Genomic DNA, 56239 nt, shown 5'->3' with positions numbered 1-56239 from the left:
GCTTTGGAAGGCCGAGATCGTGGATGGTGTCGGCTCGACCGAAATGCTCCACATCTTCCTGTCCAACCGCCCCGGCGACATCGTCTATGGCACGTCGGGCAAGGCCGTGCCGGGATACGAAGTCCGGCTGGTCGACGAGCATGACGAAGACGTGGCCGAAGGCGACGTGGGCGAGCTGCTTGTGCGCGGCCCGTCCAGCGCCGAGGGCTATTGGAACCGCCGTTTCAAGTCGATGGACACGTTTCAGGGCCATTGGACCCGGACGGGCGACAAATACGAACGCACGCCCGAAGGGCGCTTCGTCTACTGCGGGCGCACCGATGACATGTTCAAGGTTTCCGGCATCTGGGTCTCGCCCTTCGAGGTGGAACAGGCGCTGATCGACCATCCCTGCGTCCTCGAAGCCGCCGTCGTGGCGCGGGAGGACGAGAAAGACCTCGTGAAGCCAGCGGCCTACATCGTCCTCAAAGAGGGCGTCGAGGCGCCGACGCCGGAGGCGATCAAGGACTTCGTGAAAGAGAAGATCGGCATGTGGAAATACCCGCGCTGGATCGAGGTGGTCGATGAACTGCCCAAGACCGCGACTGGCAAAATCCAGCGTTTCAAGCTGAGGGATGCGCACTGATGATTGATTGGGTCGAGAGCGGATTTCTGAACGCGGGCGGCAAGCGGCTGGAATATGCCTGCCATGGCCCGCAGCCGGGCGACAAGCCGGTGATCGTGATGCTGCACGAGGGGCTGGGATGCACCGCGCTGTGGCGTGACGTGCCCGCGAACATCGCGCAGGCGACCGGGCATCCGGTTTTCGTGTTTTCGCGCGCGGGCTACGGCCAGTCGGATCTTGCCGATCTGCCGCGCCCGCTGGACTACATGACGCGGGAAGCGGTGGATGTGCTGCCGGACGTGCTCGACGCCATCGGGGCGCAGGGCTACGTGCTTTTGGGTCATTCCGATGGCGCGACCATCGCGGCCGAATATGCGGGCCGGGTGTCGGACGTGCGGGTGCGCGGCCTGATCCTGATCGCGCCGCATTTCTTCACCGAAGAGATGGGGCTGGCCGAGATCGCCAAGGCGGGTGAGGCCTACGAAGCGGGCGGGCTGAAGGAAAAGATGGCCCGCTATCACCGCGACCCGGGCAACACGTTCCGGGGTTGGAACGACAGCTGGCTCGCCCCCGGATTCAAGGAATGGAACGTGGCCGAGGTCATCGACTACTGGCGCATTCCCTGTCTCGCCATTCAGGGGCGCGACGATCAATACGGCACGCTCGCCCAGATCGAAGAGATCGAGACGCGGACCTATTCGCCCGCGGACGTGGCGATCATCGAAGGTGCCAAACACGCGCCGCACCTCGAAAAACCGGAAGAGACGCTGGCGGCCATCGTGGAGTTCTGCGAGCACCTCGACACCATGGAAGCGGCGGAGCCCGAGGGCGTATGACGCCCGCGCCCCATATACCGGGGCAGAACGCCCGCCCGCCGGAAGGCTCCATCGCGCCCGGGTGGGACGAAGGGCTCGCGCAGTATCGCGCGGGCTACTTCTGGGAAGCGCATGAGGCGTGGGAGCCTGTCTGGATGGAGGCCGCGCCGAACTCGGAACACAAGGCGCTGTTGCAGGCCGCGATCCAGCTTGCCAACGGGAACTTGAAGCGCGTGATGGGTCAGCCCCGCGCCGCGGCCCGTATCCTGACCATCGCCCGTGACCACCTCGCCCGTGCCGGGCAGGGGGCGCGAGTCGATTGGGCGCGCGGCGAGGCACAGGCGCTCGAATCGCGCCTGAGTAATGATGCAATATAGTGCAAAATACGGCATGAAGCTGATGCACTGTGTTGTAAATAACTGAAATTAAAAGAAAGAAAGTTAAGCACTATAGTGCATCATGGTGTAGACTTGATCTCAGCCACGCACTATATTGCTACCAACGCGAACAAGGAGACCGGGCCAATGAGCAAGGTGATCGACTTCCAAACCGACCCGTCAAAGTACCGCCACTGGAAGGTGGAATACGACGGCCCCGTCGCGACCGTTTACATGGACGTCGACGAAAACGCGGGCCTCTTCGACGGCTATCAGCTCAAGCTGAACTCCTACGACCTCGGCGTCGATATCGAGCTGTCGGACGTGGTTCAGCGTATGCGCTTCGAGCACCCCGAGGTGAAAACCGTCGTGATGAAGTCGGCCAAGGACAAGGTGTTCTGCGCCGGTGCGAACATCCGGATGCTTGGCGGTGCTGCCCACAGCCACAAGGTCAACTTCTGCAAGTTCACCAACGAAACGCGCAACACCTTCGAGGCCGCCGAGGCGGACTCGGGTCAGAAATGGATCGCGGCGGTCAAGGGCGCTTGCGCCGGGGGCGGCTACGAACTGGCGCTCGCCTGCAACTACATCATGCTGACGGACGACTCGACTTCGTCGGTCGCGCTTCCCGAGGTTCCGCTTCTGGCCGTTCTGCCGGGCACGGGTGGCCTTACCCGCGTCACCGACAAGCGCAAGGTGCGCCGTGACCGCGCCGACATCTTCTGCTCGATCGAAGAGGGCGTGAAGGGCAAGCGCGCGAAAGACTGGCGTCTGGTGGACGAGGTCGTTCCGAACTCCAAGTTCGATGAAACCGTTGACGAACGCGCCCGCGAATTCGCCGCCGCCTCGACCAAGCCGGTCGCGGACAAAGGCATCGCGCTCGGCCCGCTCAATCGCACCATCGACGACAAAGGCGTGCACTACGACCTCGTCGAGGTCGAGATCGACCGTGACGGGCGCAAGGCGACCATCACCATTTCGGGCCCCGACGCGGACGCGCCCGCATCCATCGACGACGTGGTGGCCGCTGGCGATCAGGGCTACATGCTCAAGCTCGCCCGCGAGCTGGACGACGCGATCATGCACCTGCGGCTCAACGAGATGGAGCTTGGCCTTTGGGTGTTCCGCACGCAGGGCGATCCGGAGCAGGTGAAGGCGCACGAAGACCTACTTCTGGCCAATGACGACAACTGGCTCGCCAACGAAATCCTGATGTTCTGGAAGCGCGTGCTCAAGCGGATCGACGTGACCTCGCGCTCGCTGACCGCTCTAGTCGAGCATGGCTCCTGCTACGCGGGTGTGCTGGCCGAAATCCTGTTCGCCGTCGACCGGTCCTACATGATGGAAGACGAGTTCGAGGGCGACAACCGCCCGATCGCCACGATCACCCTGTCGGACTCCAACTTCGGCCGTTACCCGATGGGCAACGACCTGACCCGTCTGGAAACCCGCTTTTACGGCGAGCCGGAAAGCGTGGACGCCGCGAAGGCCAAGATCGGTGAGGCTCTGGAAGCCGAAGAGGCCGACGAACTGGGCCTTGTCACCATGATCCTCGACGACATCGACTGGGACGACGAGATTCGCATCTTCATGGAAGAGCGCGCCTCGTTCAGCCCGGACGCGATGACCGGCATGGAGGCCAACCTGCGCTTCGCCGGACCTGAAACGATGGAAACCCGGATCTTCGGTCGCCTGACCGCCTGGCAGAACTGGATTTTCAACCGCCCGAACGCGGTGGGGGCCGATGGCGCGTTGCAGCGTTACGGCACCGGCGTGCGCGGCGAATACAACATGGAACGCGTCTAACCAAACTTGCAGGGCGGGCTATCGTGCCCGCCCAAAACCCATAGGGAGAGACAGATGGTCGACCTTATCAACGTCAGCTACGATACGCAGATTCCCAACAACGTCGGGCTGTCCTCGGACCGCAAGGTTCTGAAGGCACTTGAGAAATGGCACCCCGGCTACATCAACTGGTGGAACGACCTCATCCCCGAGAAATTCCAGAAGTCGATGGTCTATCTGCGCACCGCCGTGTCCGTGGACCCGAAAGGCTGGGCCAAGTTCGACTACGTCAAGATGCCGGAATACCGCTGGGGCGTTCTGCTGGCCCCGCAGGTCGAAGACCGCAAAATCCCCTGTGGCGAACACTACGGCCAGCCGGCTTGGCAGGAAGTGCCGGGTGAATACCGCAACCTGATGAAGCGCCTGATCGTCATTCAGGGCGACACCGAGCCGGGCTCGGTCGAGCAGCAACGGTTCCTCGGCCTCACCGCCCCGTCGCTCTACGACATGCGCAACCTGTTCCAGGTGAACGTGGAAGAGGGGCGTCACCTCTGGGCGATGGTCTACCTGCTTCAGAAATACTTCGGCAAGGACGGCCGGGAAGAGGCCGACGATCTGCTGGTGCGGTCCTCGGGTTCGGAAGAAGCCCCGCGGATGCTGGGGGCCTTCAACGAGGAAACGCCGGATTGGCTGTCGTTCTTCATGTTCACCTACTTCACCGACCGCGACGGCAAGATGCAGCTTGAATCGCTGGCTCAGTCGGGCTTCGACCCGCTCAGCCGCACCTGCCGCTTCATGCTGACCGAAGAAGCGCACCACATGTTCGTGGGTGAGACCGGCGTCGGACGCACCATCGAACGCACCTGTCAGGTGATGCGCGAGAACGGCATCGAAGACCCCTATGACATCGACAAGATCCGCAGCCTGGGCGTCATCGACCTGCCGACGATCCAGAAGAAGCTGAACCTGCACTACACCCTGTCGCTCGACCTCTTCGGGCAAGAGGTGTCGACCAACGCCGCCAACGCGTTCAACGCGGGCATCAAGGGCCGGTATCAGGAGCATCGGATCGACGACGACCACATGCTCAAGAACGACACCTACATGGTGTGGGACTTCGAGGATGGCAAAGTCGTTCAGAAAGAGGTTCCGGCGCTGACCGCGATCAACATGCGCCTGCGCGACGACTACACCCGCGATGCCGCCGGTGGCGTCGGCCGCTGGAACAAGATCATCGAAAAGGCCGGTGTCCAGTTCGAGCTGAAGCTTCCGCATGAAAGCTTCAACCGCAAGATCGGCGTGTTCTCGTCGCATCTGTTCGACCCGGAAGGCACCCTGCTGACCGGCGCCGAATACGACGCCAAGGTCAACGACTGGCTTCCGACCCACGCGGACGGCGACTTTATCCAGTCGCTCATGGTCCCCGTTACCGAGCCGGGCAAGTTCGCCGGTTGGATCGCCCCGCCGAAGGTCGGCATCGACAACAAGCCGGGCGACTTCGAATACGTCAAACTGCACATGGCGTAAGCCACAGGGCCGGGGGGCCACGGCCCCCCGCCACATCTTCGAGGGAGGACACCATGCAAGTCGACCGCCGCACCGCACACGCGCCGCGCACCCGCGATCTCGCCGTTCAGGTCTCCGGCCTGAAACAGGGCTGCGTCGGATGCGCCGACTGCAAGGGCCTGTGCCACGAATTGATCGAGGCGATGCTGGTTCCCGATCTTGTCCTGAAGGACAAGTGAAACTGGCCGCCAGAGCGCGGACCCCGTAAACAAGACCGAAACGCCAGTGAAGCGGGCCCGCGCCCGACCACCCAGCCATTCCGGAGCGACACGCCATGAACAAACCGCTCAAGCAGCACCTGATCGACCCGGAAATCTGCATCCGGTGTTACACCTGCGAAATGACCTGCCCGATCGAGGCGATCACGCATAACGACGACAACGTCGTGGTGGACGCCGAAAAGTGCAACTTCTGCATGGATTGCATCCCGGTCTGCCCCACCGGCTCCATCGACGAATGGCGCGTGGTGAACGAACCCTATTCGCTGGACGAACAGTTCGAGTGGACCGAACTGCCCGAACAAGGCGATGTCGAACCCTCCGCCGAAGGCGACGGGTCGATGGAGGCGCTCGACGAAGAAATGGCCGCGCTTCTGGCCGAGGCGCATTCCGGTGCGGGCGGCAAATCGGTGGCGCCCAAATCCGCCTCCAAGGCGACCGTGAACCTCTACAACCTCGGCAAACCGATCGAGGCGACGGTTCAGGGTAACTACCGTCTGACCGCCGAAGACAGCGACGCCGACGTGCGCCACATCATCCTCGACTTCGCGGGCCAGCCCATGCCGGTCCTCGAGGGTCAGTCCATCGGGATCATCCCGCCGGGCGAAACCGCCGACGGCAAACCGCACCTGCCCCGCCTCTACTCGGTGTCGAGCCCCCGCGACGGCGAGCGTCCGGGCTACAACAACCTGTCGCTCACCGTGAAGCGGGAAGAACAGGGCATCTGCTCCAACTATGTCTGCGATCTGAAAAAGGGCGACAAGGTGCGCGTCACCGGCCCGTTCGGCTCGACCTTCCTCCTGCCGTCCGATCCGAATGCCGAACTCCTGATGATCTGCACCGGCACCGGGTCCGCCCCGTTCCGAGGCTTCACCATGCGCCGCCAGCGCGAAATGCCGACGGCGACCGAGAAGATGACGCTGGTGTTCGGCGCGCGCAAACCCGGCGAACTGCCCTATTTCGGCCCGCTCAAAAAGGTGCCCGAAAGCTTCCTGCGCAAGGTCTTTGCCTTCTCGCGGCTGGACAACGAACCCAAGCATTACGTGCAGGACAAGCTGCGCGAAGAGAAAGAGGCGGTGGCCAAGCTGCTCAAATCCGACAACGCCTATTTCTACATCTGCGGCAAGAAAGAGATGGAGCACGGGGTCGAAGAGGCGCTGGCCGACATCGCCCGCGGCGAAGGTCTGGAATGGAAGCCGATCCGCGACAAGATGCGCGAAGACGGGCGCTATCACGTCGAGACCTATTGAGGTCCGTCCGCATCGAAGACACAACGGATCGGGGGCCGCGCGCCCCCGATTGCATGAGGGGGCAGGGGCATGGCAGAGCCGTTCAACCATGACATTCTGGTCAGCTGGGCCGACTGCGATCCGGCGAAGATCGTCTACACGGGCCGCATCCCGAATTTCTGCCTCGATGCGATCAACGCGTTTCTGCACCACAAGATCGGCGGCGGCTGGTTCATTCAGGAACTGGATCACGACATGGGCATGCCCTTCGTGTCGATGAGCCTCGACTTCCGCGCCCCGGTCACGCCCCGTCACATCCTGAAATGCGAGGTCTTCCCCAGCCGGATGGGCGAAACCTCGATCACCTTCAAGGTCATCGGTCGGCAGAATGGCACGCTTTGCTTCGAGGGCAGCTTCACCGAGGTTTTCGTGAAGGCCAGCACGTTTTCCAAGCAACCCCCGCCTGAACGGGTCAGATCGGTGCTCGCGCCGCTTGTGCGAAACTGAAACATTTGTGCACTATATCCCCAGATCCCTGCGAATCCCTTTGAAGCCGGGGCCGGCTGCGCCTAGGATTTATGCACTATTGAACATGAGGCGGCATGGCCGAGATCACCAACTTCCGCGGCGAAGCCCGCGCCGAACAGTCCGAGACCGACCGGGTCGTCGATGACCTGATCGCGCGCGTGGGCGAACGGGTGCGCGCCGCGCGCGACCGAAAGGGCATTCCGCGCCGCGTGCTGTCGGAAAAGTCCGGCGTCTCGCCGCGCTACCTCGCCCAGCTCGAGGCTGGCGAAGGCAACATCTCGATCGGGCTGCTTCAAAAGGTGGCCCATGCGCTCGACCACAAGATCGAGTGGCTGGTGGGCGAAGACGATCCCTGGACCTCCGACGCGCTCAGGATCGCCGACCTCTATCGCAGCGCCACGGCGCAGGTGCAGGAGGCGGTGCTCGCCACCCTGTCGCCCGAACCGACGGCGCAACGGCGCGCCAACCGCGTCTGCCTCGTCGGCCTGCGCGGCGCGGGCAAGTCGACGCTCGGGCGCCGCGCCGGCATGAAGCTCGGCATCCCCTTCGTCGAACTCAACCGCGAGATCGAGGAACAGGCGGGTATGCCGGTGGACGAGGTCATGGCGTTCTACGGGCAGGAAGGCTACCGGCGGCTCGAAGCACAGGCCCTCAGCCGCGTGATCGCGACCCACGACACGATGATCCTCGCCGTCGCGGGCGGCATCGTGGCCGAGCCGGAAACCTACAACCGCCTGCTCAACCACTTCCACACGATCTGGGTCAAGGCGACCCCAGCCGAACATATGGCGCGGGTGCGCGAACAGGGCGACGAGCGCCCGATGGCGGGCAACCCCGAGGCGATGGATCAACTCAAATCCATCCTCACCTCGCGTGAGGCGCTTTACGACAAGGCGCTCGCCCAGCTCGACACGTCGGGCAAGACCGAAGACGAAAGCCTCGCCGAACTCACCGGCCTCATCCGCGAGCGCGGCTTCGTCTGAGCGCGCCGCCTGCGTCAGCAGGCGAATTCCATCGTCAGCCCAAAAGCACGTTCAGATGCCGCACCACCGACCGGGCCAGAACCCCCGGCTCGTAGCCGCCCTCCAGCATCGAAACGATCCGGCCCTTGCAGTGGCGCGTGGCCACGCCCACCAGCGCCTTTGTCACCCATTCATAATCGTCGTCGGTCAATTGCAGCGACGACATATCGTCGGCCACATGGGCGTCGAAGCCCGCCGAGATGAACAGCATCTGCGGCTCGAAAGCCTCGAGGTGCGGCAGCCAGTGGTCTTCGACCCCGGCGCGAAACTCCTTCGATCCGGCACCAGCCGACAGGGGAATGTCGACAAGGTTGTCGGTCTCCTTCTCGTGCCCCGTGAATGGATAGAACGGGTGCTGGAAGGACGAACAGAACAGCACGCGCGGCTCGGATCGGAAGATGTCCTCGGTCCCGTTGCCGTGATGGACGTCGAAATCGACGATGGCCACACGCTCCAATCCATGCGCGTCCAGCGCGTGGGCGGCGGCGACGGCGATGTTGTTGAACAGGCAGAACCCCATCGCCGTTCTCCGTTCGGCATGGTGCCCCGGCGGACGCACGGCGCAGAAGGCTGGGTTCGCCTCGTTCGCCATGACGAGGTCCACGGCCATAACGCCCGCGCCCGCCGCCCGTTCGGCGGCGCGAAGCGTGCCGGAAGACATCACCGTGTCGCCGTCGACCTCGATCGACTGCATCCCCTGACCGGGCGCGATGGCATAGACCCGCTCGATGTAATCGGCGTCGTGCACCCGCAAGAGCTGCTCACGCGTGACGAGTGGCGCATCGTAGTGGCGAAGCACATAGTCGAGACCCGACGATATGAGCTGGTTGTTGATCGCCTCAAGCCTGAGCGGCTGTTCGGGGTGCATCGGCCCCGCGTCGTGATCGTAGCACTCGTGGTGCGAAATGAAAGCCAGCATGTCCCCTCCCGGCCTGTCCCCATGTCCATCCTACCGCGCGGGGCCCCCATCCCGCGCGGTGGTCTTTCGTCGCGTCAAAGCGTGCGTTCCACGATCACCAGTTCGGCATCGTCCGGGTCCATCCGCGTGGTGAACCCCAATTCGCTCATCAGTTTCAGCATCGGCGCGTTGTTTTTTAGAACCGTGCCTTCGATCGTCGTCAGGTCGTGGTCGCGCGCCGCGTTGAAGAGACCCTTCATGAGGCGCGTCGCGATCCCCTGATGGCGCACCTGATCGCCGACGACGACGGCGAATTCGGCGCTGCGGCCATCGGGATTGATGACATAGCGCGCCACGCCGCACTGTTCCTCTTTGCCGTCGATCTCGGCCATGGCGACCAGCGCCATTTCGCGGCGGTAGTCGATCTGCGTGAACTGGACGAGCATCTCCGGCGACAGCTCGTTCAGAATGCCCATGAACCGGAACATCCGCGCCTCGTCCGACAGGTTCTTGACGAATGCCTGCTCGCTCTCGGCATCCTCGGGCCGGATCGGACGGATGACCAGTGGCGTCCCGTCCGAGAGATGTTCCTGCGTGATGAGGTGCCGGGGATAGGGGTGGATCGCCATGTGGTCGTAATGACCATCGCGCGCAGGCGGTCGGGCCACCCGGATGCGGGCGTCCACCGCCAGCACGCCGTTCGCCCCGGCGATCAGCGGGTTGATGTCCAGTTCCACGATCTCCGGCAATTCGCTGACCATCATCGAAATCCGGCGCAGCACGAAAACGACGGCGTCGTGATCGGCGGCGGGCTTGTCGCGGTAGGCCTCCAGAAGCCGCGAAATCCGGGTGCGCGCGATCAGGCGTTCGGCAAGCACGGCGTTCAGCGGGGGCAGGGCGACGGCGCTGTCCTTCATCACCTCGACCGCCGTGCCACCGGCCCCGAACAGGATCGTGGGGCCGAACACCGGGTCGCGGCTGACACCGATCACCAGTTCGCGCGGCGCTTCGATGTCGGACATGGCCTCCACCGTGATGCCCCGGATGCGCGCGTTGGGACGCTCCCGTTTCACCCGTTCCTGTATGTCGCGAAAGACGCGTTTCACCTCGGCGGCGTCCCCGATCCCGGTTCGCACGCCGCCGACGTCGGATTTGTGCGTGATGTCGGGCGACGAGATCTTCATCGCCACCGGAAAGCCAACGGACGAGGCGGCGACAAGGGCCTCGGCGGCCGTCTCGGCCTCCACCGTCAGGTTGATCGGGATGCGGAACGCCTTGAGCAGCGCCTTGCTTTCAAGGTCCGACAGCATCTCGCGATCTTCCGACAGCGCGTTCGCGATGATGAGCCGCGCGCCTTCCAGATCGGGCGCGGTCGAGGGCGAAAGCGGGCCAAGAGTCTGAAGGGCCAACTGCCGGTTGCGGTGGTGCTTGGCAAGGTAGGAAAACGCCTCGACCGCGCGTTCGGGCGAGATGAAATCGGCCACCCCGTTCTCGGACAGAAGCTTGCGCCCTTCGCCGACGCTCGCCTCGCCCATCCAGCAGGCCAGAACCGGTTTCTTGCGCCGTTTCGGCAGTGCATCGACCACCGCTTGCGCGGCGGCGGTCGCGTCGGTCATGGCCTGCGGGGTCAGCATGATCAGCAGCCCGTCGGTGTTGGGATCGTCATAGACCGCTTTGACCGCCGCGCCGTATTCATGCGCGCCCGCATCGCCGAGGATGTCCACGGGGTTCGCGTGGCTCCAGTATTTTGGAAGCAGTTTTTCCAGTGACGCCTTCGTCTTGGGGTCGAGTTCCGGCAGCACGAGGTTCAGGTCCGCCGCCCGGTCTGCGGCCAGCACGCCCGCGCCGCCGCCGTTGGTGATGATCGACAGCTTGTTGCCGGTCGCCTTCTTGCTGGACGACAGAATTTCCGCCGCTGCGAAAAGCTGACCGAAAGTCATGGCGCGCACCGCGCCCGCGCGTTCCAGCACCGCGTCGAACACGGCGTCTGACCCGATCAGTGCCCCGGTGTGGGTATGCGCGGCCTCGGACGATGACGAGTGTCGCCCGGACTTCAACACGATCACGGGCTTCAGCCGCGCCGCGTAGCGCAGGGCCGAGATGAAGCCGGGGGCATGGCGCACGCCCTCGACGTATAGCAGGATCGCGTCCGTGTGATGGTCCGAAGCCAGATATTGCAGCATATCGCCGAAGTCGATGTCGATGGAATTGCCCAGCGACACCAGAGCGGAAAAGCCGAGGTGATGCGGTCCGGCCCAGTCGGAGATTGCCGAACACAGCGCGCCGGACTGCGAAATCAGCGCGAGCCGCCCGCGCGGGGTGCCCGCGCGCAGGAAGGTGGCGTTCATCCTGTTCCACGGCCGGACGAGGCCAACGCAATTCGGCCCCATGAACCGGATGCCGGCCCGCTTGGCGGCGGCTTTCAGATCGGCCTCGAAATTCGCACCCTTGTTGCCGCCTTCGCCGAAGCCCGCCGACAGGACGATAGCGTTCCTGATCCCCGCCTCGCCGCAGTCGCGGATGATCCCCGGCACGGTGCGGGCCGGCGTGGCGATCACGGCAAGGTCGATCTCGCGCCCGACGGCGGTGGCCGAGGGATAGCAGGTCAGCCCGCCGACCTTCTTGTGCTTGGGATTGATCGGATAGATCGTTCCGCCGAACCCGTCCGTCACGAGGTTCGAGAACACCTGCGCCCCGACGCTCGTCGAACTGTCCGAAGCCCCGAACACGGCGATCGTTTCGGGGTCCATCATCCCCTTGAGAGGGCTGTCTTCCATTACCGGCTCCTTGGGCCACTTCTGCGGCGCATCGACATGGTCCTCCCACCCCTGCGCACATTGACCGCATTAGGTTTCAATTCCTTGACCCGTGTCAAACCGGACCACGGCGATGTGGTCCATGTTGTCGCGCGGGCTTAACCTGACCTGTCAGGTTGCCTAGGGTGAGGAAACGGATAGGAAGGTCGAATGTTCAGGATCGTCGTGACACTGCTCTGGGTCTGGATGGCGGGCGTCGCCCCGGCGTTCGCGGATGCGTCCCTTTTCGTGCAACGGTTGAGCGGCAAGATCTCGGATGCCGCCGAGACGAGCGTTTCGCAGACGGCCCTGATCCTCGGTCGCTATTTCGACATCAACGCGATGGCCTTCGCCGCATTGCCCGAAGCCTATCGCCCGAAAGCGACGCAGGCCTATGTGACCGCCTACCATGCCAGTGTCGCCGGACGCTTTTACAAGGAATTCCAGTCGGCGGGCGAGGGCGGTCTCAGAGTTCTGGGCGTGCGTGAGAACGGGAACCTCACGCTGGTGGGAACGGAAGTGCACGAAGGCGGGCGCAGGTTGATGGTCGAGTTTTACCTCAGACGCGACGGGACAAGCTTCAAGGTCGTGAACGTCGCGCTCGAAGGTCTGCTCATCACGAAGCAGCAGCAGCGCGATTTTCAGCCCATCCTGATCTCGGGCGACATCCCCGGCCTCATCAACTGGCTCGAGCGAACCGGATCGTGACCGAGGCTGCGATTTCGGCGCGCGGACTGCTCAAGTCCTATCCGGCGATGGAGCATCCCGCGCTCGATGACCTGTCGCTCGATGTCGCGCGGGGCGAGATGCTGGCCATAACCGGGCCGTCCGGGTCGGGCAAATCGACGGCGCTTTATGCCATGGCCGGTCTGATCGGCTTGGACGCGGGCACTGTGACCTGTCTGGGCGTGACGCCGCGCAGCCGGGCCGATTGGGCGCGGCTCAGGGCCGAAAAGATCGGGCTGGTGTTTCAGGACGACTGGCTCTTGCCCACCCTGACGACCACGCAGAACGTCGAAACCCCCATGATCGGTGTCGTCGCCTCGGCGCGTGAACGCGCCGAACGGGCGCGGGCGGCGCTGGAGCGCGTCGGGCTTGCCGCCCACGCCGACCGGCATCCCGCGGGCCTCTCCGGGGGCGAGCGTCAGCGCGTGGCCATCGCCCGTGCGCTCGCGAACGCGCCCGAGGTGCTGCTTGCGGACGAACCGACCGGCGAACTGGACGTGGCGAATTCGGCCAACGTGGTGGACCTGCTCAAGGCGTTGAATGCCTCCGGCACCACCGTCGTGATCGTGACGCACGACATGGGCGTGGCCGCGCAATGCACCCGCGCCGTGCAGATCGTGGACGGCAAGTTGGAGGGGGGGCAATGACACTCACCGGGATTGCCGCGCTGAACCTCACCCACCGCCCGTGGCGGACCGGCCTGACGCTTCTGGGCGTCGTTCTGGCCATCGCGGCCTATGTGGCGCTTCTGGGGCTGGTGAAGGGCATCGAGGGCACGCTGGTCGAAAGCTTCTCGTCGCGCGGCACCGACGTTGTGCTGACCGAAGCGGGCGCGGCGGACGTGCTGTCCTCGGTCGTGCCCGTGGGTCTGGTGGACGAGGTCGCGCAGGTCGAAGGCGTGGCGGCGGCGGCCCCGGAACTCGGGCGGATGACCACCGTTGGCGAAAACACGACGAGCTTCATCATCGGCTGGCCCGCCGACGCCTTTGGCATGCGCGCGATGGAGATCGTCGAGGGCCGCTTCCCGCTGCCCGAAGACCGGACCGAAACGGTCGCGGGCGGCATCACGCTCGGCACCCGGCTGGCGGAACGGCTGGATGTCGGGGTCGGCGATCTGGTCGAGGTGTTCGCGACGGATTTCGTGGTCACCGGGCTTTACACGTCGGAAGGCGTGATGGCGATGAACGGGGCGCTGACCCTGATCGAGGACATGCAGGCGCAGACCTACCGCGACGGGCAGGCGACCTCGATCGTCGTGCAATTGTCCGACGACCTGTCGCCGGTCGAAAGGGACGCGGCCATCGCGCGGCTCTCCGAACGCTTTCCCGACCTGTCCGTCGATCCGACGGAAACGCTGGTTCAGGAATATTCCAACCTGCGGATCGCGACCATCCTCGCCTGGGTCGTGTCGACCGTGGCCGTGGCTTCGGCGGCGCTCGCGGTTCTGAACACGATGGCGATGGCGGTGAACGAACGGCGCGGCGAAATCGCCATCCTCGGGGCTGTCGGATGGCCGCGCGGACGGATCGTCCGTCTGCTGATGCTCGAAGGGGCGTGGCTGACCATCGCCGGGTCCGCGCTGGGCATATTGGTCGGGATCGCCGTCGCCTGGATCGTGGCCTGGTCGCCGCAGGTCGAAGGGTTCGTCGAACCGGTGATCGACGGCACGCTCCTGATACGCGCCGTCGCCATCGGCCTCGGCATCGGCCTGATCGGGGCCTATGTCCCCGCGATCCGTGCCGCTTCGGAAGATCCGGCTTCGATCCTCAGGGGCAAATAGGCCGGATCAGCAGTAGCGTTCGATCCCGACGATCTGCGCGTCGGAGTAGCGGTCGCCATGGGCCCAGCCGACCGGCATGATCTGGTTCAGCGCCGCGCGGTCGGACTCGGTAAAGATGATCTCGTCGGCATCCGCCCATTCCATGAGGTGCGCGGCGTTGCGGGTGCCGGGGATGGGCACGAGGTGATCGCCCTGCTGAAGCGTCCACGCGATCGCGACCGCAGCGGTCGTCCAGCCGCGGTCATGGGCAAAGGCGCGCAGAGCGCGGACATGCTCCATGTTGGCGCTGAAGTTGGGCTCCATGAACCGCGGGTTGTTCTTGCGAAAGTCGATGTCGCGGAAACGCGCCGGGTCGAGGTCGCTGTCGCCGAACATACCGCGTCCGAGCGGCGAGAACGGCACGAAGGTCGTACCCAGGTCCTTGCAGGCCTGAATGAGGCCGAGGTCGGGCTGTCGGGTCCACAGGGAGTATTCGTTCTGGACCGCACCCACCGGGGCCACGCTGGATGCGCGGCGCAGGGCGGCCGGCGAAATCTCGGAATAGCCGAACGCGCCGATCAGACCCTCCTGCTGGAAGCTTTCGAGCGTCTCGGTCACCTCTTCGATCGGGCGGGGGAATTCGCGGCGATGAACGTAGTAGAGTTCGACGCTGTCGACCCCGAGCCGTTCGAGCGAGCCTTCCAGATGTTCGCGCAGGTATTCGCGCGAATTGTCGGCCGTGCCGCGCGGCGCCCCGATCACGATGCCGCCCTTCGTCGCGATCTGGAACCGGTGTCCACGATCTTTCTGCCATTCGCCGATCAGGGTTTCGGAAAGGCCCTTGCCATACATGTCGGAGGTGTCGAGAAACGTGATCCCGGCGTCGCGCGCGGCGTCGAGCGTGGCGAAGGCCTCGTCCCGGTCCGTTTCGCCGTAAAAGCCCGCAAAACTCATGCAGCCCAGTGCGATGGCGGATACGTCGGGGCCGTTCTGCCCCAGTTTGCGCGTTTTCATGGCGTTCTCCCGTCAGGTGTCGGCGGGATCATATCGGCCTGCGTCGGGATGGAAACCCGCGACCGGCCCGAACCGGAAAAAAGAAGAACGCGGCACCGTGGCGGCGCCGCGCTTTCGGTTTTCGGTCACGCAGGTTCGGGGTGTCAGATCGCGATCTGTTCGAGCGTTCCGCCCTTCTCGAGGTGCGCCTCGACCCACTTGGGTTTCCGGCCACGGCCGGTCCATGTCATGTTCGCGTCGTCCGGGTTGCGGTATTTCGGTGCGACCTTGGCGCGACCATCCGACGATTTCGCGGCCTTGGGCGCGCGTTTGACCGGCTTCACATCGGACAATTCGTCCAGCGAGTACCCAAAGGATTTCGCGGCTTTTTCGGCAGCCTGAAGGGCCGCGCGTTTTTCTTCGTCTCCGACTTTTTCCAACGCCTTTTCGACGTCGGCCTTTAGTTTCTCGAGTTCCTTGCGGGACATGCCCTTGAGATTGAATTTCATGTGAGTGGTCCTTTGAGTGGGTCTTGGAGACTATTACCAAGCTACAAATTACGGCGAGAATACCAATACGGAAGAATAGGTGTGCCGACAATAGCCAAGCCCGCACCGGCACCGCGACTAAGCGGTTGGCGCTATTAACCATTTTGTCAATCGTGTGGCGTTACTCGGCTGCCTTGGAGCGCGGATCGACGAGCGTGACGATGTCGGACATGATGACATTCAGCTCGAAATCCTTTGGTGTATAGACTTTTGCGACCCCCATCGCCTTCAGACGCTCGGCATCGGCCTCGGGGATAATACCCCCCGCGATGACGGGGATATGGCCCAGCCCGGCCTCTCGCATTCGGGTCATCAAATCTTCGATCAAAGGGACGTGAGAACCCGAAAGAATGGACAAACCGACCACATGGGCACCCGATTCCAAGGCCGAGGCCACGATTTCCTCGGGCGTGAGTCGAATGCCGTCATAGGTAATATCCATCCCACAATCACGTGCCCGGGCCGCGATCTGTTCGGCCCCGTTGGAATGCCCGTCGAGACCGGGTTTGCCGACGAGGAATTTCATTTTCTCTCCCAGAGCCGCCGAAACCGCGGCGACCTGTTCGCGAATATCGTCGAGCCCTTCGGTGCGGTTGGACGGGTTTTTCGACACGCCCGTCGGGCCGCGATACTGACCGAATTCGGCGCGCACCGCGTCGCCCCATTCGCCGGTCGTGGCGCCCGCCTTTGCCGCGGCGATCGAGGCGTCCATGATATTCTCACCCGAACGCGCGGCCTTGCGCAGCGCCTCGAGCGCGGCGTTCACGGCGGCGTCGTCGCGGGCCTTGCGCCAATCTTGCAGGCGCGCGATCTGGTCGGCCTCGGCCTCGGGATCCGCGACCATGATCGCTTCGGGGCCGGAGGTCAGGGGCGACGGTGCGGCCTCGGTCCATTTATTCACGCCGACCACGGTCGTATCGCCGCCTTCGATTTTGGAAATACGCTCGGCATTGGATTCAACCAGACGCGATTTCATATATTCGATCGCTTTGACGGCGCCGCCCATGCCGTCGATCTGGGCCAATTCAGCCCGCGCGCCTTCTTTCAGCGCGGCCACCTTTTTCTCGACCGCCGGGTTATTATCGAACAGGTCGTCATATTCGAGAAGGTCGGTCTCATACGCCATGATCTGTTGCATACGCAGCGACCATTGCTGATCCCACGGGCGCGGCAGACCAAGCGCCTCGTTCCACGCGGGCAATTGCACGGCGCGGGCGCGGGCGTTTTTCGACAGTGTGACGGCGAGCATTTCGATGAGAATACGATAGACGTTATTCTCGGGTTGCTGCTCGGTCAGGCCGAGGGAATTCACCTGAACCCCATAGCGGAACCTGCGGAATTTGGGGTCTTCGACACCGTAGCGGTCGCGGGTGATTTCGTCCCAAAGTTCAACGAATGCACGCATCTTGCACATTTCGGTGACGAAGCGGATCCCGGCGTTCACGAAGAACGAGATGCGGCCGACCATGGCCGGAAACGCTTCGGCCGGCACCTTGGTCTTGAGGTCGTCGAGCACCGCGATGGCGGTGGCCAGCGCGAAGGCAAGTTCTTCTTCCGGTGTCGCGCCCGCTTCCTGCAAATGATAGGAACACACGTTCATCGGGTTCCATTTCGGCAGATGTTCGCGCGTATAAGCGGCGACATCGGTAATCATCCGCAAGGACGGTTTCGGCGGGCAGACATACGTGCCGCGCGACAGGTATTCCTTGATGATGTCGTTCTGAACCGTGCCCTGCAATTTGGATATATCCGCGCCTTGTTCTTCGGCGACGGCAATATAAAGGGCGAGCAGCCATGGCGCCGTCGCGTTGATCGTCATCGAAGTATTCATCTGTTCGAGGGGAATACCCTCGAACAGCATCCGCATGTCCCCGAGATGCGCGACCGGAACACCCACTTTGCCGACCTCGCCTTTGGCAAGCACATGGTCGCTGTCGTATCCGGTCTGGGTCGGAAGGTCGAAAGCGACCGAAAGCCCGGTCTGCCCACGCGACAGGTTGGAACGATAAAGCGCGTTGGAGGCCTTGGCGGTCGAATGCCCTGCATAGGTCCGGAACAGCCACGGGCGATCCATCTGGCGGTCGGACTTCGAAGACATACGGTCGCGGGTCGGCATATCGGTCGGCATCGGTGACTCGTCCTTCATGTTGCAGTGCAGCAAATATCGCAAAGCAACAATATTTCGCAAGCCCCGATTTTCGGGTCACATTCGTGCGCGGTCTGCGGCGGCCTTACGGGTTGAATGTGAAGGTCGACAACTCGCACACGTTGTTGCCGAAGCTCTCGACCTCGTCACCGTCGTCGAACACCGCCTTGAAGTCGAAGATGCAGTAGCCCGAGCCGTCGTCGATGTTGATGACGACGTTGTAGCCGGAATACAGCACCTTGCCGCCGAAGATGTTTTCTTCCCAACTCCGGGCATCGCGGTGCGACGCGTAAAAGCGCACCATCGTGTAGCCGGTGTTGTTGACGATGGTCACGCGGCGGTCCAGCGCGGCTGCCGGCAGGGTTGCGGCGGCGACGGTCGCGGCGGCGACGGCGCCCGTTAGAATGGTTCTGATCGCGTTCATGGATATGGCCCCCTTCCATGTGTGTGTCCCGACTAACTCAGGATAAGCCCTGATTTGACTTCGCGTCACCCCCTAAAGGAGGGGGTTGGATGATGGCCCACTCACCGCATGGCGCGATTTTGGTTGTTCCGGGCCGGTCCTGACGGCACAACGGAAACATGAACCGCACGGTGGAACTGCCCCTCTGGGCCCTGATCCTCATTCTCGCCTTCGCGGCCGTGACCTTTGCGTCCCATTTCCTGTTTCCGTCGGTGCGCTGGTTCTTTCGTCGCCGGATGGAACGTGCGGTCGCGCGGCTGAACCAGCGGCTCACGCGCCCCATCGAACCGTTCAAGATCGCGCGGCGCTACGACATGATCCAGCGGCTGATCTACGACCCCGAAGTGTCCAAGGCGATCCAGCAGCACGCCCGCGACGAAGGCGTGCCGGAGCAGGTCGGCTTCGAACTCGCCCGCCGTTATGCGCGCGAGATCGTGCCGCGGTTCTCGGCTTTCCTGTATTTCGGCTTCGCGATCCGCCTGTCGCGGTTCATTTCGCGCGCTTTCTACCGGGTGCGGATCGACCAGCTGGACGCCGAGGTGATCGAAAGCATCCCACAGGACGCCACGGCGGTCTTCGTGATGAACCATCGGTCGAACATGGATTATGTGCTGGTCACCTGGCTGGCCGGCAAACGCAGCCACCTGTCCTATGCCGTCGGGGAATGGGCTCGGGTCTGGCCGCTGGGGCCGCTGATCCGGGCGATGGGGGCGTATTTCATCCGGCGCAAGAGCCGCAACGCGCTGTATCGCAAGGTGCTCGCCCAATACATCCGCATGTCGACGGAAAGCGGCACGACGCAGGGCATGTTTCCCGAGGGCGGCCTGAGCCTGACCGGCGCCGTCGGGGAGCCGAAGCTTGGCCTGATCTCCTACATCCTCGAAGGGTTCGAGCCGGGGCAAAGCCGGGATGTCGTCTTCGTCCCCGTTGCGATCAACTATGACCGGGTGATGGAGGATCGGGTACTGCTCGCCGCCGGGCAGACCGGGGTGCGCAAGTTCCGTCTGCGCGCCTTCGATGTCGTTCGCCACGTGGTCGCCCACCTGTTCCTGCGCTTCACAGGCCGGTTCCGCCGGTTCGGTTACGCAAGCGTCAGTGTGGGCGAGCCGCTGTCGCTGTCGGAATTCCTGCGCGACCACCCGATGCTGGGCGAGCGCACGACGATGCAGCTTGCGCGGCGGATCATGGCGCGCATTCGCGCCGTGGTGCCGGTGCTGCCGGTCCCGGTCGTGGCGGCGGTCTTTACACAGGAAGACGGGCTGACCCGCGCCGAGGTGGCGGAACGGTTCAACCGCATGGTGCGCGACATGCGGGAACGGGGCGCGCAGATCCACATGCCCCGCGCGCTCGACATCGACCCGGTGGAGCAGGGGGTCGAACTGCTGCTGGTCCGCCGGGTGCTGGTCGAAGAGGGCGGCAGGCTGACGGTCAACCCGGACGAGCGGGCCGTCGTCGAATACTACGCGCATTCCATCGCGCATCTGAGCCCCGGTCTTGCGCAGACGGACGAATTCGACGCGACATAAAATTACAAAATGTGCTTAAGTAGGGTTGCATTGTTACCTAGCCACCCGTAATGCTGCATCAGCAACCGCGATTCTGCGTCGCGGCAATCTGTTGTTTGAGCAAGGAGGCCCCCATGGCACTCGACGACGCCCCGGCCATCGCCGCTTATGAAGCGCCGGAAAAAGACCTCTACGAAATCGGGGAAATCCCGCCGATGGGCTACGTGCCCAAGAAAATGTACGCTTGGGCGATCCGTCGCGAGCGTCACGGCGAGCCCGACAAGTCGTTTCAGGTCGAAGTGGTGGATACCCCGGTTCTGGACAGCCACGAGGTTCTCGTCCTCGTCATGGCCGCAGGCGTGAACTACAACGGCGTCTGGGCCGGTCTCGGCGTGCCGATCTCGCCCTTCGACGTGCATGGCGCGGACTTCCACATCGCGGGCTCCGACGCCTCCGGGATCGTCTGGGCGGTGGGCGACAAGGTCACGCGCTGGAAGGTGGGCGACGAGGTCGTGATCCACTGCAACCAGGACGACGGCGACGACGAGGAGTGCAACGGCGGCGACCCGATGTTCTCGGACAGCCAGCGGATCTGGGGCTATGAGACCCCGGACGGCTCCTTCGCGCAGTTCACCAACGTGCAGGCCCAGCAGCTCATGCCGCGCCCCAAGCACCTGACGTGGGAGGAAAGCGCCTGTTATACGCTGACGCTCGCCACGGCCTACCGGATGCTCTTCGGTCACCACCCGCATGAGCTGAAGCCGGGCCAGAACGTGCTCGTCTGGGGCGCCTCGGGCGGTCTGGGATCCTTCGCGATCCAGCTTATCAACACGGCAGGCGCCAACGCGATCGGCGTCATCTCGGAAGAGGACAAGCGTGAGTTCGTGATGGGGCTGGGCGCGAAAGGCGTCATCAACCGCAAGGACTTCAACTGCTGGGGGCAACTCCCCACGGTGAACACGCCGGAATACAAGGAATGGTTCGGCGAGGTCCGCAAGTTCGGCAAGGCGATCTGGGACATCACCGGCAAGGGTGTGAACGTCGACATGGTGTTCGAACACCCCGGCGAAGCCACGTTCCCGGTCTCGACCTTCGTCGTGAAGAAGGGCGGCATGGTCGTGATCTGCGCCGGCACCACCGGCTACAACCTGACGATGGACGCGCGCTATGTCTGGATGCACCAGAAGCGCATCCAGGGCTCGCACTTCGCGCACCTGAAACAAGCCGCAGCTGCGAACGCGCTGATGGTCGAGCGTCGGATCGACCCCTGCATGTCCGAGGTCTTTCCGTGGGACGAGATCCCGGCGGCCCACATGAAGATGCGCCGCAACGAGCATAAGCCGGGCAACATGGCGGTTCTGGTGCAGTCGCCCAAGACCGGCCTGCGCACGCTCGAAGACGTGCTCGACGCGAAATAATCCCTGCCCAATGGCAAACTCCGCGCGCGGCCTCCGGGTCGCGCGCTTTTTCATGCGCCGTGGCGCGAAACGGGGGTCCGACGGCCTGCCGGACCCCGGCTGCCGGACCATGGGCGAAGCGTCCCGACCTGCCGAATCAGTCACCCAAAGATGCATCATTGACCCATTTTCAATGACTTACTTGGCCGCCCCTCGCCGGAAATGGGGAGGGTAAAGACGCGAATTTCAATGGAATGTTCATCATTTTAAGGTTGAATGGCACTCAACTCAAACGGGAGCCTTTACATGCAACACGAATGGCTCATTGATGTATTGGCGGACCTGAAAGCGTTCGCCGATGCAAAGGGGATGGGTGCCTCGGCCGAGGCGCTGGACGATGCGAGCCTGATCGTATTGGCCGAACTGAACTCCCTCGCGCGGGCCGATGCAGCAGCGGCTGTGGGGGAGCATGAAGGCCAGACTGGAAGCGTTACTTTCCTTTTTGAAGGACGCCGACTCGCTTGAGGCGTTCCAAGCCGCGACCGAACAGGTCTGCGACATCTACGGCGTTCTTCACTGCGTCTATCACTGGGTGAACTCGGACGGCGAACGGTTCGGGGCCGGGACATATTCGTCGGTCTGGGTCGATCGTTATCTCGAGATGGACTATCTGCGCATGGACCCGGTGATCTTCGGATGTTTCCAGCGGTTCACCCCGGCCAACTGGAAAGACCTCGACTGGACGACCAAGGCCGCGCGCGCGATGCTGGATGATGCGCTGAAACACGGGCTTGGAAATCAGGGCTATTCCATTCCGCTTCACGGCCCACAGGGGCAGTTCGCGCTGTTCACGCTCAACCATCAGGCCGAGGATGACGACTGGGCCGCGTTCATCGATATCAACGGGCGCGACCTGATCGTGCTGGCACATGAATTCAACCGGCGCGCGCTGGAATTCGAAGGCGCGGAAGGGATCGCCTCACCCAGTCTTAGCCCCCGCGAACTGGCCGCGATCCGCTGTCTGGCGCGCGGATTGTCCCGGGCGCAGGCCGCGGCGGAACTGGGCATTTCCGAGCACACGCTCCGGGTCTACATCGAGAGCGCCCGCCACAAACTCGGCGCGCTCAACACGACCCACGCGGTCGCGCGCGCCTTGTCGACGGGCATCATCATCGTCTGAGTTCGCCCATTGTGCGGGCTGGTGCCCGCGCAGCATTTGCGCCGCCCCGGCTGACGCCAGGGCGTCGCGGTGGTGACGCGCCGGTGGCGCGTCCGGAGGGCCAGCCCTCCGGACCTCCCGAAGTATTTGTGAAACAGAGAAGGGGTCAGGACTTGGCGGCGGTCAGCCCGGCGGCTTCGATGCCGGCGATGGCGGCGGCGTTGTCCTTGTCGCCCGTGTCGCCCGAGATGCCGACCGCGCCGACGACCCTGTCGCCCTCGACGACAAGCGCCCCGCCGGGTTGTGCGGCGAACTCGCCTTTGGCCGCCACCGAGATCGCGGCGGCGAAGCCCGGATTGTCCTTGAACATCGCGAACAGGTCGGCGGACGGCACGCCCATCCCCGCTGCGCCCGCGCCCTTGGCGTGCGCCACGGCGAGGCGCGTGCCGCCAGCCCCGTCCTGCCGCTTGGACAGCACGACGTTTCCGCCGGCATCGAAGACGACGAGCGCCAGAGGGGCCAGCGCGTTTTGCGCGGCATAGGCGAAGGCGCCGTCCGCGATGGCATCGGCCTGGGCGAGGGTGAGCGACGAGGGGACGTGATAGGGCATGACGGTTCCTTTCCTAAGCTGGGCGCAGAGTGAGGCAACGACGCCCGAAAGGGAAGCGGCGCGCGCTGGGGTAACGGATCGGCAACCACCGGCGCACGCTTGGGTGAGAGGTCGTTTACCGAACTTGACCAGATTGGACCGCAGCAGAGACGGACATTCGGGAGATTTCAGATGCTGCGCTACCTCTACGCCGCCGACCTTCAACGCTTTCCGCGCCTCGCGCAGTCGATGTTCACCGACCGCGCCGAACAGTTCGCGCGACGCCTCGGGTGGGAGGTCGCGGTCGATGCGGCGGGCGAGGAGCGGGATCAATACGACGCACTGAACCCGCTATATGTGATCTGGGAACGGCCGGACGGGTTGCATGGCGGGTCGATGCGCTTCCTGCCCACCACGGGGCGGACCATGGTGAACGAGCATTTCTCGCATCTGAACGATGGTCACCCGATCACCTCGCCTTTCATCTGGGAGTGCACGCGGTTCTGCCTGTCGCCCGATGCCGACAGGCGTGCCGCGCCCGCTTTGGCATTGGGCGCGGGTGAGCTGATGTCGCATCTGAACCTTCAGCATTACGTAGGTGTCTTCGACACCCGGATGGAACGGATTTACCGCCTGATGGGCCTCGTGCCCGAGGTTCTGGGACGCTCCGGCGAAGGGCGCGACGCCATCGGTGTGGGGCTTTGGTCGATGGACGAAACCGCATTCGCACCGACCCTCGCCCGGGTCGGGGTGGACCGCGCCACTTCGGTCGGCTGGTTGCGCTATGCCCTGTCGCTCGGCGGCACGACACCCGCGCTCGCGCAGGCGGTCTGAACCGGCTGGCGCCGGGGGGACACGCGGGATAGGGTCGGCGCATGGCTCTTCCCGCGCTCCAACTGTCCGACGATCAGGCCGAAGCTCACGACCGTGTCGCAGAGCTTCTGCGGTCTGCGGGCGTCGATATCGATGAGGGGCACCTGACGCCGCTGTCCGAGGGGAAATCCCGCGTCATGGCGGTGATCGGCAAGGCGGGATCGGGCAAGACGCTGTTGCTCGCCCAGCTTTACGAGGCACTGGAGGAGGCCGGGGTCGAGGTCGTTTCGGGCGACTGGGAGGGGCGCAAGCGCAAGGACAAGCGCACGCTTGCCATTCTGGCCCCTACGAACAAGGCGGCGAGCGTTTTGCGCCGCCGGGGCGTGCCCGCGACGACGATTCACCGCATCCTCTACACCCCGGTTTACGACCCCGAATACGAACGCATCGCGGAATGGCTGGCGGGGCAGGCCGAGCGGCCAGAAATCGAGGGGCTGACGGATGCCGCACTCGACCGGGCGTTCGCGTTCTACCAGACCCAGAAATCCATACCCGGCGCGCTGGCGGCGGCGGGGCTGCGCGGGTCCGATTTCATCACCGGGTGGAAACGGCGCGAAGACCCGCTCGACATCGGGTTCATCGACGAATCCTCCATGCTGGACGAAAAGCAGTTCGAGGATCTGAAAGAGATTTTCCCGACGCTGGTTCTGTTCGGTGATCCGGCACAGTTGGCCCCCGTCGGTCAGTCGGGCGAGATGGTGTTCGACCGGATGCCCAAGCCCGCCGTGATGGCTTTGAGCCGTGTGCACCGGCAGGACGGCGACAACCCGATCCTCGATCTCGCCCATGCGTTAGGCGATCCGGAGGTCGATTTCAACCAGTTCGAACGGTTGGTGCAGGACGCGGCCCAAAAGGACGAGCGCGTCATCATCGCGCCGCGCGTGGACGCCGACATGATGGCGCGGTCGCCGGTGCTGGTGTGGCGCAACAAGACGCGCATACGGCTGATCCACGCCTTCCGCGCCGCCCACGGCGCGCCGGGGGATCGGCTGATGCCCGGCGAGCCGCTGATCTGCGACGGGATCGAACTGCCCCTGAAGCACCGCAAGAAACGCATCGACCTCGAAGCACGCGGGCTTATCAAGGGCGCTCAGGTGGTGTTCCGCGGCGAAGGCAAGAAACCGGGGTTCAGCCGCGTGCATGTGGTGGGCGCGGAAGACCCGAATATCTCGGTCGCCTCCATCGTGAAGATCGAGCAGCTCGAGGAAGAGGAACCGTTCATACCCTATGCCGCGAGCATGGGGGCGGCGTTCCTGCATGGGGCGGCGGTGACGATCCACAAGGCGCAGGGCTCGCAATGGCGCGACGTGCAGGTGTTCGGCCCGGACCTGTCGGCGGCGGCCTATATGGGCCGGACCGAGGCGGGGATTCCGTTGTGGAAACGCCTTGCCTATGTGGCGATCACGCGGGCGGAGGAGCGGCTCTTTTGGTGCAACCGCTATGCGCTGGCCCGTCCGGTCGAGGCGTTGGGCATCGCGGACCTGCCGGAACCTGTGGCGCGGCTGACATTGGAGGCTGAGAGCGATGGGTAGCATTCTGATTACGGGCGCCTCGGGCGGCATCGGGCGCGCTTGTGCCGAGCGGTTTCTGGACGCGGGCTGGACCGTCGGCCTGATGGCGCGGCGGGCGGACAAGCTCGAAGAGGTCGCGGCGGGGCATGAGAATGCCGTGGTCCTCCCCGGTGACGTGGGCGACGCGGCGGCGGTCGAAACGGCGTTCGCGCAATTCGCCGACAAAGCGGGGCGTCTCGACGTGCTGTTCAACAACGCGGGCATCTTCACGCCTGCCGCCCCCATCGACGAAATCTCGCTCGACGATTGGCATCGGGCGCGGTCGGTGAACCTCGACGGGATGTTCTATTGCGCGCGCGCGGCGTTCGGGCAGATGCGCCGCCAGACGCCGCAGGGCGGGCGGATCATCAACAACGGGTCGATCTCGGCCCACAGCCCGCGCGAAGGCTCAGCCACCTACACCACGACCAAGCACGCGATCACCGGGCTGACCAAGACCATCAGTCTGGATGGGCGGCCCTTCGACATTGCTTGCGGGCAGATCGACATCGGCAATGCCCGCACCGAGCTTCTGGACGGGATCATCGACAAGGCGCGCGCGGCGGGCGAAGCGCCGCCGCCGTCGATGGACGTGGCCCTTGTCGCGGATGCCGTGATGAACATGGCGACGCTGCCGGGTGAGGCGAACGTGCAGTTCATGACCCTGATGGCGACCAAGATGCCCTATATCGGGCGCGGCTGAGGTTGATTTTCCCCCGCCGTTGACGCAATCACGGCGGGACGGAAAAAGGGACGCACCATGACTCGCATCGACGACACATTCGCGGCACTTCGCGCCGAGGGCAAGAAAGCCTTCGTCGCCTACCTCATGGCGGGCGACCCGGACGCGGCGACGTCGATGGAGGTGATGAAGGGCTTGCCGGACGCGGGTGTCGACATCATCGAGCTGGGCGTGCCGTTCACCGACCCGATGGCCGATGGTCCGACGATCCAGCTTGCCGGTCAGCGCGCGCTCGAAGGCGGCATGACGCTGCAAAAGACGCTCGACATGGCCGCCGAGTTCCGCAAGGGCGACGACACCACGCCCATCGTGCTGATGGGCTATTACAACCCGATCTACAATCGCGGCGTCGCACGGTTTCTGGAAGACGCCAAGGCCGCCGGGGTCGACGGGCTGATCGTCGTGGACCTGCCGCCGGAAGAGGATGACGAGCTTTGCATCCCGGCGCAGAAGGCCGGGCTGAACTTCATCCGCCTCGCCACGCCTACGACCGACGACAAGCGCCTTCCCAAGGTGCTGACCAACACCTCGGGTTTCGTCTACTACGTGTCGATCACCGGGATCACCGGGTCGGCCGAAGCCGAGGCGGCGGACGTCGGGCCAGAGGTTGCGCGCATCAAGGCGCAGACCGATCTGCCGATCATCGTGGGCTTCGGGATCAAGACGCCGGAACGCTCGGAAGCCATCGCCAAGGTGGCGGATGGCTCGGTCGTCGGCTCGGCGATCGTGGACCTGATCGGCAAGGGCAAGCCCGTGGCCGAAGTGCTCGACTTCGTGAAAGGGCTGGCCGACGGCGCACACCGCGCCTGACCGTCACCCGAGAAGCTGGTAGCTTTCAGGAACGTAATGGAAGCGGCCGTCTTTGAGGCGGTCGACATAGCCGACCGAAGGCCAGGGCATGTGATACCCGATGAAGGGTATCTTGTCCGATGCCAACATTTCCAGCACCGCCCTGCGGGTCTTGGCCGCCTGTTCCTTGTCTTCGTCCAACCTCATCTCCCAGTCCGGGTAGGCCAGCGACCAGACATGGTGGCACGCGAAATCGGCGGCGAGCAAAAGGTGCTCGCCCGTGCTTTCCACCATGAACATCATGTGGCCGAGGGTGTGTCCGAAAGCTTCGATCGCGGTGATGCCGGGCACGACCGTATCGCCCTCGGCGACGAATTCGATCTCGGGCTTCAGGGGCAGGATCGTGCGGTCGAACACGTCGGACCCGGTATCGTCCCAGGCATCGAACTCCATGCTCCCGCAGACATAGCGCGCGTTCGGGAAGGTCACCGAATTCGGGCCATGCAACCCGCCGATATGGTCGATATGCATGTGGGTCAGGACGACGACGTCGATATCCTCGACGAAATATCCCGCCGTCTCCAACGCGCGGACGGTGCCCGCTGGTTTCGGCCCCGTGTCGAACAGCACCAGCGCCTCGCCCGTGTTCACCAGCGTCGGCGTAAAGAACGTCTGCGCCCAGTGTGCCGGAATTCGCGCGGCATCCGAGGCGGCGGCGAAGGCCTCGTCCGAGATATTGCGCCCGAAGGTGTCGTGCGGTGCATCGTTCTTTTCGTGCCCGGCCATCAGGGTCACGACATCGAAATTACCGATCTTGAACCGCTTGAAGCCGGTCATGCCGGGCATCATCAGATCGGCTTTCGCCAATGCCGGGCCGGAAGCGAGCGACAGGCCCGCCGCGCCCAGCAGCATCCCGCGCCGTGTCAGCGCGGGGGTTGATTTTCGTAGCATAGTCGTCTCCCGTCAGACGAGGGTCGGGTGACCCATGGGAGGATAACGCGCGATCCGCGGGCGTTCACGGGAAAGTGAGGGGACGATGACCGAGAACAAGACGAAGCCGACGTCCGAAGCGGTGATGGATTTCCTCTATCAAGCCGAACCGCAGCGCAGGCGCGAAGACGCCTTGGTCCTCGATACCATCTTCCGCGACGTGACGGGGTGGAGCCCGCAGATGTGGGGGCCGTCCATCGTCGGTTACGGATCGTATCACTACAAATACGACAGCGGGCGCGAAGGCGATATGTGCGCCACCGGCTTCAGCCCGCGCAAGGCGAACCTCGTCCTCTACATCATGCCGGGGTATCAGGATTACGGCGCTCTGCTCCACCGTCTCGGCAAGCACAAGCTGGGCAAATCGTGCCTTTACCTGAACAAGCTCGCCGACGTGGACGAAGGTGTGCTGCGTGAGATCATCCGAACCGGGTTGGACGATCTGGCGAAGAAATACCCGGTCGAGCCGAGCTGATTATTCCCACCAGCGGTCGATTGAGGCGATGTCGTCGTCCGACCATCCGAAATGATGCGCCAGCTCATGCACCATGATATGTGCCACCAGCGCCCCGATCTCCACATCGCCCCGGTCCGCCCATTCATCCAGAATGGGGCGGCGGAACAACCAGATCACGTCCGGCCCGCCGGGCTGATCGAAGACTGATTTTTCGGTCAGGGGAATGCCTTCGTAAAGCCCGGTCAACTCGAACGGGCTGTCGATGTCGAGCGAGGCGAGCATGTCGTCCGAAGGAAAATCCTCGACCCGGATCGCAACGGTGCGGGCAGGACCGCGAAACGCCTCCGGCAACGCCTCGACCGTGTCGTGGGCGATGGTCTCGATCTCTTCCAGCGTGGGGGGCAATCCGTCCGTCATGGCACTTACATGGGGCAGGGCGCGGCCCGCGTCCAGCGCGAGTGCATGGACAATCCCCGCCGCTTGTGAAAAAGGGCAGGGCCAAGGAGACACCCATGACCACGACCCGTTTCGCGCCCTCTCCCACGGGCTATATCCACGTCGGAAACCTTCGCACCGCGCTGTTCAACTTCCTGATCGCGCGCAAGGCCGGCGGCACGTTCATCCTGCGTCTCGACGACACCGACCCTGAGCGGTCCAAGCAGGAATACGCGGATGCGATCATGGAAGATCTGGAGTGGCTGGGTCTGACATGGGACCGGGTCGAGCGTCAGTCGGACCGGCTCGACCGCTACAATGCCGCCGCCGACGAGTTGCGCGAAAAGGGCCGCTTCTACGAGGCGTTCGAGACGCCGACCGAACTGGACCTCAAGCGCAAGAAACAGCTGAACATGGGCAAGCCCCCGGTCTACGACCGTTCCGCGCTGGCGCTGTCGGAGGACGAGAAAGCCGCCCTGCGCGCCGAGCGTGGCGATGGCGTGTGGCGGTTCAAGCTGGATCACGAGCGCATCGAATGGACCGATGGTATCCTTGGCGACATCTCGATCGACGCGGCGTCGGTGTCCGACCCGGTGCTGATCCGGGCGGACGGTCAGTTTCTTTACACGATGGCAAGCGTCTGCGACGACATCGACTTCGGCATCACCCATGTCGTGCGCGGCTCGGACCACGTGACCAACACCGCGACGCAGATCCAGATCATTCAGGCGCTGGGCGGTAACGTCCCTTCCTTCGCCCACCATTCGCTCCTGACCGGCCCGCAGGGCGAGGCGCTGTCGAAACGCTTGGGCACCCTGTCCCTGCGCGATCTGCGCGCCGCCGGGGTCGAGCCGATGGCGCTGATCTCGCTCATGGCGCGCCTCGGCTCGTCGCAGCCCGTCGAATTGCGGTCGAGCATCGACGAGGTGGTCGAGGGCTTCGACTTGTCGAGCTTCGGCGCCGCGCCGACCAAGTTCGACGAGCGTGATCTGATGCCGCTCACCGCGCATATCAACGCCGCCAAACCGTTCGATGTGGTGGCGGAAGACATCCGCGCACTCGGCGTGCCCGACGACCTCGCCCCCCGGTTCTGGCAGGTGGCGCGCGAGAACATCACGACCCTCAAGGACCTCGAAGGTTGGTGGACCCTCTGCCGCGATGGGGCCGAGCCGCTGATCGACGACGAGGACCGCGAGATGATCGCGACCGCCATGCCGCTCCTCCCCGCGCCGCCCTATGACGACACGACGTGGAAGACGTGGACCGACGCGGTGAAAGAGGCGACCGGGCGCAAGGGCAAGGGCCTGTTCATGCCGCTGCGCAAGGCGGTCACCGGCATGACCCACGGCCCCGATATGTCGAACCTCATGCCGCTGCTGCAAAACGTGCGCGCCAAGGGCTGAGGCCCGGTCGGAACCTTCCAGCGCTGGAAGGACGTTGAACCCCTGAAACGGGCCCGGTGACGCGGGCTGTCGGAAAGGGGGTAAACCAATGTCATACTGGCGTTTTTTCGCGATGATCGCGACATCGACGGTAGTGATGTTCGGGCTGATGTACCTGAACACCTACCTGATCGGCCACGTTTTCTTCTCGGAAACCCGCACCTACATGGCGGTGCTGATGGGGGCCACGATGGCCATCGTCATGCTCGCGTTCATGTTGGGCATGTATCCGAGCAAGGTCGCGAACGCGGCGATTTTCGCGGGGTCCGTGGTGGTCTTCGCGCTCATGCTGTTTCTCGTGCGCAGTCAGGTCACCGTGGGCGATCTGTCCTACATGCGGGCCATGATCCCGCACCATTCCATCGCGATCATGACCTCGAACCGCGCGAATTTCTCTGACCCACGGGTGCAGTCGCTGGCGGATGACATCTCCTACGCCCAGAACAAGGAGATTGCCGAGATGCGCTATCTGATCGACGACATTTCGGCCAATGGCGACGCGACCGGCGCTGAAAACGCGCCCGAAGCCGGCGTCGTATCGCTGTCCGACGCGCTCGCCTCGCCGATGATCCGCACGCTGGACGCGCAGCCGCTGACCGAAGCCGACATTGCGGCGGGCCTGCCCGGGGGCGCGGATTGTTTCTTTGCGTTCACCACCGACAGTCCGCCCGCGCTCGCCATGGGTGAGGGCGAAGACGGGCCCATGGCCCTTATGAAGATCAGCGACGACCTCGTCGTTCTGCGCGAAGACGGCGACGGCAGGTTCACGACCGAAGGCGCGACCGTCGCGCTCACCGCGCGGGCCGGCGACACCCCGGCCCGCGCAGACGAGGATCCGACCGAAGCCACGATGAAACTGACACTCGACGCAGGGCTGAACGCCGGCTACCGCGGCTGGTTCGCCTGCGCAGGGTAAGCCGGAAAGGAGGGCGCGATGCCCAAAGACGCTAAGACCAGAACCGCCACGCTCTATCGTATGGTCATGCCGGAGCATACCTGCCCCTTCGGCCTGAAATCCAAAGACCTGCTGGAGCGCGAGGGCTACGAGGTCGATGACCATTATCTTGAAACCCGCGAAGAAACCGACGCCTTCATGGAAAAGCACGGCGTCGAAACCACGCCGCAGACTTGGATCGGGGGCCAGCGGATCGGCGGCTACGATGAGCTTCGCGAGTATTTCGACAAACCCGTGAAGGACGAGGACGAGACCAGCTATCAACCCGTGATCGCGATTTTCTCGGTCGCGGCGCTCATGGCGCTGGGCCTGAGCTGGTTCACGTTCGAGACGATCCTCACTGTGCGCGCCTTCGAATGGTTCATCGCGATTTCGATGTGCTTCCTCGCCGTGCAGAAATTGCAGGACGTGGAAAGCTTCTCGACCATGTTCCTGAACTACGACCTGCTCGCCAAACGCTGGGTGCGCTACGGCTATCTCTACCCGTTCGGCGAGGCGCTGGCGGGCATCCTGATGGTCGCGGGCGCGCTTACCATTATTTCGGCCCCCGTCGCCATCTTCATCGGTGCCATCGGCGCCGTCTCGGTCATCAAGGCGGTCTATGTCGAGAAACGCGAACTCAAATGCGCCTGCGTAGGCGGGTCGTCCAACGTGCCGCTGGGCTTCGTCTCGCTCACCGAGAACGTGATGATGCTGGGCATGGGCCTTTGGATGGGCGCGAAAGCCCTTTGGGGCCTCTGACCCGCGCCCTTCTTCTTCGTTTCAAAAAACCTCGGGGGCGCGGGGGCAGAGCCCCCGCATGGGTCGCGGCAGCTTGCTGCCGCGAAACCCTTAGCGCACGAACCCCATGATCTCGTAGGTCTTCTTGAGGATCGGTTCGGCCAGTGCAGACGCCCGCTCGGCGCCGCGCGCCATGATCGCGTCCAGCTCGTCGGGCGCATCCAGCAGCCGCCGCATCTCGTCCGACACCGGGGCCAGCTTCGCGACCGCAAGGTCGGCCAGCGCCGGTTTGAACTTGCCCCAGCCTTCGCCGCCGAACTCGGCCAGCACGGCCTCAGCCGTGGTGTCCGACAGGCCCGCATAGATATCGACGAGGTTCTTGGCCTCGGCACGATCTTTCAATCCTGCAACTTCCGAGGGCAAAGCCTCCGGGTCGGTGCGCGCTTTCTTGAACTTCTTCGATATCGTGTCGGCGTCGTCGAGCATGTTGATCCGCTCCATGTCGCTCTCGCCCGATTTCGACATTTTCTTCGACCCGTCGCGCAGGTTCATCACGCGCATCGCGGGGCCTTCCGTGACCGGCTCGGTCAGCGGGAAGAAATCCACGCCGTAGTCGTGGTTGAACTTGGCCGCGATGTCGCGCGTCAGCTCGACGTGCTGTTTCTGGTCCTCGCCCACCGGAACGTGCGTCGCGTGGTAGAGCAGGATGTCGGCGGCCATCAGCGCCGGATAGGCGTACAGCCCCAGCGACACCTTCTCGGCGTTCTTGCCCGCCTTGTCCTTGAACTGGGTCATCCGGTTCATCCAGCCCACGCGGGCGACGCAGGAGAACAGCCACCCAAGCTCGACATGGGCCGGAACGCGTGCCTGATTGAACAGGACGGACCGCTCCGGGTCGATGCCGCTCGCGATCATCGAGGCCGCGACTTCGCGGGTCGCGCGGGTCAGGTCCGCCGGGTCCTGCCAGACGGTGATGGCGTGCATGTCCACGACGCAGAAGATCGTCTCATAGGTCGGGTCTTCCTGCATTTCGACCCAGCGCTTGATCGCACCCAGGTAGTTGCCGAGGGTCAGGCCGCCCGACGGCTTGATCCCGGAAAACACGCGCGGGGGAAAGGTCTGGTCCGACATGGCGAACTCCGTCTGGATTTCTCTGCCCGGCTCGCTTACCTACGCCTGACAACCCCGTCAAGGAAGCCGCACATGACGTTCCAGCCCAATTCGACCCGGCCCGTGAATCCGCTGCCCCCGGTGGTGGTCGCGCTGGCCGCCGCAATCGCGATCGTCGAGCTGATCTTCGCGGCCACCAGTTCGGGCTTCGTCGGTGGACCCGAGGCGACGGGCCTGCGCCTGACGATGATCGAGGATTACGGCTTCTACGAGCCGCTTCTGGCGTGGATGTGGGAAAACCAGACGATCCGCCTGCAATACCTTCTGCGCTTCGTGACCTATCCGTTCCTGCAAGGCGCGTTCACCCAAGCGGTGTTCGTCATCGTCTTCATCCTCGCGCTGGGCAAGATGGTGGCCGAACGCATGGGTCAGTGGAAGGTGCTGGTGATCTTCATGGGCGCATCCATCATCGGCGCGCTGGTCTATGGCATCGTCTGGGATACGCGGGTGCCGCTTTATGGCGGCTATCCGGGGGCCTATTCGCTGGTCGGGGCTTTCACTCTGATCTTGTACACCCGGTTGGGCGAAACCGGCGGGCGGCAGATACAGGCCTTTGCCTTGATCGGCGCATTGCTCGCGATCCAGTTCATCTTCGGCGTGTTCTTCGGGGCGGGCACGGGATGGGTGGCCGAGGTGGCCGGGTTCATCTCGGGCTTCTTCCTCGCCGCGCTGCTGTTCCCCGGCTCTTGGGACAAGATCGTGGAACGCATCCGCCGCCGCGCCTAACCGCGCCGCATCATCGCCTTCAGGTCCGAAAGCCGCACCGCACCGAACAGGCGTCCGGCGACGAAATAAGTCAGCGTGCCCGATGCGATCAGGATCAGGAGCGCCAGCACCTTCAGCCCCGGCGTGCCGAACATCGGGCCGAGCACGATGACCGCCCCGGCAAGTTCTGCGCCCATCACCGCCGAGGCCGCGAGGATGCCCCAAAGCTTGCGCCAGAACCGTTTGTCGAAGCGGGTGCTTTCACCCATGCGGGCGGTGCCGATCCACAGGCCGATGGTCATGGCCCAGCCAGCGAGCGTCGTGCCGATCGCGGCGGCGATGTAGCCGATCACAGGGGCGAGCCCGATGGCCAAAGCCGCGTTCACGACCAGCGACACGAGCGCGAAGTAGAACGGGGTCTTGGTGTTGCCACGCGCGAAATAAACGGGCTGAAGCACTTTTTGCAGGACGAAGGCGGGCAGGCCCAATCCATAGACCGCCACTGCGAAGGCCGTGCTCGCGCTGTCGTCCGCGGTGAAGGCCCCACGCTCGAACAGGACCGTGACGAGGGGCAGGGGGATCACCACCAGCGCCACCGCCGAGGGGATCGTCAAAAGCAGCGCGATCTCGCCCGCGCGCGACAGCGACCAGCGGCTCGCGCCCTCGTCCCCGGCTTGCAGACGACGTGACAGTTCCGGGAGCAGGACGACGCCGATCCCGATACCGACGATACCGAGCGGAAGCTGATACAGACGATCGGCGTAGTTCAGCCACGCAATCGCGCCGTCGAAGAAAGACGAGACCTGACGCCCGACGAGCAGGTTCACCTGCACGACGCCTTGGGCGAGCGCGGCTGGACCGGCGATGATCGCCAGCCGTTTCAACTCCGGCGTCATTTTGGGAATGCGCGGGAACAGGCGGTATCCGGCGCGCGCCGCCGCGAACCAGACCAGCGCAAGCTGCGCCACACCTGCAATCGGCACGGCCCAAGACAGCGTCAAACCGATGTCGTAGCCCGCATATCTCGCGACGATGATCGCGGTGATGAAGGTCACGTTCAGAAGCAGGGGCGCGGCGGCTGCGGCGGCGAACCGCCCCACGGCGTTCAGAAGCCCCGAAAGCAGGGCCGCGAGCGATATGAAGAAGATATAGGGGAACGCGATCCGCCCATACATCGTCGCCAGAGGCAGCCGTTCATCCTCGGCGAAGCCCGAGGCCATGAGCAGGACCAGCGCGGGCATGAAGATCTGCGCGATCACCGTCAGGACCAAGAGGATCGTCGCCAGACCCGTCAGCGCGTCCCGTGCGAATTCCATCGCGCCTTCGCCTGCCTCGACCTTTTTCGAGAACATCGGGATGAAGGCGGTGTTGAAGGCACCTTCGGCGAAGAACCGGCGGAACATGTTGGGCAGGGAAAAGGCGATGAAGAACGCCTCGGCCATAGGACCGGCCCCCAGCGCACCTGCGATGGCGACGTCACGGACGAAGCCCAGAACGCGGCTCGCCGCCGTCCAGCCGCCCACCGTCAGGAACCCGCGCAGAAGCCGGATGGACGCCATTACTGGTCGGCCCTCTCGGCGCCCTTCACGATGGCTTCTCGCAGCTTTTTCTCAAGGGATTTCATCTTCGCATCCGAGAAGAATTTAAGGCCGAACATATCCTTGACGTAGAACGTATCCACGACCTGTTCGCCATAGGTCGCGATAACCGCGCTCGCGATATAGACGTGGTTGTCGGCCAGCGTGCGCGTCAGGTCGTAAAGCAGGCCGGGGCGGTCGCGGGTATCGACCTCGATCATCGTGTAGATGTCGGACCCGTCGTTGTCGAAGGTGATGTTGGTCGGGACCGTGAACGCCTTTTCGCGCTTCTTCATCTTGTCGCGCGATTTCATCGCGTCGCGGGCGATCACCTTGCCCGACAACGTCTTGTGGATCATGTCCTCGAGCCGCTTGAGCTTGATGTCCTCGAACGGGTGGCCGTCATGGTCCTGCACCCAGAACACCGCCGTCGCCCAGCCGTCTTTCGTCGTATAGGTCCGCGCATCCACCACGTTCGCGCCCACCAGCGCCAACGCCCCCGCGAGGCGCGAGAAGATGCCGGGGTGGTCGGCCAGCACAAAGGCCGCGCGGGTCGCATCCCGGTCGTGGTCCTGCGTCAGCCCGATGCGGATTTCATCCGCGCCCAGCCCGTTCAGCAGGTTGGCGAACACCACGTGCTCGGCATTGCCCAGCCCCTGCCAATAGGTGTCGTAGTGGCGCCCCGTTTCGACCCGCAGATCCTTGCGCTCCCAGTCCGCCAGCGCCTCGCGCAGGGCCTTCTTGGCCTCGTTGGTGCGCGCCGTGGTGTTCAGCGCCTCGATCCCCTCGTCCAGCGCCTGAGCGGTCTGGCGATAGAGATCACGCAGGAGCGCGGCCTTCCAGTTGTTCCACGTGCCCGGACCGACGCCGCGGATGTCGCAGGCGGTCAGAACGAGCAAGAGGTCCAGCCGTTTCTTGTTCGACACGGCCTTGGCGAAGCCGCGGATCGTGCGCGGGTCCGACAGGTCGCGTTTCTGCGCCACGTCGGACATGAGCAGATGATAGCGCACCAGCCATTCCACAGTTTCGACCTCGGGCTTGGTCAGCCCCAGCCGCGTGGCCACCTTTCGCGCGATCCGGGCACCGAGGATCGAGTGATCCTCCTCCCGGCCCTTGCCGATGTCATGGCAGAAAAGCGCGACATACAGCACCTTGCGGTTCACGCCCTCCTTCAGGATGCGCGAGGCGTAGGGCAACTCCTCAAGCCGTTCGCCGCGTTCGATCTCGGCCAGCGCCGAGATCACCTGAATGGTGTGCTCGTCCACGGTGTAGCTGTGATACATGTTGAACTGCATCATCGCGACGATGGGCTCGAACTCGGGCACGAAAGCCGACAGCACGCCCAGCTCGTTCATGCGTCGCAACGCACGCTCCGGGTTGCCGTGTTTGAGCAGCAGGTCGAGGAAGATGCGCGATGCCTCGCGGTCGTCGCGCATGTCGTCGTCGATCAAGTCCAGATGCGCCGTCACGACGCGCATCGCGTCGGGGTGAATGAGAACGCCGGTCCGCAACCCTTCTTCGAAGATCCTGAGCAGGTTCAGCTTGTCCGAGAGAAAGGCCGCTTCATCCTCGAACGTCAGCCGCCCGTTCTCGATCTTGTAGCCGGGCTTGACCTTCTTGCGCCGCTTGAACAGCCCGACCAGCATCGGCTCTTTCTTGAGGTGCTCGTTTTCCAGCCCGGTCAGGAAGATGCGGGTCAGTTCCCCCACCTGCGTGGCGTGCAGGAAATAGTCCTGCATGAAATGTTCGACGGCCTGCCGCCCGCCCTTGTCGACATAGCCCATCCGCTCGGCCACCTCGAGTTGCAGGTCGAAGGTCAATTGGTCCATCGCGCGGCCCGCGATCAGATGCAGGTGACAACGCACGGCCCAGAGGAAATTGTTGGCCTCGGCGAAATTCGCGTATTCCTCGTCCGTGAACATGCCCACGTCGCGCAGTTCACGGGCGCGCACGACACGGTGCAGGTATTTCGCGACCCAGATCAGCGTCTGAAGGTCGCGCAGCCCCCCTTTGCCCTCTTTCACGTTCGGCTCGACGACATACCGTTGGCCGCCCTGTTTCTTGTGCCGCTGCGTGCGCTCTTCCAGCTTGGCCTCGATGAATTCCGGCGCCGTCCCGTCGAACAGATCGTCGAAAAGCCGCGCCGCCAACTCCTGAGCGAGGTCGAAGTCACCATCGACATACCGCACCTCGAGCATGGCGGTGCGGATCGTGAAATCCTCTTTGCCAAGGCGGAGGCAGTCCTTGATCGTGCGGGAGCTGTGCCCGACCTTCAGGTGCAGGTCCCACAGCATGTAGAGCATCGACTCGATCACGCTCTCGGCCCATCCGGTGATCTTATAGGGCGTCAGGAACAGCAGATCGACGTCGGAATAAGGCGCCATCTCGAACCGCCCGTAACCGCCGACGGCCAAGACGGCCATCTTCTGCGACGCGGTCGGGTTTGGCTGGGGGTGCAGGCGCTTCACGGCCACACGGAACACGGTCTGCACGAGGCAGTCGGTCAGCCAGGCGTAGCTTTGAACCGCTTCGCGCGCGGCGCGCGGTTTGGCGAGGAACTGCGCCTTGATGAGGTTGCGACCGTGAGTTTGTGCGGCATTGAGCGCGGCGACCGTCGCCTTGCGAATGGCCGCCGCATCGGGCGCTTCGTCCGCCGCCCGCTCGATCTCGGCTTCGACCGCGACGCGGTCGAAGATGTCGTTTGCGGGGGCGATCAGCCCGTCTGGAGCGTCGTTGACCGCTTCGAGCAGATCAGAATCCGGCACCGGAGAAGCTTTTCGGAGCGGGGTCGATCACGACCACTTGCTGATTCTGGATCTGAGCGATGGCGAGACCGCGTTCGTTGGTGCCGTCGCCGCGCAGCCGGAACACGCCGTTCACACCGACGAAGCCCTGGCTCTGCGTCAGGGCCGAGCCGGACAGGGCATCGGCCTTGCCGGCCTTCACGAGCGCGCCGATGGCGGCGATCCCGTCATAGGCGAGACCCGCGATCGGGTGCGGCTGGGCGCCGTAGGCGGCCTGATACCGCTGGGTGAAGCGGCCCGAAAGATCCGGGTCCGGCAGCGCGAACCAGCCACCCTGAACGCCCGACAGCGTCAGCGCGGTGGCGGGAATGTCCCAACGCTGCATCCCCATGAACTGAACGGCAGGCGGGTTCACCCCGTTTTCGCGCAGAAGCGAGCTTGCGAACGGCAGGGCCCCATCGGTGCCCGAGGTCAGAAAGACCGAGGTCGCGCCGGAGGATTTGACCTGCGACGAGATCGCCGGGATCGCCTGCACGACACCGTTCTGGCTCAACTCGAACCCTGCGGTGCCGGCCTGGCTGGCACCGGGCGTGGACGCGATGGCCTGAAGGATCGCGTCACGGGCGAGGTTTTCCGCCGGGCTCTGGCCATAGACGACCATGATGTTCCCGCGGTTCTGGCGCGCGGCATAGCTCACCATGCGCTTTGCGGTGTTCTCGAAGGTGTTGCCGAGGATGAAGACGTTGCCGCCCGCGACGCTCGGGTTGTTGGAAAAGGCCAGCACGTTCACGCCGCGCGCCGCAGCGGCGACGCCGGCGGCGGCCGCGTTTTCCGCGTAAACCGGACCGAGGATCACCTTGGCGCCGTCCGCGATGGCGGCTTGCGCCTGGCTCGACGCCGTGCCCGCGTTGCCTGCGGTGTTGTAGACGCGTAGGTCGATGGTGACACCGTCCAATTCGCTCATCGCGAGGCGCGCGGCATTCTCGAGCGACGAGGCAAGCGCGTTATCGGTCGCATTGGCGGACCCGCCGGGGACCAGCAGCGCCACCGGAACGGGTTGCGACGTGTCGATTCGCGGCCCGCCGGAATTCGACATGGTGGCCCCACAGGCCGACAGAATGAGGGTCGCGACAAGTGCGACCGTGAGGGCCGACAGCTTGCGGGCGCGGTCCAAAACAGCAAACATGGGGGGTATCCTTCTCCCGCTTATTTCGTGCGATCGTGTCCGATCCTGCGGGCGTCGAGGTCACCCGGGCAATCCGGCCCCATCATAAACGACAGGAAAGGCAGGTCCACCCTTGAAACCGGAGCACGGAACGCTCGCCCCCGGCCTGTATCTTGTCGCGACCCCGATCGGGAACGCGCGCGATATCACCCTCAGGGCATTGGATATTCTAGCCGCCGCCGACGTGATCGCGGCCGAGGACACGCGCACGGCGCGCAAACTGCTCGACATCCACGGCGTCGCGGTGGGCGGGCGCCCGCTTATCCCGTATCACGACCATTCGGGGCCGGACGGTCGCGCCGGGATCGTCAAGCTTCTGGGGCAGGGCAAGTCCGTCGCCTACGTGAGCGAGGCGGGCACGCCGCTCATCGCCGACCCCGGATATGCGCTGGCGCGCGAGGCGGCCGCGGCAGGACACCTCGTCACGACCGCGCCCGGCGCCTCGGCGGTGCCTGTCGCCCTGTCGCTGTCCGGCCTGCCCACCGACCGCTACCTCTTCGCGGGCTTCGCCCCCTCATCGTCCGGGGCGCGCAAGACGTGGCTCGCGGACCTCGTGCGGGTTCCGGCAACGGTGGTTCTGTTCGAAAGCCCGAAGCGCATTAGGGAATTGTTAGGGGACTTGTGCGAGGTTGCGGGTGAGGCGCGTCAGGCGGCGGTGTGCCGTGAATTGACCAAGAAGTTCGAGGAAACCCTGCGCGGCACGCTGGGTGAACTGCGCGATGCCGTCGCGGAGCGCACCTTGAAAGGGGAAATCGTCGTCGTCCTCGACCGCGGACGTGACGAAGTCGCCGAGGAAACGATGGAAGCGGCCCTGCGAAGGGCCATGTCCGAGATGAGCCTGAAGGACGCGGCAGCGACCGTTGCCGAAGCCTATGGATTGCCCCGGCGCAAGGTGTATCAGGCCGCGCTGGAACTGGAGAAGGACTGAGAATGACGGGACGCATTTCCTATCTGGCCGGGATGGCTGCCGAAGATTCCGTCGTGCGGGGGTATGAACGCGAGGGGTATGAAACCGTCGCGCGGCGCTGGCGCGGATCGGGTGGCGAGATCGACCTCGTGCTGCGCGACCGCGACGGGTTCGTGTTCGTCGAGGTCAAGAAGGCGCGCGACCTTGCGCGGGCCGCACAGCGGCTTTCACAGGCGCAACTGGCGCGGATCTGTCAGTCGGCCTGCGAGTTCCTGGGCTCGGTGCCGGGCGGGATGCTGATGGACATGCGCTTCGATCTCGCCATGGTCGACGCGACCGGGCGCATGGCGCGCTATCGCAACATCACCATGTGAGGGGGGCATTGTGCTTGCCCGGTGGCTGGGCCATGTAATGCCAAACAGCCCGGAGTGAGACATGGCCCTCAAAGTCGCCTTCCAGATGGACCCGATCGAAGCGGTCGACATCAACGCGGACTCGACCTTTCGGATCGCCGAGGAAGCGCAGGCGCGTGGGCATGAATTGTTCTACTACACGCCGGATCGTCTGGTCTTTCGCGAAGGCCGGGTTCTGGCGACCGGATGGCCCATCGAACTCCGGCGCGAAGTGGGACATCACGTCACCAAGGGCGCGCAGACGACCGTCGATCTTTCCGAATTCGACGTGGTCTGGCTGCGCCAGGACCCGCCTTTCGACATGGGTTACATCACCACGACCCATATCCTCGACCTGATCCACCCGGATACGCTGGTGGTGAACGACCCGTTCTGGGTGCGCAACTACCCGGAAAAACTGCTGGTGCTGAAGTTTCCCGAACTGACGCCGCCCACGATGATCGCCCGCTCGCTCGCCGATCTCAAGGCGTTCAAGCACGAGCATGGCGACATCATCCTCAAGCCGCTCTATGGCAACGGTGGCGCGGGCGTGTTCCGGCTCGACCCGAACGACCGGAACCTGTCGAGCCTTCACGAGCTTTTCTCAGGCATCAATCGTGAGCCCCTGATCGCGCAGAAATTCCTCCCTGCGGTGTCCAAGGGCGACAAGCGCGTGATCCTGGTCGATGGCGCGCCGGTCGGCGCGATCAACCGTGTTCCGGCCGAGGGCGAAACCCGGTCGAACATGCATGTCGGAGGCCGCCCCGAGAAGGTCGAACTCACCGACCGCGACCGCGAAATCTGCGCCAAGATCGGCCCGCTTCTGAAAGAGAAAGGCCAGATTTTCGTCGGGATCGACGTCATCGGCGACTGGCTGACCGAAATCAACGTGACCTCGCCCACCGGCATTCAGGAACTGGAACGCTTCGACGGCGTGAACATCACCGCGAAGATCTGGGAGGCGATCGAGGCGCGCCGGGCGTGAGTGTCCGTCTCACCCTCCTGTCGTTCCTGTCGCGACGGACGGTGAGGCCCCTTCTCGCGCGCGCCCGGTCCCCCGAGGCGAACCGGAGGCTTCTCGAACGGGCCGCCCGCCGCTGGTTCCGCGCGCCGCCTTACGCGCTGTATCGAGACAGCGACGCCGGGTCCGGCGGGCTGTGGATTTCGGCGCGACCCGGTTCGCATCCGCCCAGACCCGGCAAACTCATCCTCTATGTCCACGGCGGCGGGTTCATATCCGGCTCCCCCCGGACCCATGCCGCGATGTGCGCGCGCCTCGCGTGGCTGACGGGGGTTGAGGTCTTCGCGCCGCGCTATCGACTGGCCCCGACCGACCCGTTTCCGGCAGGTCGCGAGGATATCCGCGCGGCTTGGGAGGCGGTGATCGCCAAAGGGTATCGACCCCGCGACGTGATCCTTGCCGGGGACAGCGCGGGGGCCAACCTGATCTTCGGCCTGCTTGCCGACCTCTGTGCCGAGGGCGCATGCCCCGCCGGGGTCGTTGCCCTTTCGCCGATTGCCGATTTCACCTTTTCGGGGGCTTCCATCGCCGACAATGCGGTGACCGAGTGCATGTTGCCCGCCGAACGGCGCGACGAGCTGGTGGATTGGTATCTCGGCAAACACGATCCGGCCGACCCCCATGCCTCGCCGCTGTTCGCCAACTACTCCGCGCCGCCGCCCGTGCTGATCCAGTATGCCGAGAACGAGCTGTTGCGCGACGATGGGGTGCGGCTTGCGCAGGTGCTCCGAGATGCCGGTGGTGAGGTCGTGGTCCAGACCTGGCCGCGTGCGCCGCATGTGTTTCAGATCTTCGACGGCTGGGTGCCGGAGGCGCGTGATGCGCTCACCGGCGTCGCGGATTTCGTGAAACGATGCCTCGCCTGATCCGTCAGGCGAGTAAGTTTCCCGGGAGCCGATAGGACAACGCCTCGGCCACATGCGGTTTTCGGATCGTCTCGGCCTCAGCAAGATCGGCGATGGTGCGCGCGACCCGCAAGACCCGGTGATAGCCGCGCGCCGACAGGCCGAACCGGTCGGCGGCCTTGAGCAGCAGGTCGCGCGCCTCGCCCTCCGGCGTTGCGATCTCGGTCAGCAGGTTGCCCTCGGCATCGGCGTTCGTGCGCGTGCGCGGCTGCCCGTCGAAGCGCGCCGTCTGGATGTCGCGCGCCTTTTGCACCCGGGCCGCGACCGAGGCCGAGGTGTCGCCCGAGGGTGCAAGGTCGAGGTCGCCGATTTCCACAGGTGGCACTTCGATCCGCAGGTCGAAGCGGTCGAGCAGCGGACCCGAAATGCGCCCGAGGTAGTCCTCGCCACAGGCCGGCGCCTTGGCACAGGCGCGGGACGCGTCGGTCAGGTGGCCGCAGCGGCACGGATTGGCGGCCGCCACCAGCATGAAGCGGCAGGGATAGCGGACGTGGGCGTTGGCGCGGGCGACGACCACCTCCCCGGTTTCGACCGGCTGGCGCAGGGTTTCCAGCACGGGCCGCGCGAATTCCGGCAGTTCGTCGAGGAACAGGACGCCGTTATGGGCAAGCGAGATTTCCCCCGGTTTCGCGCCGCGCCCGCCGCCGACGATAGAGGCCATGGACGCCGTATGATGCGGGTCGCGAAACGGGCGCGACCGGGAAATTCCGCCTTCGTCGATCAGCCCGGCAAGCGAATGGATCATCGAGGTTTCGAGCGCCTCGGCGGGGGTCAGAGGCGGCAGGATCGACGGCAGACGCGCGGCGAGCATCGACTTGCCCGATCCCGGCGGCCCCGTCATCAGCAGATGGTGGCGCCCGGCCGCCGCGATCTCCAGCGCCCGTTTGGCGCGTTCCTGCCCCTTCACGTCGGCCAGATCGCGCAGCGTCGCGTCATCGCGTACTTCGCCCGGATCGGCCGGGGGGAGCGGAGATTGTCCTGTGAAATGCTGGATGACGGCGGCCAGTGATCCCGCCGCGATCACATGCGCCGCGCCGACCCAGGCGGCTTCGGCGCCGCAGGCTTGCGGACAGACCAGCGCACGGTCGTCTTCGGCGGCGGCCATCGCGGCGGGCAGGGCGCCGATCACGGGAACGAGCGAACCGTCGAGCGACAATTCGCCAAGTGCCACCGCCTGCGCCACGTCCTCCTCCGGGATCACGCCGATGGCCGCCAGCAGCGCGAGCGCGATGGGCAGGTCGAAATGCGAGCCCTCCTTGGGCAGGTCGGCGGGCGACAGGTTCACGGTGATCTTGCGGGCAGGCAGGGCGATGGCCATGGCGGACAGCGCCGCGCGCACCCGGTCGCGCGCCTCGCTCACCGCCTTGTCCGGCAGGCCGACGATGGAAAAGGCGGGCACGCCGGGGGACAGGGCGCATTGCACCTCGACGGTCCGCGCCTCGACCCCTTCGAACGCCACGGTATAGGCGCGTGCGACCATGCGGCCCCCTCCGAGTATGGTTAACGGAAGGTAGCGTGCAGGTGGTTAGAAAATGGTTAACGCGCCTCAGGCCGGGCCGGGCCACGGCGCGGTCGGCAGGTCCATCGCATAAGGCACGGGGTCATAGGTTTTCTTCAGGCCCTCGGTGCGCCAATCGCGAACGGCCGGGTCGGCCAGATGCGCGTCCACATAGGCCTTGGCCGCCGCGCCGACGGTCAGACCGTATCCGGCGATCCGGGCCGCGACGGGGGCATAAAACACGTCGGCCAGAGAATAGGCGCCGAACAACCACGGGCCATCCCCGCCGTGGCGCTCCTGCGCCAGGGACCAGAGCGTTTCGATCCGGGCCAGATCCGCCTGCACCTCTTGTGTCACGGGAAAGTCGCGATACTGGTGCAGCAGCTGCATCGGGCAGGCCCCGCGCAATGCGCCGAACCCGGAGTGCATTTCTGCGACCATCCACCGCGCAAGTCCCCGCGCGGTCGGATCGGCAGGCCAGAGACCCGCGTCGGGGTGACGCTCGGCCAGCGTTTCGGCCATGGCCAGCGTGTCGCCGACGACGATCCCCTCCGGCGTGCGCATGACCGGCACGAACCGGGCGGGCGCGAGATCGGCAAGATCATCGGCCATCGTCCCGTCATAGAGCCCGACCATATGGACGTTCACCGGCAGTCCGAACTTCACGAACATGAGCCAGCCGCGCATCGACCAGCTTGAAAACGTCTGGTCACCGAGAAAAAGATCGTAGGTCATGGGACGACGTTAGCCGGGAAATCGCGGGGCACACAGTCGCCTTTCGTGAAAGGCGCGTCACGGAATGTGATTGATCGCCTCGGCGTGCCAGCGCCTGCCATCGAAGGCGAGGCGCGTGACCGACAGGTTGTCGATCTTGTGCCCGAGCACTTCGGACACGGGGCAGGCGAGCGCACGCTGGACCTGACCCAGTATGGCCCCGAAATGGGCGACGACGATGACATCGCCCGTCTGCGTTTCGATCAGCCTGTCAACGGCGCGGCCCACCCGCGTCGTCATGTCGGTCCAGCTTTCGCCGCCCGGGGCCGCGTTCAGGTCGGGCCGGTCCCAGAAGGTGCGGATCGCCTCCGGGTGGCTCGCTTCGATTTCGGCGGCGGTCTTGAGCTCCCACGCCCCGAAGTTCAGTTCGCGCAGATCGGCGTCATGCGGCAGGCGCGGGCGGTCCTTCTGGATCGCGTCCGCCGTCGTCACGCAACGGATCAGGTCGGACGAGATCACCGGAGCGTCGGGCAGATGATCATGCAGCCGGGCGATGGCGGCGGTGTCCGACAGGTCGGCGGCCACATCGCTCCACCCGACCATGCCCTTGCGATGCGTCGGGCCGTGACGGACCCACCAGAACCGGGTCATGCGATCCCCTGCGGCAACGCGCCTTTCAGGGCGAGGGGCAGGCCCGCGATGACGGTCACGACCAGATCGGCCCGCGCCGCGACCGCTTGGTTGAGCCCGCCTTGCGCCGCGCGAAACCGGCGGGCGAGCGCGTTTTCCGGCACGACCCCGGCCCCGACTTCGTTCGAGACCACGACGACCGGCGCGGCGCATGAGGCAAGCGAATCCAACACCCGCGCCTGTTCCGCCTCGATCGCGGTTTCGGACAGAAGGTGGTTCGACAGCCAGAGCGTCATGCAATCGACCAGCACGACATGATCCGATTGTGCATCGTCCAGCGCAGAGGCGAGGTCCAAAGGCGCCTCCACCGTCGTCCAGCCGTCACCGCGCCGGGCCCGATGGGCCGCGATCTTGGCCCGCATTTCGTCGTCGAAGGCCTGGGCCGTCGCGATATAGGTCATTAGGCGGCCCGTCGCCTCGGCGAGCCTTTCGGCATAGGCCGACTTGCCGGAATTGGCGGCACCGACGACGAGGGTGAGGGGGGGCAGGGCGAGCGACATGGATGGTGCCTAGCAAGTCGCGCGGACGAGGGGAAGCACTTGCCGCCGTCGGGCCGAGCCTCCACATTGACCCCATGTGGAGATTTCTTTTTCTGGCGCTCGCACCGGTCGCGGCCCATGCCGGACCTTTCGCGGGCACGGTCGCGGACGTCTACGTGCTGGGCGAAGTGCACGACAACCCCGTGCATCATGCCGCGCAGGCCGACGCGATCAGGGACATTGAGCCGAGGGCGGTGGTGTTCGAAATGCTGACGCAGGCGCAGGCCGACGAGGTGCGCGATGACAGGCTGGGCGACCCCGAGGCCCTTGGCGCGCTGCTGGGGTGGGAAGAGGCCGGGTGGCCGGACTTTTCGATGTATTACCCGATCTTCGCGGCGTCCCGTGGCGCGCAGGTCTTCGGCGCGGCGGTCCCGCGTGAGGCGGCGCGCGCGGCGATGGAGGTCGGGGTGGCGCGATCCTTCGGCGAGGGCGCCGCGGATTATGGCCTCGAAGACGACCTCGAGGCCGATGAACTGGCGGATCGTCTGAATCTGCAACTCGATGCCCATTGCGGCAAACTGCCGACCGAGATGCTGCCGATGATGGTCGATCTGCAACGCCTGCGCGACGCCACGCTGGCCCGCGTGACCGTCGAGGCGCTGGACGAGACCGGGGGGCCGGTGGCGGTCATCACCGGCAATGGCCACGCCCGCGAGGACTGGGGCGTGCCCAGCTACATCGCGCGCGTGCGACCGCAAATCCTCGTCCTGACGCTTGGACAGGGCGAGGACGGCGGGGAGCCGGAGGGCGGGTTCGACGCCTACCTGAGCGCGCCCGCCGTCGATCGCGAAGACCCCTGCGCGGTGTTCGACGAGTGAACCGGGCGGCTATTCCGCCGCGATCAGCCCGCGACCTTTCAAAAGCGCCTCGACCTCGGGCATCTTGCCCCGGAACCTGACGTAAAGCGCGTCGGCCTCGACCGTGCCGCCCTTGGAAAGGATGTTGTCCTCAAGGCTCTTTGCGACCTCCGGGTCGAAGGCGCCACCCGCCTCCTTGAAGGCCGCGAAAGCGTCTTCGTCCATCACCTCGGACCACATGTAGGAATAGTAGCCCGAGGAATAGCCGTCGCCCGAAAACACATGCGCGAAATGCGGCGTCGCGTGGCGCATTCGGATCGCGCGCGGCATACCGATGCTTTCCAGCACCTCGGCCTGTTTTTGCATCGGGTCCGCAGGGGCGCTGCCCCGGTGGAACTCCAGATCGACCAGCGCCGAGGCCACGTATTCCACGGTCGCGAAGCCCGCGTCATAGGTGGATGCCCCGATCAGACGGTCGAGCATATCCGCCGGGATCGGCTCGCCGGTCTGGGCGTGGGTCGCGTATTCGCCCAGCACCTCGGGCACCTCCAGCCAGTGCTCGTAAAGCTGGCTCGGCAGTTCCACGAAGTCGCGGGCGACCGAGGTGCCCGACAGGCTTTCATAAGTCACGTCCGACAGCATCTGGTGCAGCGCATGGCCGAACTCGTGAAACAGCGTGCGCGCGTCGTCCCAGCTCAGAAGCGCGGGCTTGCCTTTTTCGGGTTTGGCGAAGTTACACACGTTGGTGACGATGGGGAACTTGTCGCCCCCCAGACGGCTTTGCGACCGCATCGCCGAGCACCACGCGCCGGAGCGTTTCGAACCACGCGCGAAATAGTCGCCCATGAAAACCGCGACGTGTTCGCCGCCCCGCGTGACCTCCCACAACCGCACATCGGGGTGATAGGGCGTGACGTCGAGCGGCACGAATTCCAGCCCGAACAGACGGTTCGCGACACCGAAGGCCGCGTCGATCATCCGGTCGAGTTGCAGGTAGGGCTTCACCTTGGCCTCGTCGAGATCGTGCAACTCCTGCCGACGTTTGCCGGAATAATAGTGCCAGTCCCACGGTTCCAGCGGGCCGGTGTGACCGTCCGCGTGCAGCATGGCCTCCAGCGCCTCGGCATCGGCGAGCGCGGCGGCGCGCGCGGGCGTCCAGACCTTGTTCAGCAGGTCTTCGACCGCCTCGGGCGTGCCCGCCATTTCGGTTTCCAGCTTGTAGGCCGCGAAACTCTCATACCCGAGCAGCTTGGCGCGTTCCTCGCGCAGTTTCAGGATTTCCGCCGCAATCGCGCGGTTGTCGGTCTTGCCGCCATTCGCCCCGCGCGTCACGTAGGCCTCATAGGCCTTGCGCCGCAATTCGCGCTTGGGGGAGGAGGCCAGAAACGGCGTGATGAGCGAGCGCGACAGCGTCACGACCGGGCCGCCCACGCCCTTGTCCTCGCCGGCCGCGCGCGCGGCGTCGATGGCGAAATCCGGCAGACCTTCGAGGTCGGCCTCGTTCAACTCCATGTGCCACGACCGCTCGTCGGCCAGCAGGTTCTGGGTGAACTCGGTCCCCAGAACGGCGAGCCGTTCCATCACGGCGCGGTAGCGGTCGCGATCTTCGCCTTCCAGAAGCGCACCCGCCCGCACGAAACGGCGTCGGGTCATCATCAGAAGCCGGGCCTGTTCATCCGACAGGTCCAGATCCTCGCGCCCCTCCCACAGGGCGTCGATCCGCGCGAAGAGATCGGCGTTCAGCAGGATGTCCGAGGAATAGGCGGCAAGCTGGGGCGAGAACTTGCGCTGCAACGCTTCGCGCGTCTCGTTCGCATCGGCCCCGGCGAGGTTGTAGAACACGCCCAACACCTTGGACAAAAGCGCATCGGCCTCTTCCAGCGCCTCGATCGTGTTGGCGAAGGTCGGCTCATCCGGGCTGTCGGCAATCGCCGCCACGTTCGCGCGGGCGTCGGCCAGCGCCGCCTCCATCGCCGGTTCGAAATCGGCATCGGTAATGCCGTCGAAGGGGGGCAGGTCGAACGGGGTGTCCCAGTCGGACAGAAGCGGGTTGGTCATGGCGCGTCTCCTTTGAGGAAACAGCTAAGCACCACCCGTCGAAACGTCCAGACCATGTGCGCCGCCGCACGCGGGGCAGTCGGCCCGCCGCTTGAGTTTGATCGACCGCGTATCAGCATAAAGCGCGTCATAGATCATCATCCGGCCACGCAGGGGCTCGCCCGCGCCGGAGATCAGCTTGACCGCCTCGACCGCCATCATCGACCCCAGAACGCCGGGCAGAGGGCCGACCACCCCCGCTTCGGCGCAGGACGGGGCAAGGCCGGGGGCCGGGGCTTCGGGAAAGATGCATTCGTAACACGGCGCGCCCTTGGCCGGATCCCAGACCGAGATCTGCCCCTCCCACTGGGTGAGCGCCGCGCCGACCACAGGCTTGCCCAGCTTGGCGGCGACCCGGTTCACCAGATAGCGCGTCTCGAAATTGTCCGACCCTTCGAGGATCAGATCGTAATCCGCGAACAGGTCTTCGGCGATCTCCTCCGTCAGGCGGCGGTTGTAGGGGCGCACGGCCACATAGGGGTTCTGCGCGACCATCGCCGCCTCAGCCGAGAACACCTTGGGCGTGCCGATCCGGGTGTCTGCGTGGATCACCTGCCGTTGGAGGTTGGAGTTATCGACGGTGTCATCGTCGATCACGCCGATGGTGCCGACCCCCGCCGCCGCGAGATAAAGCAGCGTAGGCGAGCCCAGACCGCCCGCGCCGATCACCAGCACCTTCGCGTCCTTCAGGGCCTTCTGCCCCGGCCCGCCGATTTCACGCAACACGATGTGGCGGGCGTAGCGGCCAAGTTCGGTGTCGGTGAAAGGGCCGTCCTGTGTCGGCTCGACCGGGGTCGAACGGGATCGCAGCGCCCTGACCCCCCGGCTGTAGCCCGCGATGACGAGCAGCACGCCCACCGCCGTTGCCCAGCCAGCGAAACTGCCGCCGAAGAGCTGCGGGATCGGGTTGTCAGGGGGGAGCAGGGCGTGGGCCAGCAGGACGGCCACCAGCACGACGGCGGTCAGAACCCAGCTACGGCTCGCAGGCACCTTGAACAGCGCGCCAAGCCCCCAGATCGCCGCCAGTGCGATGAAAACAAAGATCATTTCGTGCCCGTGGAGCCGAACCCGCCGTCGCCCCGGTGGCTGTCGCCAAGCGCCTCGACCACCTCATAGGTGGCCTGCACCACGGGCGCGACGATGGCCTGCGCGATCCGGTCGCCGTGCCCGATGGTGTAGGGCTCGGCCCCGAAGTTCACCAGAAGCACACCCAGCGGGCCGCGATAATCGCTGTCGATGGTGCCGGGGGTGTTGGGCAGGCTGAGGCCGTGTTTCAGCGCCAGACCGGACCGCGGCCGGATCTGCATCTCGTAGCCTTCCGGGATTTCGACGCGCAGACCCGTGGGCACGATCCGCCGCTCCATCGGTTTGAGCGTGAAGCCCTTTTCCCGATCCTCGGGCATGAGGTTGGCGCGAATATCCGCCCCGGCGGCCCCGGCCGTCTCATAGGACGGGAGCGCCACGTTCCTGTCCGCCCAGTCCTCGCGCAGAACGCGGATCACCGGGCCGCTCATGCCAGCGCCTCGGCGATGCGGGCGGCGAGCTTGCGCGCGACCTCGACCTTGCCCATGCGCGGCCAGTCCTCGGACCCGGCATCCGAGATCAGCGTCACGGCGTTTTCCGACCCGCCCATGATCCCGGTCTCGGGCGACACGTCGTTGGCCACGATCCAGTCGCAGCCTTTGCGGTCGCGTTTGGCGGTGGCATGGGCGATCACGTCATGGGTCTCAGCGGCGAAGCCCACGACCAGCGCGGGCCGCCCGTCGCCCATCCGACTCACGGTGGCGAGGATGTCGGGGTTTTCGGCGAAGTCGAGCGTGGGCAGGGTGCCCGACCCGTCCTTCTTCATTTTCTTGTCCGACGCGCTCGCGACGCGCCAGTCGGCCACGGCGGCGGCGAAGACGGCGGCATCGGCGGGCAGGGCGGACTGAACCGCCTCCAGCATCTCGCGCGCGGTCTGGACCTCGATCACATGCACCCCGCGGGGACGTTCCGCATCGGCCGGACCCGTGACGAAGGTGACGGCGGCGCCCAATGCCGACAGCGCCTCGGCAATCGCCGTGCCCTGCGACCCGGACGAGCGGTTCGCGATATAGCGCACCGGGTCGATGGGTTCGTGGGTCGGCCCGGAGGTGACGAGGATGTGCTTGCCCTTCAAAGGCCCGTCCGCCAGCGCGGCACCGACCGCATCGGCGATCTGGTCAGGCTCGACAAGGCGACCGAGGCCGAACTCGCCACAGGCCATCGCGCCCTCGACGGGGCCAGCAAACAGCACGCCATCCGACATGAGCGTCGCCACGTTGCGCTGCACCGCCGGATGCTCCCACATGCGCACGTTCATCGCGGGGGCGACCAGCACGCGCTTGTCGGTGGCCAGAAGCAGCGTCGAGGCCAAATCGTCCGCCAGCCCGTTCGCCATCTTGCCCAGAAGGTCGGCAGTGGCGGGTGCGACGACCACGAGGTCGGCATCGCGGCTCAGTTCGATATGCCCCATCTCGGCCTCGTCCGTCAGGCTGAAAAGGTCGGTATAGACCTTTTCGGCCGCCAGAGCCGAGGCCGACAAAGGCGTCACGAATTCCTGCCCCGCGCGGGTGATGACCGGCACCACGCTTGCCCCACGCTCACGCAGAATACGGATCAGCGTCAGCGACTTGAACGCCCCGACACCGCCGCCGATGATGAGAAGAACACGTTTACCCGCGAGCATGAGACCCTTCCTTGAAACCTAGTTAAGCGGTTGGCCCGCGCTGGGCAACCGATGCGACACCGCCTAGCGCCGGGACGGGTCCTCGGGATGCGGCTCGACCCCGACCGGGTCTTTGTGGATGAGCACGTCGGTATTGGGAAAGGCCTTCAGGATTTCACGGCGCAGCGCCGCCCCGATCGTATGCGCCTCGTCCAATGTCTGCTGTCCGTCCAACTCGATATGGACGTTCACGAAGGTCACGGACCCGGCCATGCGAGTCTTGAGGTCGTGGAATCCGTGGACGCCGGGAAAGTCGCGGATCACGTCCTCGATCCCCGCGATCATGTCGTCGTCCGCCGCCCGGTCCATGAGCGCGTTGAACGCCCCGCGAAAGATGTTGAGCGCGCCCACGACCAGCATAAGCGCGGCGCCGATGGCGACGATGCTGTCGATGCTCGTCAGCCCGAAGGCGACCGACGCCCAGAGCGAGGCGATCGCCCCGAGGTTCGGGATCAGGTCGCCCAGATAATGCAGGCTGTCCGCCGCGACCACGCGGCTTCCGGTCCGCTTCGCCACGTGCCGCTGCCAGAGGACGAGGCAGACGGTCAGGATGATCGAGACGACCATGACGACGATGCCGCGCCCTTCGTTGGCAAGCTCGGTGGGCGTGTCCGACAACAGCCGCGCGACCGAGGCCCAGGTGATGACGCCCGCCGAAACCATGATGAACAGCGACTGCCCCAGCGCGGCGAGGTCTTCAGCCGAACTGTGCCCGAAGGCGTGATCCTCGTCCGCCGGACGGGCGGCATAGGCGATGGCGGCCAGACCGCCGAGCGAGATCATCAGGTCCATCGCACTGTCGATGAGCGATGCGCCGACCGACAGGGCACGGGTATCGCCAAGCGCCCAGATCTTGAGCCCGACAAGGGTCAGCGCGACAAGGGACGATGCGATCCCTGCCGAAAGGTTCATGCGCGTCGAATTGGCCATGACGTCCCCGTAACTGAGGGGAGTGCTTAGCGCATGGCGCGGGCTACAGAAAGACCTTGTCGGCGATCCGTTCCCATGCGCGATCCGCGAAATTGTCCTTCGCGACTTCGAGCAGGTGACGGTGCAGGAACCAGTAGAGGAATTTCTCGTAGGGAAAGCCCTTCATGCCGGCGCGCCCGTAATCCATCGCCTCGCGCAATTCCGTCGCCGTGCGGGCGGTGAGCGTGGCCTGCCAGTAATCCGATTTGGCGCAGGTCACGACCGTCTTTTTCTGCATCAGGGCTTCGAATCCGGCACCGGAATTCTGCGTGACCACGATGTCGGCGGCTGCGGCGAGGTCATGGACCGAGGCATCGGTGACCATCACATTCGGGTAATCCTGCGCGACCGCGATGATGTCGCGCCGCATCGGTTTCGACTGGGCCGGATGCGGCTTCAGGTAGATCAGCCGCTCGCGTTCATGCTCGGCCACGGTGCGGATCATCTCTTCCGTCGTCAGAAAGTGGGCGCGGTGGGTGTGGCGCTCGATCTCCTGACAGAAGATGGTCGCGCGGGCGCGGTCCAGCCCGCCGTCGACGCGGGCCGGTTGCCGGATCGGCGAGACATTGTGCGACAGCATCCAGCCCGTGACGCCGTTGAAGAAATACTCGGCCGGTTCCTTTTCGATCCGCTCCGGGGCGAACTGGTTGAACCGGATCGAACTGTTCGCCTTGACGCCCACCTCGTCGAGATACCAGAAGCCCGACACCGGACCCAAAGCGACGTGAAGCGCGTCGGGGACGTAACGGGGCGCGTCGCCCATCGTGATATGCACGTTGCGCAGACCCGGCGCCGACATCATCGCCGCGACCTTCGACTCGGCGCGCACCACCCGTGTCTGGATGCCGTCGCGCAGGGCGCGTTCGGCGAGTTTGGGAAAGAAACCATCCGTTCCGTTCACGACCGAGTCGAGCTTGTCCCTGTCGGCATGGATGATGAGAACCCGCCGCCCCTGTTTCATCAACATGCGGGCCGAGGCGGGCGTGGCGATCTCTTCGACGCCTATTCGATGACCTCGCCCGGCTTTAGGCCCCACAAAGCGGATCTCTCCATCCATCCCCGATACCCCCCGACTTTCACGCGGCACCAGACCGGCCCGCATTTGTCCATGTTCACGATCACCCCGGCTTCGAGCCGCGCCTTGACCTGTCCGTCCGCTGCCGCCCGCACCAGCACCGGGGCGAGGTCGCGGTCCACGATGGCCGTCCGTGCGCCCGAGATGAGTGAGTAATGCACCCAGCCGCCGACCCCGTCGCGATCCTGAACCCGGCGCCAATGGCCGAATTCGCCCGTGACCTCCAACGGCATCCCACGGCGGGTGAAAACCCAGTCGATCTTATGCGTGAGTGACGGCCCGCGCCGCACGTTGGCCTCGCTCACCTTCAGCGAAACGAAGCGTGGAATGGGCATGTTGGTGACCGACCCGCGCTCGGCCGCGCGTGCCTCGGCGCCTGAGACGATAAGCCCCAGGACGACAGCCATGAACGCCAGAAATGCGCCTGTCTTCGTCATCGCTCTGCCCGTGAACGCGTGTTGTCGATTATTGGCCGCGCAATTTTATTATCCTGCGCTTGTGCCTTTTTGCGTTCCCTGACACGATGCCACCGATGCGCTGAATTGAAAAGCCACGGGAGGCAGGGCATGGCTCGGAAGCGGTTGAGTGTTGTCGTTACGCGACGGTTGCCCGAGGCGGTCGAAAAGCGGATGGCCGAACTCTTCGACGTCGAATTGAACGAGAACGACGTGCCTATGACGCGCGAGGCGCTGGCGGATGCCATGCGCCGTGCCGACGTGCTGGTGCCGACGCTCACCGATCAGATCGACCAAGGGCTGCTGGCACAGGCCGGAGACAACCTGAAACTCGTCGCGAACTACGGCGCGGGAGTCGATCACATCGACGTTCAGACCGCCCGCCAGCGGGGCATTCTGGTGTCGAACACGCCCGGCGTTTCGGCCGATGACACGGCGGATATGGCGATGGCCATGATTATCGCGGTGACCCGCAAACTGCCGGAAGGCATCCGCAAGATGGCACAGGGCGAATGGAAGGGCTGGGCCCCGACCGCAAGCCTTGGGCGGCGCATCGCCGGCAAACGTCTGGGCATCCTCGGCATGGGCCGGATCGGTCAGGCGGTCGCCCGCCGGGCCAATGCGTTCGGGATGCAGGTCCATTACCACAACCGCAAACAACTCCACCCCGATATCGAGGCCGAGCACAAGGCGACCTATTGGGAAAGCCTCGACCAGATGGTCAGCCGGGTCGACGTTCTGTCGATCAACTGCCCGCACACGCCCTCGACCTTCCACCTGATGAACGCGCGGCGGCTGAAACTGATGAAGCCCGAGGCCGTCATCATCAACACCTCGCGCGGCGAGGTGATCGACGAGAACGCGCTGACCCGGATGCTGCGGGCGGGCGAGATCGGCGGCGCGGGGCTCGACGTGTTCGAACACGGGCACGAGGTGAATCCGCGCCTGCGCGAACTCGACAACGCGGTTCTGTTGCCTCACATGGGGTCGGCGACGGTCGAAGGCCGGATCGAGATGGGCGAGAAGGTCATCATCAATATCAAGACCTTCGACGACGGTCACCGCCCACCCGATCTGGTCGTTCCGGGGATGCTCTGACCCTCAGAATTTCGTCTGGTTGGTGCCGGGCGTCACCCGACGCTTCAGAATGGCCTCGCGGAAGGTGATGAAACTGACGGCGGTGATAATCATGCCGCCGCCGGCGATCACCCACGGGTCCACACCTTCACCGAAGAAGACCGCGCCAAGCGCGACGGACCAGACGAGTTGCAGGAAGGTGATCGGCTGCGTCACGGTCAGCGGGGCCGCCGCGAAGGCCAGCGTCATGGTGTAATGCCCGGCGGTGGCGAAGGCCGCGACGGCGAAAAGCCATCCGATCTCGCTCCAGGTCGGCGTCACCCAGTTCATCAGCGCGACCGGGGTCAGGGCCAGCGCCACGGTGAGCGACAGCATGGCGACGATCACGAAGGGCTCCACCCGTTTCGAGATCGGGCCGAGGATCAGATAGGCGACGGCGAAGGCGAGCGAGGTTCCGATCATCGCCCAGTGCCCCGGCTCGATCTCGCGCACGCCGGGGCGCAGGATCACGAGCGCGCCGACAAGCGCCACAGCGATGGCCGCGATTCTGCGGAACGCGAGCTTTTCGCCAAGGAACAGCGCGGCGCCGACCGTCACGAACACCGGGTTGAGGTAATTGATCGCCGTCACCTCGGCCAAGGGGATGCGGGTCATCGCAAAAAACCAAGCGATAACGCCGACCGCATGGAACAGGCCGCGAATGACGAGCAGGCCGAAGGTCGGCCCGTCCAGCCGGATCGACAGGATGCGCCGCGCGAAGGGAACGAAGAACAAAAGCCCAAGGACATAGCGCAACCACGCGGTTTCGGCGGCGGGAAGCCGTCCCCCGGTCGATTTCACGATCGCCGTGAAGCCCACGAA

At 64.9% G+C, this 56239-nt stretch carries 56 protein-coding genes (2 of these 56 only partly in view); 31 read left to right on the top strand and 25 right to left on the bottom strand.

The features are described 5' to 3' along the window. The 9 genes from FCT00_RS15080 to FCT00_RS15045 all read left to right on the top strand — a co-directional run. Positions 1 to 625: the final stretch of a benzoate-CoA ligase family protein gene (locus tag FCT00_RS15080; protein WP_138423656.1), read on the top strand. 911 nt of this gene lie to the left of the window's left edge; 625 of the gene's 1536 nt are visible here — the last part of the coding sequence; its start codon lies beyond the left edge, outside the window; the stop codon is at positions 623 to 625. Next, positions 625 to 1440: an alpha/beta fold hydrolase gene (locus FCT00_RS15075; protein ID WP_138423655.1), complete on the top strand. Its 816-nt coding sequence runs from the start codon at positions 625 to 627 to the stop codon at positions 1438 to 1440. Before FCT00_RS15080 ends, FCT00_RS15075 begins: the two co-directional genes overlap by 1 nt. Further along, positions 1437 to 1796 carry a DUF309 domain-containing protein gene (locus FCT00_RS15070; RefSeq protein ID WP_138423654.1) on the top strand — a complete coding sequence of 120 codons (360 nt, stop codon included), beginning with the start codon at positions 1437 to 1439 and terminating at the stop codon, positions 1794 to 1796. The genes FCT00_RS15075 and FCT00_RS15070 overlap by 4 nt, the downstream gene beginning before the upstream one ends. A 147-nt stretch (positions 1797 to 1943) precedes the next feature. Beyond that, positions 1944 to 3602, top strand: coding sequence for a 2,3-epoxybenzoyl-CoA dihydrolase (boxC, locus tag FCT00_RS15065; protein ID WP_138423653.1), 1659 nt, complete (start codon positions 1944 to 1946; stop codon positions 3600 to 3602). 54 nt (positions 3603 to 3656) lie between these two features. Continuing rightward, positions 3657 to 5108, top strand: a complete 1452-nt coding sequence (gene boxB, locus FCT00_RS15060; RefSeq protein WP_008330750.1) for a benzoyl-CoA 2,3-epoxidase subunit BoxB — start codon at positions 3657 to 3659, stop codon at positions 5106 to 5108. Between the two features lie 53 nt (positions 5109 to 5161). Next, entirely contained in the window at positions 5162 to 5326 is a 165-nt protein-coding gene (locus FCT00_RS21500; RefSeq protein WP_008330749.1) for a hypothetical protein, read from the top strand. A gap of 95 nt (positions 5327 to 5421) precedes the next feature. Beyond that, entirely contained in the window at positions 5422 to 6615 is a 1194-nt protein-coding gene (gene boxA / locus FCT00_RS15055; RefSeq protein WP_008330748.1) for a benzoyl-CoA 2,3-epoxidase subunit BoxA, read from the top strand. A gap of 69 nt (positions 6616 to 6684) precedes the next feature. Beyond that, complete coding sequence (locus FCT00_RS15050; protein WP_138423652.1) at positions 6685 to 7101, top strand: acyl-CoA thioesterase; 417 nt, start codon at positions 6685 to 6687, stop codon at positions 7099 to 7101. A 95-nt stretch (positions 7102 to 7196) separates the two neighbouring features. Continuing rightward, complete coding sequence (locus FCT00_RS15045) at positions 7197 to 8105, top strand: helix-turn-helix transcriptional regulator (RefSeq protein ID WP_008330746.1); 909 nt, start codon at positions 7197 to 7199, stop codon at positions 8103 to 8105. Positions 8106 to 8139: 34 nt separating this feature from the next. On the opposite strand, the gene FCT00_RS15040 is transcribed toward FCT00_RS15045, so the two are convergent. Then, entirely contained in the window at positions 8140 to 9063 is a 924-nt protein-coding gene (locus FCT00_RS15040; protein ID WP_008330744.1) for a histone deacetylase family protein, read from the bottom strand. 74 nt (positions 9064 to 9137) lie between these two features. Beyond that, a complete protein-coding gene (locus FCT00_RS15035; RefSeq protein WP_138423651.1) occupies positions 9138 to 11819 on the bottom strand; it encodes a bifunctional acetate--CoA ligase family protein/GNAT family N-acetyltransferase in 2682 nt (893 codons plus the stop codon). A 189-nt stretch (positions 11820 to 12008) separates the two neighbouring features. On the opposite strand from FCT00_RS15035, the gene FCT00_RS15030 reads away from it, so the two are divergent. Genes FCT00_RS15030 through FCT00_RS15020 form a run of 3 tightly spaced genes read left to right on the top strand, consistent with a single transcriptional unit; the run spans position 12009 to position 14343 of the window. Further along, complete coding sequence (locus FCT00_RS15030; RefSeq protein WP_138423650.1) at positions 12009 to 12545, top strand: ABC transporter substrate-binding protein; 537 nt, start codon at positions 12009 to 12011, stop codon at positions 12543 to 12545. Beyond that, positions 12542 to 13210, top strand: a complete 669-nt coding sequence (locus tag FCT00_RS15025) for an ABC transporter ATP-binding protein (RefSeq protein ID WP_212748020.1) — start codon at positions 12542 to 12544, stop codon at positions 13208 to 13210. The genes FCT00_RS15030 and FCT00_RS15025 overlap by 4 nt, the downstream gene beginning before the upstream one ends. Next, positions 13207 to 14343: an ABC transporter permease gene (locus tag FCT00_RS15020; RefSeq protein WP_008330736.1), complete on the top strand. Its 1137-nt coding sequence runs from the start codon at positions 13207 to 13209 to the stop codon at positions 14341 to 14343. The genes FCT00_RS15025 and FCT00_RS15020 overlap by 4 nt, the downstream gene beginning before the upstream one ends. A 6-nt stretch (positions 14344 to 14349) precedes the next feature. Here FCT00_RS15020 and FCT00_RS15015 read toward each other — a convergent pair whose 3' ends face one another. From FCT00_RS15015 to FCT00_RS15000, 4 genes are all read right to left on the bottom strand, one after another. Next, positions 14350 to 15336 carry an aldo/keto reductase gene (locus tag FCT00_RS15015; protein WP_138423648.1) on the bottom strand — a complete coding sequence of 329 codons (987 nt, stop codon included), beginning with the start codon at positions 15334 to 15336 and terminating at the stop codon, positions 14350 to 14352. 143 nt (positions 15337 to 15479) lie between these two features. Next, positions 15480 to 15824 (bottom strand): H-NS histone family protein, encoded by a 345-nt coding sequence (locus FCT00_RS15010; protein WP_008330732.1) that lies wholly within the window; start codon positions 15822 to 15824, stop codon positions 15480 to 15482. A gap of 160 nt (positions 15825 to 15984) precedes the next feature. Further along, complete coding sequence (locus FCT00_RS15005; RefSeq protein ID WP_171043024.1) at positions 15985 to 17961, bottom strand: protein meaA; 1977 nt, start codon at positions 17959 to 17961, stop codon at positions 15985 to 15987. A 133-nt stretch (positions 17962 to 18094) separates the two neighbouring features. Beyond that, on the bottom strand, positions 18095 to 18433 hold the full coding sequence (locus FCT00_RS15000; RefSeq protein WP_138423647.1) for a hypothetical protein: 339 nt from the start codon (positions 18431 to 18433) through the stop codon (positions 18095 to 18097). Between the two features lie 158 nt (positions 18434 to 18591). On the opposite strand from FCT00_RS15000, the gene FCT00_RS14995 reads away from it, so the two are divergent. The 4 genes from FCT00_RS14995 (at position 18592) to FCT00_RS14980 (ending at position 22554) form a co-directional block, all read left to right on the top strand. Then, positions 18592 to 19998, top strand: a complete 1407-nt coding sequence (locus FCT00_RS14995; RefSeq protein ID WP_138423646.1) for a 1-acyl-sn-glycerol-3-phosphate acyltransferase — start codon at positions 18592 to 18594, stop codon at positions 19996 to 19998. Between the two features lie 113 nt (positions 19999 to 20111). After that, on the top strand, positions 20112 to 21395 hold the full coding sequence (gene ccrA, locus FCT00_RS14990; RefSeq protein ID WP_138423645.1) for a crotonyl-CoA carboxylase/reductase: 1284 nt from the start codon (positions 20112 to 20114) through the stop codon (positions 21393 to 21395). A 285-nt stretch (positions 21396 to 21680) separates the two neighbouring features. Further along, a complete protein-coding gene (locus FCT00_RS14985; RefSeq protein ID WP_148912466.1) occupies positions 21681 to 21899 on the top strand; it encodes a hypothetical protein in 219 nt (72 codons plus the stop codon). After that, complete coding sequence (locus tag FCT00_RS14980) at positions 21877 to 22554, top strand: helix-turn-helix transcriptional regulator (RefSeq protein ID WP_008330707.1); 678 nt, start codon at positions 21877 to 21879, stop codon at positions 22552 to 22554. The genes FCT00_RS14985 and FCT00_RS14980 overlap by 23 nt, the downstream gene beginning before the upstream one ends. A 145-nt stretch (positions 22555 to 22699) precedes the next feature. Here FCT00_RS14980 and FCT00_RS14975 read toward each other — a convergent pair whose 3' ends face one another. After that, positions 22700 to 23143, bottom strand: a complete 444-nt coding sequence (locus FCT00_RS14975) for a GlcG/HbpS family heme-binding protein (RefSeq protein WP_138423644.1) — start codon at positions 23141 to 23143, stop codon at positions 22700 to 22702. Between the two features lie 171 nt (positions 23144 to 23314). Between FCT00_RS14975 and FCT00_RS14970 the strand changes: the two genes are divergently transcribed. The 4 genes from FCT00_RS14970 to trpA are packed head-to-tail and all read left to right on the top strand — an operon-like array spanning position 23315 to position 27097. Continuing rightward, the gene (locus FCT00_RS14970; RefSeq protein ID WP_138423643.1) at positions 23315 to 23956 is read left to right on the top strand and encodes an acyl-homoserine-lactone synthase; all 642 of its coding nucleotides are present in this window, start codon (positions 23315 to 23317) and stop codon (positions 23954 to 23956) included. A gap of 41 nt (positions 23957 to 23997) precedes the next feature. After that, complete coding sequence (locus FCT00_RS14965; RefSeq protein ID WP_138423642.1) at positions 23998 to 25527, top strand: ATP-dependent DNA helicase; 1530 nt, start codon at positions 23998 to 24000, stop codon at positions 25525 to 25527. Further along, positions 25520 to 26248, top strand: coding sequence for an SDR family oxidoreductase (locus FCT00_RS14960; RefSeq protein ID WP_138423641.1), 729 nt, complete (start codon positions 25520 to 25522; stop codon positions 26246 to 26248). Before FCT00_RS14965 ends, FCT00_RS14960 begins: the two co-directional genes overlap by 8 nt. A gap of 57 nt (positions 26249 to 26305) precedes the next feature. Continuing rightward, entirely contained in the window at positions 26306 to 27097 is a 792-nt protein-coding gene (trpA, locus tag FCT00_RS14955) for a tryptophan synthase subunit alpha (RefSeq protein WP_138423640.1), read from the top strand. 3 nt (positions 27098 to 27100) lie between these two features. Here the strand turns inward: trpA and FCT00_RS14950 are convergent, their stop codons facing one another. Next, on the bottom strand, positions 27101 to 28027 hold the full coding sequence (locus FCT00_RS14950) for an MBL fold metallo-hydrolase (protein WP_235889101.1): 927 nt from the start codon (positions 28025 to 28027) through the stop codon (positions 27101 to 27103). 85 nt (positions 28028 to 28112) lie between these two features. On the opposite strand from FCT00_RS14950, the gene FCT00_RS14945 reads away from it, so the two are divergent. Beyond that, positions 28113 to 28541: a DUF1801 domain-containing protein gene (locus tag FCT00_RS14945; RefSeq protein WP_138423639.1), complete on the top strand. Its 429-nt coding sequence runs from the start codon at positions 28113 to 28115 to the stop codon at positions 28539 to 28541. Here FCT00_RS14945 and FCT00_RS14940 read toward each other — a convergent pair whose 3' ends face one another. After that, the gene (locus FCT00_RS14940) at positions 28542 to 28940 is read right to left on the bottom strand and encodes a metallopeptidase family protein (RefSeq protein ID WP_138423638.1); all 399 of its coding nucleotides are present in this window, start codon (positions 28938 to 28940) and stop codon (positions 28542 to 28544) included. Between the two features lie 95 nt (positions 28941 to 29035). Between FCT00_RS14940 and gltX the strand changes: the two genes are divergently transcribed. From gltX to FCT00_RS14925, 3 genes are all read left to right on the top strand, one after another. Next, positions 29036 to 30361 carry a glutamate--tRNA ligase gene (gene gltX / locus FCT00_RS14935; protein ID WP_138423637.1) on the top strand — a complete coding sequence of 442 codons (1326 nt, stop codon included), beginning with the start codon at positions 29036 to 29038 and terminating at the stop codon, positions 30359 to 30361. Positions 30362 to 30449: 88 nt separating this feature from the next. Beyond that, positions 30450 to 31316, top strand: a complete 867-nt coding sequence (locus FCT00_RS14930) for a DUF305 domain-containing protein (RefSeq protein WP_212748019.1) — start codon at positions 30450 to 30452, stop codon at positions 31314 to 31316. 18 nt (positions 31317 to 31334) lie between these two features. Continuing rightward, complete coding sequence (locus tag FCT00_RS14925; protein ID WP_138423636.1) at positions 31335 to 32096, top strand: glutaredoxin family protein; 762 nt, start codon at positions 31335 to 31337, stop codon at positions 32094 to 32096. A 90-nt stretch (positions 32097 to 32186) separates the two neighbouring features. On the opposite strand, the gene trpS is transcribed toward FCT00_RS14925, so the two are convergent. Further along, positions 32187 to 33206, bottom strand: coding sequence for a tryptophan--tRNA ligase (gene trpS / locus FCT00_RS14920; RefSeq protein WP_138423635.1), 1020 nt, complete (start codon positions 33204 to 33206; stop codon positions 32187 to 32189). 72 nt (positions 33207 to 33278) lie between these two features. On the opposite strand from trpS, the gene FCT00_RS14915 reads away from it, so the two are divergent. Continuing rightward, the gene (locus FCT00_RS14915) at positions 33279 to 33971 is read left to right on the top strand and encodes a rhomboid family intramembrane serine protease (RefSeq protein WP_138423634.1); all 693 of its coding nucleotides are present in this window, start codon (positions 33279 to 33281) and stop codon (positions 33969 to 33971) included. On the opposite strand, the gene murJ is transcribed toward FCT00_RS14915, so the two are convergent. From murJ to FCT00_RS14900, 3 genes are read right to left on the bottom strand one after another with little or no spacing between them, the layout of a single operon-like run. Then, entirely contained in the window at positions 33968 to 35509 is a 1542-nt protein-coding gene (murJ, locus tag FCT00_RS14910) for a murein biosynthesis integral membrane protein MurJ (RefSeq protein WP_138423633.1), read from the bottom strand. The two genes, FCT00_RS14915 and murJ, sit on opposite strands and share 4 nt — an antisense overlap. Next, positions 35509 to 38292: a [protein-PII] uridylyltransferase gene (locus FCT00_RS14905; protein ID WP_008330686.1), complete on the bottom strand. Its 2784-nt coding sequence runs from the start codon at positions 38290 to 38292 to the stop codon at positions 35509 to 35511. The genes murJ and FCT00_RS14905 overlap by 1 nt, the downstream gene beginning before the upstream one ends. Next, positions 38279 to 39457 (bottom strand): penicillin-binding protein activator, encoded by a 1179-nt coding sequence (locus tag FCT00_RS14900; RefSeq protein ID WP_040884635.1) that lies wholly within the window; start codon positions 39455 to 39457, stop codon positions 38279 to 38281. The genes FCT00_RS14905 and FCT00_RS14900 overlap by 14 nt, the downstream gene beginning before the upstream one ends. Positions 39458 to 39569: 112 nt before the next feature. Here FCT00_RS14900 and rsmI point away from each other — a divergent pair, with 112 nt between their 5' ends. The 4 genes from rsmI (at position 39570) to FCT00_RS14880 (ending at position 42682) form a co-directional block, all read left to right on the top strand. Then, positions 39570 to 40424: a 16S rRNA (cytidine(1402)-2'-O)-methyltransferase gene (gene rsmI, locus FCT00_RS14895; protein WP_138423632.1), complete on the top strand. Its 855-nt coding sequence runs from the start codon at positions 39570 to 39572 to the stop codon at positions 40422 to 40424. Positions 40425 to 40426: 2 nt separating this feature from the next. Beyond that, on the top strand, positions 40427 to 40777 hold the full coding sequence (locus FCT00_RS14890) for a YraN family protein (protein WP_138423631.1): 351 nt from the start codon (positions 40427 to 40429) through the stop codon (positions 40775 to 40777). Between the two features lie 61 nt (positions 40778 to 40838). Then, entirely contained in the window at positions 40839 to 41780 is a 942-nt protein-coding gene (gene gshB / locus FCT00_RS14885; protein ID WP_138423630.1) for a glutathione synthase, read from the top strand. 41 nt (positions 41781 to 41821) lie between these two features. Further along, positions 41822 to 42682 (top strand): alpha/beta hydrolase, encoded by an 861-nt coding sequence (locus FCT00_RS14880; protein ID WP_171043004.1) that lies wholly within the window; start codon positions 41822 to 41824, stop codon positions 42680 to 42682. Positions 42683 to 42686: 4 nt separating this feature from the next. Here FCT00_RS14880 and FCT00_RS14875 read toward each other — a convergent pair whose 3' ends face one another. The 4 genes from FCT00_RS14875 to cobU form a co-directional block, all read right to left on the bottom strand. After that, positions 42687 to 44201 carry a YifB family Mg chelatase-like AAA ATPase gene (locus FCT00_RS14875; RefSeq protein WP_138423628.1) on the bottom strand — a complete coding sequence of 505 codons (1515 nt, stop codon included), beginning with the start codon at positions 44199 to 44201 and terminating at the stop codon, positions 42687 to 42689. Positions 44202 to 44267: 66 nt separating this feature from the next. Next, positions 44268 to 44954 (bottom strand): glutathione S-transferase, encoded by a 687-nt coding sequence (locus FCT00_RS14870; RefSeq protein ID WP_138423627.1) that lies wholly within the window; start codon positions 44952 to 44954, stop codon positions 44268 to 44270. A gap of 57 nt (positions 44955 to 45011) precedes the next feature. Further along, a complete protein-coding gene (locus FCT00_RS14865) occupies positions 45012 to 45584 on the bottom strand; it encodes a histidine phosphatase family protein (RefSeq protein WP_138423626.1) in 573 nt (190 codons plus the stop codon). Further along, positions 45581 to 46123, bottom strand: a complete 543-nt coding sequence (gene cobU / locus FCT00_RS14860) for a bifunctional adenosylcobinamide kinase/adenosylcobinamide-phosphate guanylyltransferase (RefSeq protein WP_138423625.1) — start codon at positions 46121 to 46123, stop codon at positions 45581 to 45583. Before cobU ends, FCT00_RS14865 begins: the two co-directional genes overlap by 4 nt. A gap of 74 nt (positions 46124 to 46197) precedes the next feature. On the opposite strand from cobU, the gene FCT00_RS14855 reads away from it, so the two are divergent. Then, positions 46198 to 46980: a ChaN family lipoprotein gene (locus FCT00_RS14855; RefSeq protein ID WP_138423624.1), complete on the top strand. Its 783-nt coding sequence runs from the start codon at positions 46198 to 46200 to the stop codon at positions 46978 to 46980. A 9-nt stretch (positions 46981 to 46989) separates the two neighbouring features. On the opposite strand, the gene FCT00_RS14850 is transcribed toward FCT00_RS14855, so the two are convergent. From FCT00_RS14850 to FCT00_RS14820, 7 genes are all read right to left on the bottom strand, one after another. Next, on the bottom strand, positions 46990 to 49017 hold the full coding sequence (locus FCT00_RS14850) for a M3 family metallopeptidase (RefSeq protein WP_138423623.1): 2028 nt from the start codon (positions 49015 to 49017) through the stop codon (positions 46990 to 46992). A gap of 24 nt (positions 49018 to 49041) precedes the next feature. Beyond that, the gene (locus FCT00_RS14845; protein WP_138423622.1) at positions 49042 to 50103 is read right to left on the bottom strand and encodes a HesA/MoeB/ThiF family protein; all 1062 of its coding nucleotides are present in this window, start codon (positions 50101 to 50103) and stop codon (positions 49042 to 49044) included. Next, positions 50100 to 50570 (bottom strand): dUTP diphosphatase, encoded by a 471-nt coding sequence (gene dut, locus FCT00_RS14840; protein ID WP_138423621.1) that lies wholly within the window; start codon positions 50568 to 50570, stop codon positions 50100 to 50102. Before dut ends, FCT00_RS14845 begins: the two co-directional genes overlap by 4 nt. Next, on the bottom strand, positions 50567 to 51763 hold the full coding sequence (gene coaBC, locus FCT00_RS14835) for a bifunctional phosphopantothenoylcysteine decarboxylase/phosphopantothenate--cysteine ligase CoaBC (protein WP_138423620.1): 1197 nt from the start codon (positions 51761 to 51763) through the stop codon (positions 50567 to 50569). The genes dut and coaBC overlap by 4 nt, the downstream gene beginning before the upstream one ends. A 63-nt stretch (positions 51764 to 51826) precedes the next feature. Continuing rightward, a complete protein-coding gene (locus tag FCT00_RS14830; protein WP_138423619.1) occupies positions 51827 to 52732 on the bottom strand; it encodes a cation diffusion facilitator family transporter in 906 nt (301 codons plus the stop codon). A 43-nt stretch (positions 52733 to 52775) separates the two neighbouring features. Next, the gene (locus FCT00_RS14825) at positions 52776 to 53738 is read right to left on the bottom strand and encodes a capsular polysaccharide export protein, LipB/KpsS family (RefSeq protein WP_171043003.1); all 963 of its coding nucleotides are present in this window, start codon (positions 53736 to 53738) and stop codon (positions 52776 to 52778) included. A gap of 35 nt (positions 53739 to 53773) precedes the next feature. Next, a complete protein-coding gene (locus tag FCT00_RS14820; protein ID WP_171043002.1) occupies positions 53774 to 54253 on the bottom strand; it encodes an SH3 domain-containing protein in 480 nt (159 codons plus the stop codon). 159 nt (positions 54254 to 54412) lie between these two features. Between FCT00_RS14820 and FCT00_RS14815 the strand changes: the two genes are divergently transcribed. Then, positions 54413 to 55399, top strand: coding sequence for a 2-hydroxyacid dehydrogenase (locus FCT00_RS14815; RefSeq protein ID WP_040884633.1), 987 nt, complete (start codon positions 54413 to 54415; stop codon positions 55397 to 55399). Positions 55400 to 55402: 3 nt separating this feature from the next. Here the strand turns inward: FCT00_RS14815 and FCT00_RS14810 are convergent, their stop codons facing one another. Further along, positions 55403 to 56239: the 3' portion of a DMT family transporter gene (locus tag FCT00_RS14810; protein WP_138423617.1), read on the bottom strand. It continues 75 nt past the right edge of the window; only the last 837 of its 912 coding nucleotides appear in the window; the start codon falls outside the window, past its right edge — the gene reads right to left on this strand; its stop codon occupies positions 55403 to 55405.

It is taken from the genome of Maritimibacter alexandrii, assembly GCF_005871115.1.
GTDB lineage: Bacteria > Pseudomonadota > Alphaproteobacteria > Rhodobacterales > Rhodobacteraceae > Maritimibacter > Maritimibacter alkaliphilus.
The sequence above is the reverse complement of the archived record's forward strand: the minus strand, read 5'-3'. Positions and strand labels throughout refer to the sequence as shown.

Coding starts and splice junctions, on each gene's coding strand:
- FCT00_RS15070 (WP_138423654.1), top strand. CDS start 1,437: ATGACGCCCGCGCCCCATATACCGGGGCAGAACGCCCGCCCGCCGGAA.
- FCT00_RS14945 (WP_138423639.1), top strand. CDS start 28,113: ATGACCGAGAACAAGACGAAGCCGACGTCCGAAGCGGTGATGGATTTC.
- FCT00_RS14975 (WP_138423644.1), bottom strand. CDS start 23,143: ATGCCCTATCACGTCCCCTCGTCGCTCACCCTCGCCCAGGCCGATGCC.
- FCT00_RS15030 (WP_138423650.1), top strand. CDS start 12,009: ATGTTCAGGATCGTCGTGACACTGCTCTGGGTCTGGATGGCGGGCGTC.
- FCT00_RS14830 (WP_138423619.1), bottom strand. CDS start 52,732: ATGGCCAATTCGACGCGCATGAACCTTTCGGCAGGGATCGCATCGTCC.
- FCT00_RS15050 (WP_138423652.1), top strand. CDS start 6,685: ATGGCAGAGCCGTTCAACCATGACATTCTGGTCAGCTGGGCCGACTGC.
- FCT00_RS14875 (WP_138423628.1), bottom strand. CDS start 44,201: ATGGTCGCACGCGCCTATACCGTGGCGTTCGAAGGGGTCGAGGCGCGG.
- FCT00_RS14850 (WP_138423623.1), bottom strand. CDS start 49,017: ATGACCAACCCGCTTCTGTCCGACTGGGACACCCCGTTCGACCTGCCC.
- FCT00_RS14930 (WP_212748019.1), top strand. CDS start 30,450: ATGTCATACTGGCGTTTTTTCGCGATGATCGCGACATCGACGGTAGTG.
- FCT00_RS14825 (WP_171043003.1), bottom strand. CDS start 53,738: ATGTTGATGAAACAGGGGCGGCGGGTTCTCATCATCCATGCCGACAGG.
- FCT00_RS14995 (WP_138423646.1), top strand. CDS start 18,592: ATGAACCGCACGGTGGAACTGCCCCTCTGGGCCCTGATCCTCATTCTC.
- FCT00_RS15040 (WP_008330744.1), bottom strand. CDS start 9,063: ATGCTGGCTTTCATTTCGCACCACGAGTGCTACGATCACGACGCGGGG.
- FCT00_RS14855 (WP_138423624.1), top strand. CDS start 46,198: ATGTGGAGATTTCTTTTTCTGGCGCTCGCACCGGTCGCGGCCCATGCC.
- FCT00_RS15015 (WP_138423648.1), bottom strand. CDS start 15,336: ATGAAAACGCGCAAACTGGGGCAGAACGGCCCCGACGTATCCGCCATC.
- trpA (WP_138423640.1), top strand. CDS start 26,306: ATGACTCGCATCGACGACACATTCGCGGCACTTCGCGCCGAGGGCAAG.
- boxB (WP_008330750.1), top strand. CDS start 3,657: ATGGTCGACCTTATCAACGTCAGCTACGATACGCAGATTCCCAACAAC.
- FCT00_RS14960 (WP_138423641.1), top strand. CDS start 25,520: ATGGGTAGCATTCTGATTACGGGCGCCTCGGGCGGCATCGGGCGCGCT.
- trpS (WP_138423635.1), bottom strand. CDS start 33,206: ATGTCGGACCAGACCTTTCCCCCGCGCGTGTTTTCCGGGATCAAGCCG.
- FCT00_RS14865 (WP_138423626.1), bottom strand. CDS start 45,584: ATGACCCGGTTCTGGTGGGTCCGTCACGGCCCGACGCATCGCAAGGGC.
- FCT00_RS14890 (WP_138423631.1), top strand. CDS start 40,427: ATGACGGGACGCATTTCCTATCTGGCCGGGATGGCTGCCGAAGATTCC.
- cobU (WP_138423625.1), bottom strand. CDS start 46,123: ATGTCGCTCGCCCTGCCCCCCCTCACCCTCGTCGTCGGTGCCGCCAAT.
- FCT00_RS14950 (WP_235889101.1), bottom strand. CDS start 28,027: ATGCTACGAAAATCAACCCCCGCGCTGACACGGCGCGGGATGCTGCTG.
- ccrA (WP_138423645.1), top strand. CDS start 20,112: ATGGCACTCGACGACGCCCCGGCCATCGCCGCTTATGAAGCGCCGGAA.
- dut (WP_138423621.1), bottom strand. CDS start 50,570: ATGAGCGGCCCGGTGATCCGCGTTCTGCGCGAGGACTGGGCGGACAGG.
- FCT00_RS14940 (WP_138423638.1), bottom strand. CDS start 28,940: ATGACGGACGGATTGCCCCCCACGCTGGAAGAGATCGAGACCATCGCC.
- FCT00_RS14965 (WP_138423642.1), top strand. CDS start 23,998: ATGGCTCTTCCCGCGCTCCAACTGTCCGACGATCAGGCCGAAGCTCAC.
- boxA (WP_008330748.1), top strand. CDS start 5,422: ATGAACAAACCGCTCAAGCAGCACCTGATCGACCCGGAAATCTGCATC.
- FCT00_RS14820 (WP_171043002.1), bottom strand. CDS start 54,253: ATGGCTGTCGTCCTGGGGCTTATCGTCTCAGGCGCCGAGGCACGCGCG.
- FCT00_RS15000 (WP_138423647.1), bottom strand. CDS start 18,433: ATGAACGCGATCAGAACCATTCTAACGGGCGCCGTCGCCGCCGCGACC.
- FCT00_RS14815 (WP_040884633.1), top strand. CDS start 54,413: ATGGCTCGGAAGCGGTTGAGTGTTGTCGTTACGCGACGGTTGCCCGAG.
- FCT00_RS15010 (WP_008330732.1), bottom strand. CDS start 15,824: ATGAAATTCAATCTCAAGGGCATGTCCCGCAAGGAACTCGAGAAACTA.
- boxC (WP_138423653.1), top strand. CDS start 1,944: ATGAGCAAGGTGATCGACTTCCAAACCGACCCGTCAAAGTACCGCCAC.
- FCT00_RS21500 (WP_008330749.1), top strand. CDS start 5,162: ATGCAAGTCGACCGCCGCACCGCACACGCGCCGCGCACCCGCGATCTC.
- FCT00_RS14915 (WP_138423634.1), top strand. CDS start 33,279: ATGACGTTCCAGCCCAATTCGACCCGGCCCGTGAATCCGCTGCCCCCG.
- gshB (WP_138423630.1), top strand. CDS start 40,839: ATGGCCCTCAAAGTCGCCTTCCAGATGGACCCGATCGAAGCGGTCGAC.
- FCT00_RS15045 (WP_008330746.1), top strand. CDS start 7,197: ATGGCCGAGATCACCAACTTCCGCGGCGAAGCCCGCGCCGAACAGTCC.
- gltX (WP_138423637.1), top strand. CDS start 29,036: ATGACCACGACCCGTTTCGCGCCCTCTCCCACGGGCTATATCCACGTC.
- coaBC (WP_138423620.1), bottom strand. CDS start 51,763: ATGCTCGCGGGTAAACGTGTTCTTCTCATCATCGGCGGCGGTGTCGGG.
- FCT00_RS15075 (WP_138423655.1), top strand. CDS start 625: ATGATTGATTGGGTCGAGAGCGGATTTCTGAACGCGGGCGGCAAGCGG.
- FCT00_RS14845 (WP_138423622.1), bottom strand. CDS start 50,103: ATGATCTTTGTTTTCATCGCACTGGCGGCGATCTGGGGGCTTGGCGCG.
- FCT00_RS14985 (WP_148912466.1), top strand. CDS start 21,681: ATGCAACACGAATGGCTCATTGATGTATTGGCGGACCTGAAAGCGTTC.
- FCT00_RS15020 (WP_008330736.1), top strand. CDS start 13,207: ATGACACTCACCGGGATTGCCGCGCTGAACCTCACCCACCGCCCGTGG.
- FCT00_RS15035 (WP_138423651.1), bottom strand. CDS start 11,819: ATGGAAGACAGCCCTCTCAAGGGGATGATGGACCCCGAAACGATCGCC.
- FCT00_RS14870 (WP_138423627.1), bottom strand. CDS start 44,954: ATGACCTACGATCTTTTTCTCGGTGACCAGACGTTTTCAAGCTGGTCG.
- FCT00_RS15005 (WP_171043024.1), bottom strand. CDS start 17,961: ATGTCTTCGAAGTCCGACCGCCAGATGGATCGCCCGTGGCTGTTCCGG.
- FCT00_RS14900 (WP_040884635.1), bottom strand. CDS start 39,457: ATGTTTGCTGTTTTGGACCGCGCCCGCAAGCTGTCGGCCCTCACGGTC.
- FCT00_RS14970 (WP_138423643.1), top strand. CDS start 23,315: ATGCTGCGCTACCTCTACGCCGCCGACCTTCAACGCTTTCCGCGCCTC.
- FCT00_RS14925 (WP_138423636.1), top strand. CDS start 31,335: ATGCCCAAAGACGCTAAGACCAGAACCGCCACGCTCTATCGTATGGTC.
- murJ (WP_138423633.1), bottom strand. CDS start 35,509: ATGGCGTCCATCCGGCTTCTGCGCGGGTTCCTGACGGTGGGCGGCTGG.